The 56,561-nt window shown below is 69.6% G+C and carries 58 protein-coding genes, 1 tRNA gene and 2 pseudogenes (2 of these 61 cut by a window edge); 23 read left to right on the top strand and 38 right to left on the bottom strand.

The genetic code is table 11. From position 1 onward, the window contains the following. The 3 genes from D1369_RS12785 to D1369_RS12795 form a co-directional block, all read left to right on the top strand. Positions 1-633: the 3' portion of a histidine kinase gene (locus D1369_RS12785; protein WP_037901441.1), read on the top strand. The gene continues 531 nt to the left of window position 1, outside the view; 633 of the gene's 1,164 nt are visible here — the last part of the coding sequence; its start codon lies off the left edge, out of view; its stop codon occupies positions 631-633. Beyond that, positions 630-1,271 carry a response regulator transcription factor gene (locus tag D1369_RS12790; protein ID WP_007384730.1) on the top strand — a complete coding sequence of 214 codons (642 nt, stop codon included), beginning with the start codon at positions 630-632 and terminating at the stop codon, positions 1,269-1,271. Before D1369_RS12785 ends, D1369_RS12790 begins: the two co-directional genes overlap by 4 nt. Before the next feature lie 118 nt (positions 1,272-1,389). Next, positions 1,390-3,213, top strand: a complete 1,824-nt coding sequence (locus tag D1369_RS12795; RefSeq protein WP_007384729.1) for a glycoside hydrolase family 18 chitinase — start codon at positions 1,390-1,392, stop codon at positions 3,211-3,213. A 182-nt stretch (positions 3,214-3,395) separates the two neighbouring features. On the opposite strand, the gene D1369_RS12800 is transcribed toward D1369_RS12795, so the two are convergent. The 26 genes from D1369_RS12800 to D1369_RS12925 all read right to left on the bottom strand — a co-directional run bounded on the left by D1369_RS12800 (position 3,396) and on the right by D1369_RS12925 (position 31,403). Beyond that, positions 3,396-3,842, bottom strand: coding sequence for a DUF2550 domain-containing protein (locus D1369_RS12800; RefSeq protein ID WP_037901439.1), 447 nt, complete (start codon positions 3,840-3,842; stop codon positions 3,396-3,398). 142 nt (positions 3,843-3,984) lie between these two features. Then, positions 3,985-4,359, bottom strand: a complete 375-nt coding sequence (locus D1369_RS12805; protein ID WP_007384727.1) for a F0F1 ATP synthase subunit epsilon — start codon at positions 4,357-4,359, stop codon at positions 3,985-3,987. A gap of 110 nt (positions 4,360-4,469) precedes the next feature. Then, the gene (gene atpD, locus D1369_RS12810) at positions 4,470-5,906 is read right to left on the bottom strand and encodes a F0F1 ATP synthase subunit beta (protein ID WP_007384726.1); all 1,437 of its coding nucleotides are present in this window, start codon (positions 5,904-5,906) and stop codon (positions 4,470-4,472) included. Next, positions 5,906-6,823, bottom strand: coding sequence for a F0F1 ATP synthase subunit gamma (locus D1369_RS12815; RefSeq protein ID WP_007384725.1), 918 nt, complete (start codon positions 6,821-6,823; stop codon positions 5,906-5,908). The genes atpD and D1369_RS12815 overlap by 1 nt, the downstream gene beginning before the upstream one ends. A gap of 21 nt (positions 6,824-6,844) precedes the next feature. Then, positions 6,845-8,434, bottom strand: a complete 1,590-nt coding sequence (gene atpA / locus D1369_RS12820) for a F0F1 ATP synthase subunit alpha (protein ID WP_007384724.1) — start codon at positions 8,432-8,434, stop codon at positions 6,845-6,847. Between the two features lie 125 nt (positions 8,435-8,559). Further along, positions 8,560-9,375 (bottom strand): F0F1 ATP synthase subunit delta, encoded by an 816-nt coding sequence (locus D1369_RS12825; RefSeq protein ID WP_007384723.1) that lies wholly within the window; start codon positions 9,373-9,375, stop codon positions 8,560-8,562. Further along, entirely contained in the window at positions 9,372-9,917 is a 546-nt protein-coding gene (locus tag D1369_RS12830; RefSeq protein ID WP_007384722.1) for a F0F1 ATP synthase subunit B, read from the bottom strand. The genes D1369_RS12825 and D1369_RS12830 overlap by 4 nt, the downstream gene beginning before the upstream one ends. Positions 9,918-9,958: 41 nt before the next feature. Then, positions 9,959-10,189 (bottom strand): ATP synthase F0 subunit C, encoded by a 231-nt coding sequence (gene atpE, locus D1369_RS12835; RefSeq protein ID WP_007384721.1) that lies wholly within the window; start codon positions 10,187-10,189, stop codon positions 9,959-9,961. Positions 10,190-10,266: 77 nt separating this feature from the next. Further along, positions 10,267-11,088 (bottom strand): F0F1 ATP synthase subunit A, encoded by an 822-nt coding sequence (atpB, locus tag D1369_RS12840; protein WP_037901436.1) that lies wholly within the window; start codon positions 11,086-11,088, stop codon positions 10,267-10,269. A gap of 225 nt (positions 11,089-11,313) precedes the next feature. Next, positions 11,314-11,727 carry a hypothetical protein gene (locus D1369_RS12845; protein ID WP_007384719.1) on the bottom strand — a complete coding sequence of 138 codons (414 nt, stop codon included), beginning with the start codon at positions 11,725-11,727 and terminating at the stop codon, positions 11,314-11,316. A gap of 307 nt (positions 11,728-12,034) precedes the next feature. Further along, positions 12,035-13,342: an MraY family glycosyltransferase gene (locus tag D1369_RS12850; protein WP_037901434.1), complete on the bottom strand. Its 1,308-nt coding sequence runs from the start codon at positions 13,340-13,342 to the stop codon at positions 12,035-12,037. Between the two features lie 129 nt (positions 13,343-13,471). Next, positions 13,472-14,713 carry a serine hydroxymethyltransferase gene (gene glyA / locus D1369_RS12855; RefSeq protein WP_007384717.1) on the bottom strand — a complete coding sequence of 414 codons (1,242 nt, stop codon included), beginning with the start codon at positions 14,711-14,713 and terminating at the stop codon, positions 13,472-13,474. Between the two features lie 163 nt (positions 14,714-14,876). Beyond that, positions 14,877-15,548 carry a low molecular weight phosphatase family protein gene (locus D1369_RS12860; RefSeq protein WP_007384716.1) on the bottom strand — a complete coding sequence of 224 codons (672 nt, stop codon included), beginning with the start codon at positions 15,546-15,548 and terminating at the stop codon, positions 14,877-14,879. Continuing rightward, positions 15,545-16,192: an L-threonylcarbamoyladenylate synthase gene (locus D1369_RS12865; RefSeq protein WP_007384715.1), complete on the bottom strand. Its 648-nt coding sequence runs from the start codon at positions 16,190-16,192 to the stop codon at positions 15,545-15,547. Before D1369_RS12865 ends, D1369_RS12860 begins: the two co-directional genes overlap by 4 nt. Before the next feature lie 52 nt (positions 16,193-16,244). Further along, positions 16,245-17,090, bottom strand: a complete 846-nt coding sequence (prmC, locus tag D1369_RS12870) for a peptide chain release factor N(5)-glutamine methyltransferase (protein ID WP_007384714.1) — start codon at positions 17,088-17,090, stop codon at positions 16,245-16,247. Positions 17,091-17,154: 64 nt separating this feature from the next. Further along, the gene (prfA, locus tag D1369_RS12875; RefSeq protein ID WP_007384713.1) at positions 17,155-18,231 is read right to left on the bottom strand and encodes a peptide chain release factor 1; all 1,077 of its coding nucleotides are present in this window, start codon (positions 18,229-18,231) and stop codon (positions 17,155-17,157) included. Positions 18,232-18,335: 104 nt separating this feature from the next. Further along, positions 18,336-18,554 (bottom strand): 50S ribosomal protein L31, encoded by a 219-nt coding sequence (gene rpmE, locus D1369_RS12880; protein WP_007384712.1) that lies wholly within the window; start codon positions 18,552-18,554, stop codon positions 18,336-18,338. 151 nt (positions 18,555-18,705) lie between these two features. Then, a complete protein-coding gene (locus D1369_RS12885) occupies positions 18,706-19,812 on the bottom strand; it encodes an LCP family protein (protein ID WP_007384711.1) in 1,107 nt (368 codons plus the stop codon). Positions 19,813-20,018: 206 nt separating this feature from the next. Continuing rightward, on the bottom strand, positions 20,019-21,821 hold the full coding sequence (locus D1369_RS12890; RefSeq protein ID WP_037901430.1) for a trypsin-like serine protease: 1,803 nt from the start codon (positions 21,819-21,821) through the stop codon (positions 20,019-20,021). 133 nt (positions 21,822-21,954) lie between these two features. Beyond that, complete coding sequence (rho, locus tag D1369_RS12895) at positions 21,955-23,997, bottom strand: transcription termination factor Rho (protein WP_007384709.1); 2,043 nt, start codon at positions 23,995-23,997, stop codon at positions 21,955-21,957. Positions 23,998-24,405: 408 nt separating this feature from the next. After that, the gene (gene thrB, locus D1369_RS12900) at positions 24,406-25,335 is read right to left on the bottom strand and encodes a homoserine kinase (protein ID WP_007384708.1); all 930 of its coding nucleotides are present in this window, start codon (positions 25,333-25,335) and stop codon (positions 24,406-24,408) included. A 229-nt stretch (positions 25,336-25,564) separates the two neighbouring features. Next, a complete protein-coding gene (gene thrC / locus D1369_RS12905) occupies positions 25,565-26,623 on the bottom strand; it encodes a threonine synthase (RefSeq protein ID WP_007384707.1) in 1,059 nt (352 codons plus the stop codon). A gap of 6 nt (positions 26,624-26,629) precedes the next feature. Next, positions 26,630-27,922, bottom strand: coding sequence for a homoserine dehydrogenase (locus D1369_RS12910; protein WP_037901428.1), 1,293 nt, complete (start codon positions 27,920-27,922; stop codon positions 26,630-26,632). 181 nt (positions 27,923-28,103) lie between these two features. After that, entirely contained in the window at positions 28,104-29,495 is a 1,392-nt protein-coding gene (lysA, locus tag D1369_RS12915) for a diaminopimelate decarboxylase (protein ID WP_007384705.1), read from the bottom strand. Between the two features lie 28 nt (positions 29,496-29,523). Further along, on the bottom strand, positions 29,524-30,717 hold the full coding sequence (gene nrtL, locus D1369_RS12920; protein ID WP_007384704.1) for an ArgS-related anticodon-binding protein NrtL: 1,194 nt from the start codon (positions 30,715-30,717) through the stop codon (positions 29,524-29,526). Between the two features lie 245 nt (positions 30,718-30,962). Then, positions 30,963-31,403: a response regulator gene (locus tag D1369_RS12925; protein WP_037901427.1), complete on the bottom strand. Its 441-nt coding sequence runs from the start codon at positions 31,401-31,403 to the stop codon at positions 30,963-30,965. A 197-nt stretch (positions 31,404-31,600) separates the two neighbouring features. On the opposite strand from D1369_RS12925, the gene D1369_RS12930 reads away from it, so the two are divergent. Continuing rightward, positions 31,601-31,672 (top strand) — tRNA-Arg (locus tag D1369_RS12930). A 256-nt stretch (positions 31,673-31,928) separates the two neighbouring features. Further along, positions 31,929-32,675: a hypothetical protein gene (locus tag D1369_RS12935; protein WP_007384702.1), complete on the top strand. Its 747-nt coding sequence runs from the start codon at positions 31,929-31,931 to the stop codon at positions 32,673-32,675. Between the two features lie 219 nt (positions 32,676-32,894). Here D1369_RS12935 and D1369_RS12940 read toward each other — a convergent pair whose 3' ends face one another. From D1369_RS12940 to D1369_RS43420, 3 genes and pseudogenes are all read right to left on the bottom strand, one after another. Further along, a complete protein-coding gene (locus tag D1369_RS12940; protein WP_007384701.1) occupies positions 32,895-33,569 on the bottom strand; it encodes a hypothetical protein in 675 nt (224 codons plus the stop codon). A 249-nt stretch (positions 33,570-33,818) separates the two neighbouring features. Then, positions 33,819-34,031: pseudogene (locus D1369_RS12945) on the bottom strand (transposase); the annotation flags it as partial. 337 nt (positions 34,032-34,368) lie between these two features. Further along, positions 34,369-35,000: pseudogene (locus D1369_RS43420) on the bottom strand (site-specific integrase); the annotation flags it as partial. Between the two features lie 85 nt (positions 35,001-35,085). On the opposite strand from D1369_RS43420, the gene D1369_RS12955 reads away from it, so the two are divergent. The 3 genes from D1369_RS12955 (at position 35,086) to D1369_RS12965 (ending at position 36,939) form a co-directional block, all read left to right on the top strand. Continuing rightward, complete coding sequence (locus D1369_RS12955) at positions 35,086-35,346, top strand: CopG family transcriptional regulator (RefSeq protein ID WP_037901426.1); 261 nt, start codon at positions 35,086-35,088, stop codon at positions 35,344-35,346. Beyond that, entirely contained in the window at positions 35,343-35,756 is a 414-nt protein-coding gene (locus tag D1369_RS12960; protein ID WP_007384696.1) for a PIN domain-containing protein, read from the top strand. Before D1369_RS12955 ends, D1369_RS12960 begins: the two co-directional genes overlap by 4 nt. Positions 35,757-35,865: 109 nt before the next feature. Further along, complete coding sequence (locus D1369_RS12965) at positions 35,866-36,939, top strand: acyltransferase family protein (RefSeq protein WP_037901425.1); 1,074 nt, start codon at positions 35,866-35,868, stop codon at positions 36,937-36,939. A gap of 321 nt (positions 36,940-37,260) precedes the next feature. Here the strand turns inward: D1369_RS12965 and D1369_RS42880 are convergent, their stop codons facing one another. Then, positions 37,261-37,692, bottom strand: coding sequence for a hypothetical protein (locus D1369_RS42880; protein WP_162951012.1), 432 nt, complete (start codon positions 37,690-37,692; stop codon positions 37,261-37,263). 172 nt (positions 37,693-37,864) lie between these two features. Here D1369_RS42880 and D1369_RS12970 point away from each other — a divergent pair, with 172 nt between their 5' ends. From D1369_RS12970 to D1369_RS12980, 3 genes are all read left to right on the top strand, one after another. Next, the gene (locus D1369_RS12970; RefSeq protein ID WP_037903645.1) at positions 37,865-38,377 is read left to right on the top strand and encodes a SigE family RNA polymerase sigma factor; all 513 of its coding nucleotides are present in this window, start codon (positions 37,865-37,867) and stop codon (positions 38,375-38,377) included. A 20-nt stretch (positions 38,378-38,397) separates the two neighbouring features. Further along, entirely contained in the window at positions 38,398-38,820 is a 423-nt protein-coding gene (locus D1369_RS12975; RefSeq protein WP_007384693.1) for a hypothetical protein, read from the top strand. Between the two features lie 91 nt (positions 38,821-38,911). Next, positions 38,912-39,418: a peptidylprolyl isomerase gene (locus tag D1369_RS12980; protein WP_346268176.1), complete on the top strand. Its 507-nt coding sequence runs from the start codon at positions 38,912-38,914 to the stop codon at positions 39,416-39,418. Positions 39,419-39,469: 51 nt separating this feature from the next. On the opposite strand, the gene D1369_RS12985 is transcribed toward D1369_RS12980, so the two are convergent. Further along, the gene (locus tag D1369_RS12985; protein WP_037901424.1) at positions 39,470-40,495 is read right to left on the bottom strand and encodes a Ku protein; all 1,026 of its coding nucleotides are present in this window, start codon (positions 40,493-40,495) and stop codon (positions 39,470-39,472) included. A gap of 71 nt (positions 40,496-40,566) precedes the next feature. Between D1369_RS12985 and ligD the strand changes: the two genes are divergently transcribed. Then, positions 40,567-41,448, top strand: a complete 882-nt coding sequence (gene ligD / locus D1369_RS12990; protein WP_007384690.1) for a non-homologous end-joining DNA ligase — start codon at positions 40,567-40,569, stop codon at positions 41,446-41,448. 396 nt (positions 41,449-41,844) lie between these two features. Here ligD and D1369_RS12995 read toward each other — a convergent pair whose 3' ends face one another. After that, positions 41,845-42,648, bottom strand: a complete 804-nt coding sequence (locus tag D1369_RS12995) for a nuclease-related domain-containing protein (protein WP_007384689.1) — start codon at positions 42,646-42,648, stop codon at positions 41,845-41,847. 130 nt (positions 42,649-42,778) lie between these two features. Between D1369_RS12995 and D1369_RS13000 the strand changes: the two genes are divergently transcribed. The 7 genes from D1369_RS13000 (at position 42,779) to D1369_RS13030 (ending at position 49,382) form a co-directional block, all read left to right on the top strand. Then, positions 42,779-43,285, top strand: a complete 507-nt coding sequence (locus D1369_RS13000; protein WP_007384688.1) for a dual specificity protein phosphatase family protein — start codon at positions 42,779-42,781, stop codon at positions 43,283-43,285. Positions 43,286-43,391: 106 nt separating this feature from the next. After that, complete coding sequence (locus tag D1369_RS13005; protein WP_050789914.1) at positions 43,392-44,168, top strand: hypothetical protein; 777 nt, start codon at positions 43,392-43,394, stop codon at positions 44,166-44,168. After that, positions 44,165-45,400 carry a HAMP domain-containing sensor histidine kinase gene (locus D1369_RS13010; protein ID WP_007384686.1) on the top strand — a complete coding sequence of 412 codons (1,236 nt, stop codon included), beginning with the start codon at positions 44,165-44,167 and terminating at the stop codon, positions 45,398-45,400. Before D1369_RS13005 ends, D1369_RS13010 begins: the two co-directional genes overlap by 4 nt. Before the next feature lie 97 nt (positions 45,401-45,497). Continuing rightward, complete coding sequence (locus D1369_RS13015) at positions 45,498-45,932, top strand: SH3 domain-containing protein (RefSeq protein ID WP_007384685.1); 435 nt, start codon at positions 45,498-45,500, stop codon at positions 45,930-45,932. 52 nt (positions 45,933-45,984) lie between these two features. Then, positions 45,985-47,346 carry an FtsW/RodA/SpoVE family cell cycle protein gene (locus D1369_RS13020; RefSeq protein WP_007384684.1) on the top strand — a complete coding sequence of 454 codons (1,362 nt, stop codon included), beginning with the start codon at positions 45,985-45,987 and terminating at the stop codon, positions 47,344-47,346. Between the two features lie 17 nt (positions 47,347-47,363). Continuing rightward, positions 47,364-48,827, top strand: a complete 1,464-nt coding sequence (locus D1369_RS13025; RefSeq protein ID WP_007384683.1) for a penicillin-binding transpeptidase domain-containing protein — start codon at positions 47,364-47,366, stop codon at positions 48,825-48,827. Between the two features lie 45 nt (positions 48,828-48,872). Beyond that, positions 48,873-49,382: a DUF3291 domain-containing protein gene (locus D1369_RS13030; protein WP_007384682.1), complete on the top strand. Its 510-nt coding sequence runs from the start codon at positions 48,873-48,875 to the stop codon at positions 49,380-49,382. Here the strand turns inward: D1369_RS13030 and D1369_RS13035 are convergent. After that, positions 49,379-50,191, bottom strand: a complete 813-nt coding sequence (locus D1369_RS13035; RefSeq protein ID WP_037901423.1) for a hypothetical protein — start codon at positions 50,189-50,191, stop codon at positions 49,379-49,381. The genes D1369_RS13030 and D1369_RS13035 overlap by 4 nt on opposite strands. Positions 50,192-50,506: 315 nt before the next feature. Here D1369_RS13035 and D1369_RS13045 point away from each other — a divergent pair, with 315 nt between their 5' ends. From D1369_RS13045 to D1369_RS13060, 4 genes are all read left to right on the top strand, one after another. Then, entirely contained in the window at positions 50,507-51,445 is a 939-nt protein-coding gene (locus D1369_RS13045) for a diiron oxygenase (protein ID WP_007384680.1), read from the top strand. 141 nt (positions 51,446-51,586) lie between these two features. Further along, positions 51,587-52,234 (top strand): TetR/AcrR family transcriptional regulator, encoded by a 648-nt coding sequence (locus D1369_RS13050; protein ID WP_007384679.1) that lies wholly within the window; start codon positions 51,587-51,589, stop codon positions 52,232-52,234. Between the two features lie 10 nt (positions 52,235-52,244). Continuing rightward, positions 52,245-52,538, top strand: a complete 294-nt coding sequence (locus tag D1369_RS13055; RefSeq protein WP_037901421.1) for a hypothetical protein — start codon at positions 52,245-52,247, stop codon at positions 52,536-52,538. A gap of 103 nt (positions 52,539-52,641) precedes the next feature. Further along, positions 52,642-53,736, top strand: a complete 1,095-nt coding sequence (locus D1369_RS13060; protein WP_086023222.1) for a C40 family peptidase — start codon at positions 52,642-52,644, stop codon at positions 53,734-53,736. Here the strand turns inward: D1369_RS13060 and D1369_RS13065 are convergent. The 5 genes in view from D1369_RS13065 to D1369_RS13085 are tightly spaced (at most 25 nt apart) and all read right to left on the bottom strand, a layout consistent with a single transcriptional unit that may run on beyond the window. Continuing rightward, entirely contained in the window at positions 53,685-54,938 is a 1,254-nt protein-coding gene (locus D1369_RS13065; protein WP_007384676.1) for a styrene monooxygenase/indole monooxygenase family protein, read from the bottom strand. The genes D1369_RS13060 and D1369_RS13065 overlap by 52 nt on opposite strands. Before the next feature lie 25 nt (positions 54,939-54,963). Then, on the bottom strand, positions 54,964-55,590 hold the full coding sequence (locus D1369_RS13070; RefSeq protein ID WP_007384675.1) for an ATP/GTP-binding protein: 627 nt from the start codon (positions 55,588-55,590) through the stop codon (positions 54,964-54,966). Further along, positions 55,571-55,975: a DUF742 domain-containing protein gene (locus D1369_RS13075; protein ID WP_007384674.1), complete on the bottom strand. Its 405-nt coding sequence runs from the start codon at positions 55,973-55,975 to the stop codon at positions 55,571-55,573. Before D1369_RS13075 ends, D1369_RS13070 begins: the two co-directional genes overlap by 20 nt. Further along, entirely contained in the window at positions 55,972-56,475 is a 504-nt protein-coding gene (locus D1369_RS13080; protein WP_007384673.1) for a roadblock/LC7 domain-containing protein, read from the bottom strand. Before D1369_RS13080 ends, D1369_RS13075 begins: the two co-directional genes overlap by 4 nt. After that, positions 56,472-56,561, bottom strand: the end of a protein-coding gene (locus D1369_RS13085; protein WP_037901419.1) for a sensor histidine kinase. 2,622 nt of this gene lie beyond the right edge of the window; only the last 90 of its 2,712 coding nucleotides appear in the window; its start codon lies off the right edge, out of view — the gene reads right to left on this strand; its stop codon occupies positions 56,472-56,474. The genes D1369_RS13080 and D1369_RS13085 overlap by 4 nt, the downstream gene beginning before the upstream one ends.

A 56,561-nucleotide genomic window follows, 5' to 3' on the forward strand; every position in this document is an offset into this window, starting at 1 on the left:
GAAATGGACCGCAGCCAGGCCGTCACCGCCGAACGCGCCCGGATGGCACGGGAGTTGCACGACATGGTGGCCAACCACCTCTCGGCGATCGCCATCCATTCCACGGCCGCACTGTCCATCGACGATCCCGCGACCTCCCGCGAGGCCCTCACGGTCATCCGGGAGAACAGCGTCGACGGGCTCGCCGAGATGCGCCGGCTGATCGGCATCCTGCGCGACGGCGACCACGATCCCTCCGCCGTCCCCACCCTCGACGGCCTCACCGCCCTCGTCGACGGAGCCCGCGCCAACGGCCTGGACGTCACCCTGGACGCCTGCCACCACGGCTCCGTGCCCGCGCCGGTCGAACTCGCCGCCTACCGCATCGTCCAGGAGTCGCTGACCAACGCCCTCAAGCACGCCTGTCCCGGCCGGGTCACGGTGTCCCTCGCCGAGCGGGACGGCGATCTGACGATCGAGGTGAGCAGTCCGTACGGCGACCGGGACGGGCCGCGCGCCCCGGGCTCGGGGGCCGGTCTGGTCGGGATGCGGGAGCGGGCCGCGCTGCTGGGAGGGACGTTCCGGGCCGGACCGCGGGGCGCGCTGTGGACCGTGCACGCCACGCTTCCCGTACCGGAAGGAGAATCCGAATGATCCGTGTCCTGGTCGCCGAGGACCAGTCCGCCGTCCGCGCCGGGCTCGTCCTCATCCTGCGCAGCGCTCCCGGCATCGAGGTGGTCGGCGAGGCGGCGGACGGTGCGCAGGCGGTGGCGCTGGCCCGGGAGCTGCGACCGGATCTGGTGCTGATGGACGTCCAGATGCCGCGTCTTGACGGGGTGTCGGCGACGCGGGAGGTCGTGGCGGAAGGGCTCGCGGACGTCCTCGTGCTGACCACCTTCGACCTCGACGAGTACGTGTTCGGGGCCCTGCGGGCCGGTGCCGTCGGTTTCCTGCTGAAGAACACGGAGGCGAAGGACCTCATCGAGGCCGTGCGCACGGTGGCGCGGGGGGAGGGGATCGTCGCTCCGGCCGTCACCCGGCGGCTGATCGCCGAGTTCGCCGCCAGGCCGGTCCGCGGGACGAGCGTCGATCCGGCCGTCCTCGACACCCTCACCCGCCGGGAACGCGAGGTGCTCTCCTGTCTCGGGGAGGGCCTGTCCAATGCCGACATCGCCGAGCGCCTCGACATGGCCGAGGCCACCGTGAAGACGCACGTCAGCCGTCTGCTGGGGAAGCTGGAACTGCGCAGTCGGGTGCAAGCGGCCGTACTGGCACAGGAGTTGGGCGTCTAGTTGCGGCTTGCACCAGAGTGGTCCAGACCTATTGACCTGTGGTCCAGACCTTTCTATTCTCGCGGCACCGTGGGTGTGAAGGCTCAGTCACGCCCCCAACTCCCCTAGGAGGCGCACGATGCGCTTCAGACACAGAGCCGCGGCAGGGTTCGCGACGCTGTTGCTCCCCTTCGCCGGCCTGGTCGGCCTCGCGAGCCCCGCCCAGGCCGCGAGCACCGCCACCGCAACCTACGCCAAGACCCAGGACTGGGGCACCGGCTTCGAAGGCAAGTGGACGGTGAAGAACACCGGCACCACCAGCCTCAGTTCCTGGACCGTCGAGTGGGACTTCCCCTCCGGCACCTCCGTCACCTCCGCCTGGGACGCCGACGTCACCTCCGCCGGCACCCACTGGACCGCCAAGAACAAGTCCTGGAACGGCACCCTCGCCCCCGGCGCCTCCGTCTCCTTCGGCTTCAACGGCGCCGGCAGCGGCTCCCCCGCCAACTGCAAGCTGAACGGCGGCAGTTGCGACGGCGGATCCACTCCGGGCGACGCGGCGCCCTCCGCCCCCGGCACCCCCACCGCCTCCGGCGTCACCGACACCTCGGTGAAGCTGGCCTGGAGCGCCGCCACCGACGACAAGGGCGTCAAGAACTACGACGTGCTGCGCGACGGTGCCAAGGTGGCGACCGTGACGACGACCTCGTACACGGACACCGGCCTGACCGCCGGCACCGACTACTCGTACACCGTGCGGGCCCGCGACACCGCCGACCAGACGGGTCCGGCCAGCGGGGCGGTCGCGGTGCGCACCACCGGCGGCACCACCGAACCGCCGCCCACCGGCTCCAAGGTCAAGCTGGGCTACTTCACCGAGTGGGGTGTCTACGGCCGCAACTACCACGTCAAGAACCTGGTGACCTCGGGCTCCGCCTCGAAGATCACGCACATCAACTACGCCTTCGGCAACGTCAAGGACGGCAAGTGCGTCGTCGACGACACCTACGCCGCCTACGACAAGGCGTACACCGCGGATCAGTCGGTCTCCGGCGCCGCCGACACCTGGGACCAGCCGCTGCGCGGCAACTTCAACCAGCTGCGTGAGCTCAAGGCCAAGTACCCGAACATCAAGGTGCTGTACTCCTTCGGCGGCTGGACCTACTCCGGCGGCTTCGCGCAGGCCGCGGCCAACCCCGCCGCCTTCGCCGCCTCCTGCAAGGCGGTCATCGAGGACCCGCGCTGGGCAGATGTCTTCGACGGCATCGACATCGACTGGGAGTACCCGAACGCCTGCGGTCTGACCTGCGACACCAGCGGGGCCGCGGCCTTCAAGAACCTGATGGGGGCGCTGCGCTCGGAGTTCGGTCCGAACTACCTGGTCACCGCGGCCATCACGGCCGACGGTTCCTCCGGCGGAAAGATCGACGCAGCCGACTACGGTGGCGCCTCCCAGTACGTCGACTGGTACAACGTGATGACGTACGACTACTTCGGTGCCTTCAACGCGCAGGGCCCGACCGCCCCGCACTCGCCGCTGACGTCGTACGCCGGCATCCCGCAGGCGGGCTTCGACTCCGCCGACGCGATCGCCAAGCTGAAGTCGAAGGGCGTGGCCTCGAAGAAGCTGCTGCTCGGCATCGGCTTCTACGGCCGCGGCTGGACCGGCGTCACCCAGGCCGCCCCAGGCGGTTCGGCGACCGGAGCGGCACCCGGCACCTACGAGGCGGGCATCGAGGACTACAAGGTCCTCAAGACGTCCTGCCCGGCCACCGGCACCATCGCGGGCACGGCGTACGCCTACTGCGGCAACAACTGGTGGTCCTACGACACCCCCGCGACGATCGCCGGGAAGATGACCTGGGCCAAGAACCAGGGCCTCGGCGGCGCGTTCTTCTGGGAGTTCAGCGGCGACACCGCGGGCGGTGAGCTGGTGAGCGCCATCAACAGCGGACTGAGCTGAACCACGATCCACTGAGGGCGCGCGGCCTGTGCCGCGCGCCTTCGGCGTACTCCCCCCAGAACCGTTCGGCCCTCACCGAGGGACCATCAGCGGCCGAAACGCAGGTCCAGCAACACGCGAACCTCGGGCAGCCCGTCGGTCAGGCCCAGGTCTGGCCCGTCGGCGTCACCGTGACCCTCGACTCAGGCCACGTTGACACGCTGACCAGGGGGAGCTGCCTCCAGCCACGCGAGGAAACCGGTCAGCGCGTCTTCGCTCATCGCGAGTTCGAGACGCGTGCCCCGGTGCAGACAGGTCAGGATCACGGCGTCGGAGAGCAGGGCCATCTCCTCCTCCCCGTCGGGGAGCCGACGGCCGGCGACCTCGATCGCGGCCCGCTCCAGGACGCGGCGCGGGCGATAGGCGTAGGAGAAGACGCGGTACCACTCGACGCGGTCGCCGTTGTAGCGGGCGACGCCGTAGCTCCAGCCCTTGCCGCTGGGGTCGGATTTCTCGGGGACGTCCCAGCGCAGGGAACAGTCGAAGGTGCCGCCGGAGCGCTGGATGAGTCTGCGGCGCAGGCCGAAGACGAACAGCCCCAGCACCACCAGGGCCACGACGATTCCGCACACAGTCAGAGCGAGGACCATCGACACCGACCTCCTCGTCTCCTAGGTACCTTCAATAGGTAACGGAACGGAAAAAACATCCAGATCTGCCTCAGCCGCGACCGGCTCCGGATCGCTCCGGTGCCGGCCGCGGCTGAGTGACGTCATACGGCTCCGCGCTGGTTCAGCGCGCAGTCGCCGCGCGCAGTCGTACGTCCGCGCGACGCTCGGCGGCGGCGTCGCCCTCCGCCTTCGCGCGCTCCAGCTCCCGCTCCGCGCGCTGGACGTCGATCTCGTCCGACAGCTCGGCGATCTCGGCCAGCAGCGACAGCTTGTTGTCGGCGAACGAGATGAAACCGCCGTGCACCGCGGCGACAACCGTCCCGCCATCGCTCGTACGGATGGTCACCGGGCCCGACTCCAGCACACCGAGCAGCGGCTGGTGACCGGGCATGACGCCGATGTCGCCGGACGTGGTGCGCGCGACGACCAGGGTGGCCTCGCCGGACCAGACCTCTCGGTCGGCCGCGACCAGCGCGACGTGCAGCTCAGCAGCCAAGGTGGCTCCTCGGGTCACCACCCGGCGGTTCTGCCGGGTGTTGGTTACAAGTCTAGTGGGCGTGAATGAGGGGGCGGGACGTGCCCCGCCCCCTCAGACGAGCGCGATGCTCAGGAGACGCCGAGCTCCTTGGCGTTGGCCTTGAGGTCCTCCAGGCCACCGCACATGAAGAACGCCTGCTCCGGGAAGTGGTCGAACTCGCCGTCGCAGATCGCGTTGAACGCGGTGATCGACTCGTCCAGCGGCACGTCCGAGCCGTCCACACCGGTGAACTGCTTGGCGACGTGCGTGTTCTGCGACAGGAAGCGCTCGACGCGGCGGGCACGCTGGACGACCAGCTTGTCCTCCTCGCTGAGCTCGTCGATGCCGAGGATCGCGATGATGTCCTGGAGGTCCTTGTACTTCTGGAGGATCCCCTTGACGCGCATCGCGGTCTCGTAGTGGTCCTGCGCGATGTAGCGCGGGTCCAGGATCCGGGACGTGGAGTCCAGCGGGTCCACGGCCGGGTAGATGCCCTTCTCGGAGATCGGACGGGAGAGAACCGTCGTCGCGTCGAGGTGGGCGAAGGTGGTGGCCGGGGCCGGGTCGGTCAGGTCGTCCGCGGGGACGTAGATCGCCTGCATCGAGGTGATCGAGTGACCACGGGTCGAGGTGATGCGCTCCTGGAGGAGACCCATCTCGTCGGCCAGGTTCGGCTGGTAACCCACCGCGGAGGGCATACGGCCGAGCAGCGTGGAGACCTCGGAACCGGCCTGGGTGAAGCGGAAGATGTTGTCGATGAAGAACAGCACGTCCTGCTTCTGCACATCGCGGAAGTACTCCGCCATGGTCAGACCGGCCAGGGCCACGCGCAGACGGGTGCCCGGGGGCTCGTCCATCTGGCCGAAGACCAGCGCGGTCTTGTCGATGACGCCCGAGTCGGACATCTCCTCGATGAGGTCGTTGCCCTCACGGGTGCGCTCACCGACACCGGCGAACACGGAGACACCGTCGTGGTTGTTGGCGACGCGGTAGATCATCTCCTGGATGAGCACCGTCTTGCCGACGCCGGCACCACCGAACAGACCGATCTTTCCACCCTTGACGTACGGGGTGAGAAGGTCGATGACCTTGACGCCGGTCTCGAACATCTCGGTCTTCGACTCGAGCTCGTCGAAGCGCGGGGCCTTGCGGTGGATGGACCAGCGCTCGCCGTCGTAGGTCTCGTCGACGTTCAGCACCTCACCGAGGGTGTTGAACACCTTGCCCTTGGTGAAGTCGCCGACCGGGACGGTGATGCCCGTGCCGGTGTCGGTGACGGTGGCCTGGCGGACCAGGCCGTCGGTGGGCTGCATCGAGATGGTGCGGACCAGGCCGTCACCCAGGTGCTGGGCGACCTCCAGGGTCAGCGTCTTCTTCGCGCCGTCCTGGGCCGGGTCGGCCACCTCGACGTGCAGAGCGTTGTAGATCTCCGGCATCGCGTCGACGGGGAACTCCACGTCGACGACCGGGCCGATGACCCGGGCGACGCGGCCCGTGGCAGCGGCCGTCTCAACTGTCGTCGTCATTACCTGTCACTCCCCGCGGACGCGTCGGCGAGGGCTGCGGAGCCACCGACGATCTCGCTGATTTCCTGGGTGATTTCGGCCTGGCGGGCCGCGTTGGCAAGTCGGGAGAGCGTGGTGATGAGCTCTCCCGCGTTGTCGGTGGCCGACTTCATCGCGCGCCGCGTGGCGGCGTGCTTGGAGGCGGCCGACTGGAGCAGCGCGTTGTAGATACGGCTCTCCACGTAGCGCGGCAGCAGGGCGTCGAGGACGTCCTCCGCCGAGGGCTCGAAGTCGTAGAGCGGGAGGATCTCGCCCTGCGGCTTGGCCTCCTGCGCCACCTCTTCGAGGCTGAGCGGCAGCAGACGGTCGTCGAGCGCCGTCTGCGTCATCATCGAGACGAACTCGGTGAAGACGATGTGGAGTTCGTCCACGCCGCCCTCGGCCGTGTCCTTCTCGATGGCCTCGATCAGCGGAGCCGCGACCTTCTTGGCGTCCGCGTACGTGGGCTCGTCGGTGAAGCCGCTCCACGACTCCGCGATCTTGCGCTCACGGAAGTTGAAGTGCGCGACACCGCGGCGGCCGACGATGTAGATGTCGACCTCCTGGCCCTCGCGCTCCAGCCGCTCGGTGAGCCGCTCCGCCTGCTTGATGGCGTTGGAGTTGAAGGCGCCCGCGAGACCGCGGTCACTCGTCAGGAGCAGCACCGCGGACCGCGTGACCGTCTCGGCCTTCGTGGTCAGCGGGTGCCTGGTGTTCGAGCCGGTACCGACCGCCGTGACCGCGCGGGTGAGCTCGGTCGCGTAGGGCGCGGAGGCCGCCACCTTGCGCTGCGCCTTGATGACGCGCGAGGCGGCGATCATCTCCATCGCCTTGGTGATCTTCTTGGTCGCGGTGACGGATCGGATGCGACGCTTGTAGACCCGGAGCTGGGCTCCCATGAGTCAGGTCCCTTCCTTACGTCACTTGGCCGCGGCCGGGGCGTCCTCGCCGAGAAGCTTGCCGTCCGAGGTCTCGAACTGCTTCTTGAAGTCGGCGATCGCGTCGGCAACAGCGGTGAGGGTGTCGTCCGACATCTTGCCGCCCTCCTTGATGGAGGTCATGAGGCCCTGCTCCTTGCGGTGCAGGTACTCCAGCAGCTCCTTCTCGAAGCGGCGGATGTCGTTGACCGGGACGTCGTCCATCTTGCCGGTGGTGCCGGCCCAGACGGAGACGACCTGGTCCTCGGTCGCCATCGGCTGGTACTGGGCCTGCTTCAGCAGCTCGACCATGCGCTGGCCGCGCTCCAGCTGCGCCTTCGACGCGGCGTCCAGGTCGGAACCGAAGGCGGCGAACGCCTCCAGCTCACGGAACTGGGCGAGGTCCACGCGGAGGCGACCGGAGACCTGCTTCATCGCCTTGTGCTGCGCGGAACCACCGACTCGGGAGACGGAGATACCGACGTTCAGCGCGGGGCGCTGACCGGCGTTGAACAGGTCCGACTCCAGGAAGCACTGGCCGTCGGTGATGGAGATGACGTTGGTCGGGATGAACGCCGAGACGTCGTTGGCCTTGGTCTCGACGATTGGCAGACCGGTCATCGAACCGGCACCCATCTCGTCGGAGAGCTTGGCGCAGCGCTCCAGCAGACGGGAGTGCAGGTAGAAGACGTCACCCGGGTAGGCCTCACGGCCCGGCGGGCGGCGCAGCAGCAGGGACACGGCGCGGTAGGCGTCGGCCTGCTTCGAGAGGTCGTCGAAGATGATGAGGACGTGCTTGCCCTCGTACATCCACTGCTGGCCGATGGCCGAACCGGTGTACGGCGCCAGGTACTTGAAGCCGGCCGGGTCGGACGCCGGGGCGGCGACGATGGTCGTGTACTCCAGCGCGCCGGCCTCTTCGAGGGCGCCACGCACGGAGGCGATGGTCGAGCCCTTCTGGCCGATGGCGACGTAGACGCAGCGGACCTGCTTCTTCGGGTCGCCGGAGCGCCAGTTGTCACGCTGGTTGATGATCGTGTCGACGGCCAGGGCGGTCTTGCCGGTCTGACGGTCACCGATGATCAGCTGACGCTGGCCACGGCCGATCGGGGTCATCGCGTCGACGGCCTTGTAGCCGGTCTCCATCGGCTCGTGCACCGACTTACGGGCCATGACGCCCGGAGCCTGCAGCTCAAGGGCGCGACGACCGCTGGTCTCGATCTCGCCGAGGCCGTCGATCGGGGCACCGAGCGGGTCGACGACGCGGCCGAGGTAGCCCTCGCCGACGGCCACGGAGAGGACCTCGCCGGTACGGGTGACCGGCTGACCCTCCTCGATGCCGCTGAACTCACCGAGGATGACGCAACCGATCTCGCGCTCTTCCAGGTTGAGCGCGAGGCCGAGGGTGCCGTCCTCGAACTTCAGCAGTTCGTTGGCCATGGCCGAGGGCAGACCCTCGACCTTCGCGATGCCGTCGCCGGCAAGGGTGACCGTACCGACCTCCTCGCGCGAGGCCGCGTCCGGCTTGTACGACTGGACGAAGTTCTCCAGCGCGTCCCGGATCTCCTCCGGCCGGATCGTGAGCTCCGCCATCTGGGTTCCCTGCTCTCCTTGTTGGGCCCGAAGTTTCACTTTGGGGGTCTGGGGTCGGCCCCCAGGATTCTTCATGTACGGCCCAACCAGGGCCGTCGTAAGTACGTACTGCTATGAAGTTGCTGCTAGCCCGCCAGGCGGCGGCCGGCGTCCTCGATGCGGTCCGCGAGGGAGCCGTTGATGACCTCGTCGCCGACCTGCACCCGGATCCCGCCGAGGACCTCGGGGTCCACGTCGAGGTTGAGGTGCATCTGGCGGCCGTAGAGCTTCGCCAGGGCACCGCCCAGGCGCTGCTTCTGCTGGTCGCTCAGCGGAACCGCCGAGGTGACGACGGCCACCATGCGGTCCCGGCGCTCGGCGGCGAGCTTGGACAGGGACTCCAGTCCCGCCTCCAGGCTACGTCCCCGGGGCGCGGCCACAAGGCGCGTCACCAAACGCTCGGTCGTCGCATCGGCGCGGCCACCGAGCAGGCTGCGAAGCAGCTCACGCTTGGCCGGGGCCGTGGCGGCGCGGTCGGTCAGCGCGGCGCGCAGCTCGGTGTTCGAGGCGACGATCCGGCCGAACCGGAACAGCTCGTCCTCGACGTTGTCGAGCTTGCCCCGCCGCTGCGCGGCGGTGAGGTCGGCGGTGTCGGCCAGCTCCTCCAGTGCGTCCACCAGGTCGCGCGAGCGCGACCAGCGGGAGCGCACCATGCCGGACACCAGGTCGGTGGCGGGGCCGCCGACCTGCGTGCCGATCAGGCGCTGGGCCAGTTCGGCCTTGGCCTCGCCGGCCTGCGCCGGGTCGGTCAGGACCCGACGCAGCGACACCTCGCGGTCGAGCAGCGCGGTGACGGCGGCCAGCTCGTCGGCGAGCGAGCCGGCGTCCACGGACGTGTTGTCCGTCAGCGCGTCGAGACGCTCGCGTGCGGCTGCCAGGGCGTCGCGGCTCGCTCCGTTCATCGCGCGGCCTCGGCCTTCTCCTCGAGGTCGTCGAGGAAGCGGTCGATCACGCGGCTCTGCCGGGCGTGGTCCTCGAGGGACTCACCGACGAGCTTGCCGGCCAGGTCGGTGGCGAGCTTGCCGACGTCCTGGCGCAGCGCGGACGCGGCGGCCTTGCGGTCTGCCTCGATCTGCGCGTGACCGGCGGCGACGATCTCCTCGCGCTGCCGCTGGCCTTCCGCGCGCATCTCGGCGATGAGCGTGGCGCCCTGCTCCTGAGCCTCCTGGCGCAGGCGCGCGGCCTCGTGGCGGGCCTCGGCGAGCTGTGCCTTGTACTGCTCGAGGACGCTCTGGGCCTCGGTCTGCGCGGCCTCGGCCTTCTCGATACCGCCCTCGATGGCCTCGCGACGCTCGTCCAGAACCTTGTTGATGTTCGGAAGGAGCTTCTTCGCCAGGAAGCCGAAGACGATGACGAAGGCGATCAGGCCGATGACGAGCTCGGGGATCGGCGGGACGAGGGGATTCTCCATCTCCTCGGCCGCGATCGTGAGCAGCTGGCTCATGTGTATGCCTTTCGTCTAGTCGGCTGGTCTGTGATCAGCGATCAGTAGCCGTAGACGAACGGCATGACCAGACCGATCAGGGCCAGCGCCTCACAGAAGGCGAAGCCGAGGATCTGGTTGGCGCGGATCAGGCCGGCCGCCTCGGGCTGACGGGCCAGGGCCTGGGTGCCGTTACCGAAGATGATGCCGACGCCGACGCCCGGGCCGATCGCGGCGAGGCCGTAACCGATGGAGCCGAGGGAGCCTTCGACAGCAGCAAGGGTCGTGGACATGCCAGTTCTTCCTTCTCTTTACGGACCGGTGGGGGTTGGCCACCGGACGAGGTGTGGAGGTCGGGGGTGCGGGTGGCTCAGTGGTGCTCGGCCAGCGCGCCCTGGATGTAGGTGCAGGTCAGCAGGACGAACACATAGGCCTGCAGAGCCTGGATGAACAGCTCGAAGGCGGTCATCACCACGGTCATGATGAACGAGACACCCGCGTAGGCGATGCCGATGCCGTTCAGCAGGTACCAGCTGGCGATCGTGAAGAGCAGCAGCAGGGTGTGACCGGCGAACATGTTGGCGAAGAGTCGCACGGCGTGGGTGAACGGGCGGATCAGGATGTTCGAGAAGAACTCGATCAGCATCGCCAGCGGAAGCACCGGGCCGAGCGACTTGTCGTAGCCCGTCACGTTCTTGAAGAAGCCGACGAAACCGTGCCGCTTGAAGGTCAGCGACACCCACAGGACGTAGACGATCAAGGCCAGTACCAGCGGGTACGAGATGATCGACGTGACCGGGAACTGAGCGATCGGAACGATGGACCAGAGGTTCATCATCCAGACGAAGAAGAAGAGCGAGACGACGAGGGGTACGTACTTCTCGCCCTCCTTCTTGCCGATGGTCTCGTAGACGACTCCACGGCGGATGAAGTCGTAGCCCGCCTCGGCCACCATCTGGAGCTTGCCGGGGACGACCTGCGGCTTGCGGAAGGCGGCCCAGAAGAACCCGACGATGATGATCGACCCGAGGAGCGCCAGGAGCATCGTCTTGTTGAAGTACACGTTGCTGTCCCCGTCGCCCCAGATGGGCTCGAACAGGAACGAGTGCAGGCCGGGAGAGGGGAAGCCACAGCCGTCAAAGATGTGGCAATCGGTCTCGAAGGCGAGCACCTGCGTCGGGTCAGCACTCACCGCGGGCTCCTTCAGCGTGACGCATGGGTACGGCAACCTCGTTGTGTCGGCGCGGCATACTGTCGCGGTTCGGCACGGGACTGGTGTTACGGATGTGGGGGCGGCTGGTGGGCATCTCGCCTCGCGATTGAGCAGGCGTCAGCTCGGATGCCCGCGCCCGCGATGCCGCAGTTGGCACCGGACGATAGCAGGAGATCTCAGACGTCTTTATCCCGGCCCTACCCCTCACGACGAGTGCCCCGATTTATCGGGCTCGACGTAGAGGATCTTGGACTTCATGTGCGCACGGGTCTGCGCGGCGATCCACGCGAGGGTGCAGGCGACCAGCGTGAACGCGAAGGCCTTGGGATGGAAGAGCGTGGTGTTCTTGAACGCGGCCATGAAGACGAAAAGCAGCAGGATCTGCGTCGCGTACAGCATGAGGCCCATCGCCTGGAACAGGTGCGGAAGCGATTTGGCAGTGCGCTGCAGGATGTACAGACCGAGACCCATGAACAGGATCACGATCACCGTCGCGACAGCTGACCCGATCGCACCCTTGCCACCGACGACCAAGCCGCTGACGACGGCGGCGATCGCGCCGACGGCAGCCGTGGGCACGGCGGCCTGAGCCAGGATCCGGACGTCGTTGGACGGCATGGCGGCAACTCCGCTTTCAAAGGGGGGGTGTGTCGTCATGGACGAGCGTAGTCCCGGGCTGAGGGTGACCCTCACGCCAAGGGACCGTCGCACTACGGTCCTTCGGCTCTGCCCTGGGTTCTCGTGAACCGTATCACAAACTATTTGATGCGGTCTTTACCTAGAACGTGTGCCCACTGTCACACATGAGAGTGAAGCTGCGCGTCTGTGCGCAAACGTGGTCGACTTGTCTGGTATATGGGCGATTTGTCGCCCCGCGGAACTCCCACGCGTTGGCAATGCTTTAGTCAGATTCTTACCTTGGCCGTCAGCGCGAGCTCTCGGCCTTGTGCCTCTCCGGGACGGGCGTACGGGCGCTCAGCGCGGTCGCGCCGTTGACACCCGCCACCCCCACGGCGACCGCGGTGCGCTGCTCCACCTCCACGGACTCCTCGACCACGGCACGCCGACGGCGGCGGTAACGCGGCGGCACGATGTGCTGGGCCCACATCGGGGCGCGCGGGGTGAAGCGCGGCAGGAGCAGCAGGACGAGCCCGATCGCGCTGAGGAACACGACGCCGAGCACGATCCACATGGACGCGGAGTTCACCGAGTAGGCGAGCGAGCCGAACGCGATCAGCGCCGACCAGAAGTACATGAGCCACACGGCCCGGCTGTGCGAGTGCCCGATCTCCAGGAGCCGGTGGTGCAGATGCCCGCGGTCGGCGGCGAACGGCGACTGGCCCCGCCAGGTGCGGCGCACGATGGCCGAGATCAGGTCGGCGGCCGGCACCGCGATGATGGTCAGCGGCAGCAGCAGCGGAATGTAGACGGGGACCGTCTGGTGCACGGCCGCCTTCTCGGACCCGGCGAACAGCTTCAGCGCGTCCGGGTCGATCTGCCCGGTGATGGAGATCGCGCCGGCGGCCAGCACCAGGCCGATGAGCATCGATCCCGAGTCCCCCATGAAGATCCTCGCGGGGTGCATGTTGTGCGGCAGGAAGCCCAGGCACATGCCCATCAGGATCGCCGAGAACAGCGTCGCCGGGGCGGCCGCCTCGATGCCGTACGAGTACCAGATCCGGTAGGCGTACAGGAAGAACGCGGCCGCGGCGATGCAGACCATGCCGGACGCGAGACCGTCGAGGCCGTCGACGAAGTTCACCGCGTTGATGGTGATGACGACGAGCGCGACCGTCAGCAGGGTGCCCTGCCACTGGGTCAGCGCGACCGAGCCGACGCTGGGGATCGGCAGCCACAGGATCGTCAGACCCTGCATCACCATCACGCCCGCGGCGATCATCTGGCCGCCCAGCTTGATCAGGGCGTCGATCTCGAACTTGTCGTCCAGGACACCGATCAGCCAGATCAGGGCCGCCCCGGAGAGCAGCGCGCGCGGTTCGTTCGACTTCTCGAAGACCTCGCTGAGGTTGGTCAGGTGGTCGGCGACCAGCAGGCCCGCGCACAGTCCGAAGAACATGGCGATACCGCCGAGCCGCGGAGTCGGTTCCCGGTGCACGTCACGGGCCCGGATCTCCGGCATCGCTCCGGCCACGATCGCGAACTTCCGTACCGGCCCTGTCAGCAGATACGTCACCGCGGCCGTGATGCAGAGCGTCAGCAGGTATTCACGCACAGGCTTCCCCACAGGTCTCGCTGGCCATCTCAGCCCCACACCCTAGCGACGCACGCATATGGTTGGGGACTTCCGGGTAGAGCCGATGGTTGCACGTGCGGCTGTGCCCGCAGGTGCGGATACCCCCGCTCAGGCCGGATACGGCGGAAATCCGCCGACCAGATCCCGCACTTCTTCACGTGCCCTGGCGCTCTCGACCTCACCGCGCACCACCCCTGCGAGCAGGGCGGCGATCCCCGTCATCTCCTTCTCGGCCATGCCCTGGGTGGTGACGGCGGCGGTGCCCAGGCGCAGTCCGCGCAGGTCCGCGTGAGGCAGCGCACAGCAGTCGAGCACCATCCCCGCGGCCGCGAGCCGTCCCCGCGCGGTGCGTCCGTCGACGCCGAGCGGCGCCGGATCGGCCGTCACGAGATGGGTGTCGGTCCCGCCGGTGGTGACCACGAGTCCCTCGTCGGCCAGCGCGGCCGCGAGGACCCGCGCGTTGGCGACCACCTGATGGGCGTACGCGGTGAACGCCGGTGTCGCCGCCTCGCCGAACGCGACCGCCTTCGCGGCGATGGTGTGCATCTGCGCGCCGCCCTGCGTGAACGGGAAGACGGCCCGGTCGACCCGCTCGGCCAGCTCGCTCCCGCACAGGATCATGCCGCCGCGGGGACCGCGCAGGACCTTGTGGGTGGTGGCGCAGACGATGTCGGCGTACGGCACCGGACTGGGCGCCGCTCCCCCGGCGACGAGTCCGATGGGGTGGGCGGCGTCGGCGATGAGGTACGCGCCCACCTCGTCGGCGACCTCGCGGAAGAAGGCGTAGTCGATGTGCCGGGGGTAGGCGATGGAGCCGCACACGATCGCCTTGGGCCGGTGGGTGCGGGCGAGGGTGCGGACCTGGTCGTGGTCGATGAGCCCGGTCTCGGCGTCGACGCCGTAGCCGACGAAGTCGAACCAGCGGCCGGAGAAGTTGGCGGGCGAGCCGTGGGTGAGATGGCCGCCGTAGGGCAGGCCGAGGGCGAGGACGGTGTCGCCGGGGCGCAGGAGCACGGCGTAGGCGGCCAGCACCGCCGAAGAGCCGGAGTGGGACTGCACGTTGGCGTGTTCGGCGCCGAACAGGGACTTCGCCCGGTCCACGGCGAGCCGCTCGGCGACGTCGACCAGCTCGCAGCCGCCGTGGTGACGGGCTCCCGGATAGCCCTCGGCGTACTTGTTGGCGAGCGAGGAGCCGAGCGCGGCCAGGACGGCCGGCGAGCAGAAGTTCTCGGCGGCGATGAGCTGGAGCGTCGACGACTGCCGGTCGAGCTCCCCGAGCAGGATCTCGGCCAGCTCGGGGTCCTGCCCCGCGAGGGCGTCGGCGGTGGTGGGCGCATGGGTGACCGACATGGTGGACTCCGGGGCGTCGACGGTGACGTACGTCCAATGTAGGCCGGGGGCCGGTGGGGTGCCCGGTCGTTACGTCCTTGCGGGTACACCGGTGAGCACGGTGACGACGTGATCCAGCGCCTCGTGCGGCCTCATCCCCACAGCGCCCCGCCCCCGCCCCGCGTCACGCGCGCGCCGGAACCCCCGTCAGCGCCGTCACCACCGGATCCAGCGCCTCGTTTATCTCGTCCCCGATCGAGCGGAAGAAGGGCAGCGGTGCTCCGTACGGGTCGAAGACCTCGTCGGCCTCGGCGGTGGGGGCCAGGAGCCACCCGCGTAGCGCGGCCGCCGCGCGGACCAGGGCGCGTGCGCGGCTCACCAGGCCCTCCTCCAGGGGCGGCAGGGTCGCCGGGTCTATCGCCTTCACCAGACGGGTGAACTCCTTCAGGGTGAAGGTGCGCAGACCCGCCGAGTGCCCCATCGAGATCACCTGCTGGCGGTGGTCGCGGGTGGCCGTCAGGACCAGGTCCGCCATGATCACGTGTTCGTCCAGCAGTTCGCGTCCGGTGAAGCCGGAGGGGTCCGCGCCGAACTCGGCAAGGACGGTCTCCGCGTTGGCCTCCATGGGCGCGCCCTCGTGGCCCCAGGTCCCCGCGCTCTCCACGACGAGCCCGCCCCACAGCGGGTCGCCGAGCCGGTCCGCCAGGGCATGCCGGGTCAGCCGCTCGGTGATCGGCGAGCGGCACACGTTGCCGGTGCTGACGTGGAGGATGCGGAAGCTGTCACGCGGGAGCCCTGTGAAGGTCCGCGTCTCTTCCCCGTCCCATATGCCACGCCCCGCGTCAGGGGCCGTCAATTCGCCACCTCGAGGTCGGGTACGACCTTCCTGAGCTCGTCCGCGGAGATCGCGCCCGCGCGCAGCAGCAGGGGCACCTCGCGGGTGACGTCGACGATCGAGGAGGGGACGTTGCCGGGGGTCGGGCCGCCGTCGAGGTAGACGGAGACCGAGTCGCCGAGCATCTCCTGCGCGGCGTCGCAGGTCTCCGGCGAGGGGTGACCGGTCAGGTTGGCGGAGGAGACCGCCATGGGGCCGACCTCGGTCAGCAGCTCGATGGCGACGGGGTGGAGCGGCATCCGGACGGCCACCGTGCCCCTGGTGTCACCCAGGTCCCACTGGAGGGACGGCTGGTGCTTGGCGACGAGCGTGAGCGCGCCCGGCCAGAAGGCGTCCACGAGCTCCCAGGCCAGCTCGGAGAAGTCGGTGACGAGACCGTGGAGGGTGTTCGGGGAGCCGATCAGCACGGGGGTGGGCATGTTGCGGCCCCGGCCCTTGGCCTCCAGGAGGTCATGGACGGCCTCGGAGGAGAACGCGTCGGCGCCGATGCCGTACACCGTGTCGGTCGGGAGGACCACGAGCTCGCCACGGCGGACGGCGGACGCGGCTTCGCGCAGACCGGTCGTGCGGTCGGTCGCGTCGTTGGTGTCGTATCGCCGTGCCATATCTAGCGGGCCTCCTCGTACACGTACTGCTCTGGAGTCTTGGGAGTGCGGCTCACGGCATCGCCCTGCGGGCCGTCGCGAACCTGGGGCGGTTGTTGAGGTCGGGGTGGTCGGCCGCGTCGGCCCAGCCCCGCTCCTCGGTGAAGATCCACGGCACCTGGCCGCCCTGGGTGTCGGCGTGCTCGATGACGACGACACCCCCGGGGCGCAGGAGCCGGTGTGCTGTCCGTTCCAGACCGCGGATGAGGTCGAGGCCGTCCTCGCCGGAGAACAGGGCGAGTTCGGGGTCGTAGTCCCGCGCCTCGGGAGCGACGTACTCCCACTCGGTGAGCGGGATGTAGGGCGGGTTGGAGATGACCAGGTCGACATGGCCGTCGAGGTCGCGGAAGGCGTCCAGGGCGTTGCCCTGACGCAGGTCGACCCTGGACCCCTCGACGTTCTTGCGGGTCCAGCGCAGGGCTTCCTCGGACAGCTCCACGGCGTGCACGCGGGAGCGCGGGACCTCCTGGGCGAGGGCGAGCGCGATGGCGCCGGAGCCGGTGCACAGGTCGACGATGCACGGCTCGACGACGTCCATCGCGCGGACGGCGTCTATGGCCCAGCCGACCACCGACTCGGTCTCGGGGCGCGGCACGAACACACCGGGGCCCACCTGGAGTTCGAGGTAGCGGAAGTAGGCGAGGCCGGTGATGTGCTGGAGCGGCTCGCGCTGCTCCCGGCGCGCGATGGTCTCCCAGTAGCGGGCGTCGAAGTCCGCGTCCTTCACGGAGTGCAGCTCGCCCCGCTTCACGCCGTGCACGAACGCGGCGAGCTCCTCCGCGTCGTTGCGCGGCGAGGGCACGCCGGCGTCGGCCAGCCGCTGGGTGGCCTGGGCCACCTCTGCGAGCAGCAGGTTCACGCAAGTCCTCCGTGTCGTACTCGGTCGTGCGTACGTGCCTCTTTCGGGCCCTCTTCGGCGGCCTTTACGCGGCCGCCAGCTTCGCTGCCGAGTCCGCGTCGACGCAGGCCTGGATCACCGCGTCGAGGTCGCCGTCCAGGACCTGGTCCAGGTTGTACGACTTGAAGCCGACGCGGTGGTCCGAGATGCGGTTCTCCGGGAAGTTGTACGTGCGGATCTTCTCGGAGCGGTCGACGGTGCGGACCTGGCTGCGCCGGGCGTCGGCGGCATTGCGCTCCGCCTCCTCCTGCGCCGCCGCGAGCAGCCTGGAGCGCAGGATACGCAAGGCCTGCTCCTTGTTCTGCAGCTGGCTCTTCTCGTTCTGGCAGGAGGCGACGACTCCGGTGGGAATGTGCGTGATGCGCACGGCGGAGTCGGTCGTGTTGACGGACTGGCCGCCGGGCCCGGAGGAGCGGTAGACGTCGATGCGGAGGTCGTTGGGGTTGATCTCGACGTCGACCTCCTCGGCCTCGGGCGTGACCAGCACACCGGCCGCGGAGGTGTGGATACGGCCCTGGGACTCGGTCGCCGGGACGCGCTGCACCCGGTGCACGCCGCCCTCGTACTTCATCCGGGCCCAGACGCCCTGCCCGGGTTCGGTGGCACCGTTTCCGCCCTTGGTCTTCACGGCGACCTGGACGTCCTTGTAGCCGCCCAGTTCGGACTCGGTGGCGTCGATGATCTCGGTCTTCCAGCCGACGCGCTCGGCGTACCGGAGATACATGCGCAGCAGGTCGCCCGCGAACAGCGCCGACTCGTCACCGCCGGCCCCGGCCTTGATCTCCAGGATGACGTCCTTGTCGTCGCTGGGGTCGCGCGGGACGAGGAGCAGCCGCAGCTTCTCCGTCAGCTCGTCGCGGGCCTTCTCCAGCTCCTTGACCTCGGCGGCGAACTCCGCGTCGTCGGCGCCGAGTTCGCGCGCGGTCTCGATGTCGTCGCCGGTCTGCTTCCAGGAGCGGTACGTGGCGACGATCGGGGTGAGCTCGGCGTAGCGCTTGTTCAGCTTGCGCGCGTTGGCCTGGTCGGAGTGGACCGACGGGTCGGCGAGCTTCTTCTCCAGGTCGGCGTGCTCACCGACGAGTTCCTCGACGGCCTCGAACATCTTGGGCTCCTGAACTGCGTAAAGAAAGAGGGAGGGCGGGCGACCAAAAACGCCGGTCCCGGCGCACTCCGAGGAGTGCGGCGTGGACCGGCGCTGGTGGCTCGCTACTTCTTGGCAGCAGCCTTGCCGAAGCGGGCCTCGAAGCGGGCCACACGGCCACCGGTGTCGAGGATCTTCTGCTTGCCCGTGTAGAACGGGTGGCACTCGGAGCAGACCTCGGCACGGATGGTGCCGCTGGAGATCGTGCTACGGGTGGTGAACGACGCGCCACAGGTGCAGCTGACCTGCGTCTCGACGTACTCGGGGTGGATGTCGCGCTTCAAGGTGTCTCCTAGTTTCGGGAGGGTGCCGGGTCGCCATCGCGGATTGCGGGGGCGTGAACCGGGACCGACGTACCAGTCTGCCAGGACTGGCCGCATCCCCCAAAACGAGGGGTCGCCGCGATCTATTCCCCAGCCCCCGGCAGACGGCCCGCTACGAGGTGACGACGCCCTTGGCCTGGCCCGTCGCGGTGCCCTCGGTGGCCGACTTCGGGATCGCCCGGTCGTTCTCCAGGGCCGTCCAGATCTGCTTGGCCTTGGCTTCCTGCACGATCACGCGGTTGGGGTTCGCCGGGTCGTACCGGACCGGCATGGTGACCATGGTCATGCCGGAGGGGCTGATGCCCTTGAGGCCGCCCGCGAAGGAGACCAGGGAGTTGACCGAGCCGAGGTCGGAGTCGGTGGTGACGGCCTTGGTGGCGGTGTCGGCGAGGTCGTACAGCTTCTTCGGGCTGGTCAGCACGCCGACGCTCTTGACCTGCTTGACCAGTGCCTTGATGAAGGCCTGCTGGAGCTGGATACGGCCGAGGTCGCTGCCGTCGCCCACGCCGTGCCGGGTGCGGACGAGACCGAGGGCCTGGGCGCCGGTGAGCTCGTGCGTGCCGGCCTTGAGGTCCAGGTGGCTGTCGGTGTCCTTGATGGCCTTGGTCGTGGTGACCGTGACCCCGCCGAGTTCGTCGACCAGCTTCTCGAAGCCGCTGAAGTCGACCTCCAGGTAGTGGTCCATGCGGATGTCGGTCATGGACTCGACCGTCTTCACCGCGCAGGCCGCACCGCCGGTCGTGTACGCGGAGTTGAACATCACGTCCGAGGCGGCGTCGTGCTCCTTGCCGTCGGTGTCGGTGCACTCCGGGCGGTCGATCAGGGTGTCGCGCGGGATGGAGACCACGGCGGCCTTCTTGTGGCCCTCGTACACGTGGATGATCATCGCGGTGTCGGAGCGTGCGCTGCCGTCGTCGGTGCCGCCGCCGAGCTCCTTGTTGGAGCCGGAGCGGGTGTCCGAACCCAGGACGAGGATGTTCTCGGAGCCGTTGTCGACCTTCGAGGGCCGGGCGCTGCCGAGCACCTGGTCGATGTCGACGCTCTTGATGTTGCCGTTGAGCTTGAAGTACACGTAGCCGGCCCCGGTGCCGCCCACCACGACGATCCCCGCGGCGACCCACGCCATGACCAGCAGGCCCTTGCGGCCCCTGCTGCGGGGTTTGCGGCGGCTTCCCTTGCCCCCCGGTATTCGGGGATTCGGCGTGCTCTCGGCTGACATGTGCTCCTCGAATCTCGTCCGGTCGGTTACCCCCTGCTTTCAGGGTCAGACGTGGTCGTGGAAGACCCGTACCGCACCATCGTCGCTCCGCCTGGTCAGACGGCGAAACTCGAGAAAGGGTTGCACAACGTGCTGTGACCACCACGTGAAGCAGTGGTCACAGCACGTGACAGGAGAAGCAGAGCGAGCCCTGCTCACCAGCGGTTTCAGCCAAAGATGTCGTACTGCTGGAAACCGGTCCCCGCAGTGGTCCTTGTGGCAAAGATCTCGCTGGTCCCCTTGCCGGTGCCCTTGTACAGGTAGAGCGTGCCGCCCGGGGTGCGGGCCAGCAGGTCGGCCTTGCCGTCGCCGGTGATGTCACCGACGGCGTCGAAGGCGTTGTAGCCGCTCCAGTTCGTGCGCACCTTGACCCGGGCCGCGAAGACGCCCGTGCCGGAGGTGCCGGTGCCCTTGTACAGGTAGAGGTCGCCGGTGCTCTTGTTGCGGGCGAGCACGTCCGCCTTGCCGTCGCCGGTGAAGTCGCCGTGGCCGAGCAGCTGGTTGTACTGGCTCCAGCCGCCGCCGACCCTGACCCGGGCCGCGAAGCTGCCGTCGCCCTTGCCCGGGTAGATCCACAGGACGCCCGCGGAGTCCACGGAGAGCAGGTCGGGCTTGTAGTCGCCGGTCACGTCGCCGGGGGTGACGATCCGGGTGCGGGTCCGCCAGTCGGTGAAGACCTTCTTCGGGGCGGCCCAGGCACCGCCGGTGGACGACGGGACGAACCGCAGCCAGTACACGTCACCGGTGGCGGAGACGCGGTAGAGCAGGTCCTGGAAGCCGTCCCGGTTGAGGTCGGTCTGCCGGACGAGGTTCACGCCGTTCCAGTCGCCCCAGGACTGCCGAGCGGCGAAGGTGGTGCCCTTGGAGTCCTGCTCGTAGCCGACCTTGCTGGAGGAGTTGCGCACCCACAGGTCGGCCTTGTGGTCGAAGCTCAGGTTGGTGTCGTCGACGCGCGGGTAGGCGGCACCGACGTACTTGCTGACCTTGGTGAAGACGCTGTAGGCGCCCTTGGCCACGCAGTCCGTGACGTTCCAGGAGACGACGCCGACGATCCGCCCGTTCACGACGAGGGGGCCACCGGAGTCACCGCTGCAGATGGCGGTCGTACCGGAGTCGCTGCCGCTGGCGGCCGGGCCCGCGCAGGTCATGTGCCCCTTGATGAACCAGGAGCCGTAGGCCGCGGCGCAGGTCGTGTCCGACTTGATGGGCAGCGTGGCCGTCTTCAGCGTCTCGGAGATGTCGTCGCTGGTGGAGCTGGTACGGCCCCAGCCGTAGACCTTGGCGGTCTTGGCACCGGTCGTGGCGGGGTCGTACGAGGCGGTGTCGGTGGCCGTCGTCATGCGGATCGGGGTGGCCTTGACGGGGGCCGCCAGGGTCAGGACCGCGATGTCGTTGTCGATGGTGTCCGCGTTGTACGACGGGTGGTACCACTGCCGCAGTACGGCCGTGGCGGTACCGCCGTGCAGGTCACCGTCGTCGGAGGGCAGCTGCGTGGCACCGGTCACCACGGCGCCGCCCTTGGCCCAGTTCGCGCCCTTGACGCAGTGCGCGGCGGTGAGGATCTTCGTCGGCGCGACGACCGCGCCGCCGCAGAAGAACCCGGTGTCGTCGCTGGTGTCCGTGGTGCCCTGGTCGTCGGTGTACCAGAGCTGGGCCATCCACGGGGCCGAGGTGATGGTGGTCGTCGTACCGCCGATGATCATCGGCGAGACGGTGGAGTCGACCTTGCCCCCGCTCATCGGCGACCGGGTCATCGTGCGGGAGGTGTCCTCCGCCGCGACGGCACCGGCGATCCGCCGCTCCAGTTCGGCCTGCGACGGCGTGGAGGCGGTGGCGGCGGCCGGGGCCGGTGCCTGCGGCTCGGGCACGACGGTGGCCGCGTTCGCCGATGTGGCCAGCAGCGCGGCAGCCACGGCGACGGGCAGAGCGATCCACGCACGCCGTCTGTGCCGGCCGGCGCCTCCGGACATGGGTATACCCATGCAAGTCCCCCCAAGGGATCAGAAGTTCAGAGATCGAAAATTCGACCGAAGAGAGCGATCTTAAACCAAAGAGGACCGCCCCCCGTGGTCGGGGGGCGGTCCTCTTTCCGAACGCTTGACGTCAGTCGCCGTTGCCGGGCGTCGGCGTCGTCTTCTGGATCTGCATCAGGAACTCGGCGTTCGACTTCGTCTGCTTCATCTTGTCGAGAAGCAGCTCGACCGCCTGCTGCTGGTCGAGGGCGTGCAGCACCCGGCGCAGCTTCCAGACGATCCCGAGCTCGTCGGGAGCGAGCAGGATCTCTTCCTTGCGGGTACCGGACGCGTCCACGTCCACCGCCGGGAAGATCCGCTTGTCGGCGAGCTTCCGGTCGAGCTTGAGCTCGGCGTTGCCGGTGCCCTTGAACTCCTCGAAGATGACCTCGTCCATGCGGGACCCGGTGTCCACCAGGGCGGTGGCGAGGATGGTCAGCGAGCCGCCGTCCTCGATGTTGCGGGCCGCACCGAAGAAGCGCTTCGGCGGGTACAGGGCGGTCGAGTCGACACCACCGGACAGGATGCGGCCGGAGGCGGGCGCGGCCAGGTTGTAGGCACGGCCCAGACGCGTGATCGAGTCGAGCAGCACGACCACGTCGTGGCCCAGCTCCACCAGACGCTTCGCACGCTCGATGGCGAGCTCGGCGACCGTGGTGTGGTCCTCGGCCGGGCGGTCGAAGGTCGAGGAGATGACCTCGCCCTTCACCGACCGCTGCATGTCGGTGACCTCTTCCGGACGCTCGTCGACCAGGACGACCATCAGGTGGCACTCGGGGTTGTTGTGCGTGATCGCGTTGGCGATCGCCTGCATGATCATGGTCTTGCCGGTCTTCGGCGGGGCCACGATCAGACCGCGCTGGCCCTTACCGATCGGCGCGACGAGGTCGATGATGCGGGTAGTCAGGACGCCGGGGTCCGTCTCCAGGCGGAGGCGGTCCTGCGGGTACAGCGGGGTGAGCTTGTTGAACTCCGGGCGGCCGCGGCCGTGTTCGGGCGCCATGCCGTTGACGGAGTCCAGGCGCACCAGCGCGTTGAACTTCTCGCGCCGCTCGCCTTCCTTGGGCTGACGGACCGCGCCGGTGATGTGGTCGCCCTTGCGCAGGCCGTTCTTGCGGACCTGGGCGAGGGAGACGTACACGTCGTTGGGGCCCGGCAGGTAGCCCGACGTACGGATGAAGGCGTAGTTGTCGAGGATGTCCAGGATGCCCGCGACCGGGATCAGGACGTCGTCCTCGTTGATCTGCGGCTCGGGGGCGCCCATCTCGTCACGGCCACGACGGCCACGGCGGTCCCGGTAGCGACCGCGCCGGCCGCGGCGACCGCCCTCGAAGTCGTCGTCGTCCTGGGGGCCGTTGTCCCGCTGACGGTCCTGGCGGTCCTGGCGGCCGCCGCCCTGCTGCTGGTTCTGCTGCTGGCGCTGACCGCCCTGGCCCTGCTGGTCGTCGCTCTTGCGACGCTCACCGCGGTCCGCGCGGTCCCCGCGGTCGCCACGCTCACCGCGGTCACGGCCGCGGTCACGGCGGTCGCGGCGGCCACGGCCGTCGCCGTCACCGGCGTCGCCCTGCGGCTGCTGTGCGGGAGTCTCGGCCTTGGGCTCGCTCTTCGCCTCGGCCACGACGGTCTCGGGGCTGCCCGAGGGGGCGCCGGCCTCGGCGGTGGCACGGCGGCGACGGCGCTCGGCGGGAGCGTCGTCCCCCGCGCGCTCGGCGGCCGGCTGGCCCGGGATCTCGATCTGCTGCTGGGCCACGGCCTTCTCGGCGGGGGCCTCGGTCTTCGCCTCCGCCTTCTTCTCGGCGGCGTCGCCCGTACGAGCCTTGGAGGTGGCGCGGCGCTTCGGCTTGGTCTCGGCGGCGTCGCCGGCGGGCGAGGATGCAGCCTTGGGAGCCGCGGCACCTCCCCCGGCCTGCGCTTCCTTGATGACCTCGATCAGCTGGCTCTTGCGCATACGCGCGGTGCCCTTGATACCGAGGCCGGATGCGACCTGCTGCAGCTCGGCCAGCACCATGCCGTCGAGGCCGGTACCGCGGCGCCGCCGGGAGCCGGCACCGGTGGCAGGCGCGGAGGCGTCCGTGGAGGGCGCGGCAGCGGTCTCCTCGACACGTGCGCCCATCAGATCGGTGGTGTCGCTCACGAAGGGTCCTTCCCTGGAGCGGACGTCGGCCTGTCTGGCTCGGCGACCGTTTGTGCTGTCCGACGGCGGTCCCATCCTTGTGGACCGTGCCGGGGCGGTGGTCCGCCTAAGCGGCGGAGGAATGTGGTGACGGCGCTTCCGAGAGCCGTGGCACTGAGTGTCCGTGTCACGTGGCTTGGTCACACCGGTTCCGGAGCGTGCCCGGCAAGTCGCTCAGTGCCCGCGTACGAGGTACTGCCCTGGTACGTCGTACGGAACGCAGTGCGGCTTGGGAGGCTCCCGGAAGAATGTCTGTCCCGGACGGGGACGTGAAGCACCTCGCCATGGTGGGGTCGGGTGCAGACTTGAGATTAACACTACCGGATCCAACAAACATTCCCCCTCTCGAAATCCGGCACACGCCGGATCTCAGATGTCACTGGCGGCCGCGAGCGGGAGCACGCAGGCCCCCTGGGCGTCGAGTTCCAGCCGGTTGGCGGCCCAGCCCTCGCCCGCCAGATGGGCCACCTTGTCGGCGCTGTCCGCGTCGACGAGCGCGAGCACCGTGGGCCCCGCCCCCGAGATGACTGCCGGGACTCCGTCGGCCCGCAGCCGCTCCACCAGTGCGGCGCTCTCCGGCATGGCGGGAGCGCGGTACTCCTGGTGGAGACGGTCCTCGGTGGCCGGCAGCAGCAGCTCGGGGCGCCTGGTGAGGGCCTCGACGAGCAGCGCGGCACGGCCCGCGTTGGCGGCGGCGTCGACGTGCGGCACGGTGCGCGGGAGCAGTCCGCGCGCGGTCTCGGTCAGGACGGGCTTTCCGGGCACGAAAACCACCGGAACGATGGAATCGGCGGGCTCCAGCCTGATCGCCCGGGCGGCACCGGCCTCCATCCAGGCGATGGTGAAGCCGCCGAGCAGACACGGGGCCACGTTGTCGGGGTGACCCTCGATCTCGGTGGCGAGCTCCAGGAGCGCGGTGTCGTCGAGCCGGGCCTCGCCGCCTATGGTCACGGCGCGCGCGGCGACGATTCCGGCGCAGATGGCGGCCGAGGAGGAACCGAGGCCCCGGCCGTGCGGGATGCGGTTGGCGCAGACGATCTCCAGGCCGCGCGGCTGGCCGCCCAGCAGGTCGAAGGCGGTGCGCAGGGAGCGTACGAGCAGGTGGTTCTCGTCCCGCGGGAGCGTCTCGCTGCCCTCTCCCGCGATGTCGATGTGCAGCCCTGAGTCGGCCACCCGGACGACGACGTCGTCGTAGAGCCCCAGCGAGAGGCCCAGGGCGTCGAAGCCCGGGCCGAGGTTGGCGCTGGTGGCGGGGACGCGCACCCGGACGGCGGCGGCGCGGAATGCGGGACCGGCCATCTCTCGATGACTCTCCTTGAGCTGCGTGATTGTCGAATGACATTCGATGACGTACGAAGACCCTGCTGGCCGCGGAGACGACGTGGCACCCCGCTGTACGCGAGGGCATATGCAGCGGGCGGGTTCGGTACAGCCTATCGAAGGAAGGTTCTGTGGCGACATAGGGCGCACAGGAGGCGCACGATGCGTGTCGTAAGCCCCCTGTGCACCCCTCGCGGGGATTCCCTGCTCAGGCGAGCCCGAGGCGCTCGGCCGCCGTGGCCGCGTCGACCGGGACGGTGACCGGCTGCGGGGCGCCCGCGACGGCCCAGTCGGGGTCCTTGAGGCCGTTGCCGGTGACGGTGCACACGATCCGCTGGCCCGGGTCGACCTTGCCCTGCTCGGCGGCCTTCAGCAGACCGGCCACGGAGGCGGCGGAGGCGGGCTCCACGAAGACACCCTCCTGGGCGGCCAACAGGCGGTAGGCGCGCAGGATCTCACGGTCCGTCACCTCGTCGATGAACCCGCCGGACTCCTCCTTCGCCGCGAGGGCGTACTGCCAGGAGGCGGGGTTGCCGATACGGATGGCGGTGGCGATGGTCGACGGGTCCTTGACGACCTCGCCGCGCACGATCGGGGCACTGCCGGAGGCCTGGAAGCCCCACATACGGGGCGTCTTGGCGGCCACCGCGTCGGCGGCGTACTCCTTGTAGCCCTTCCAGTACGCCGTGATGTTGCCGGCGTTGCCGACCGGGAGGACGTGGATGTCGGGCGCGTCGCCGAGCATGTCGACGATCTCGAAGGCGGCGGTCTTCTGACCCTCGATGCGTACCGGGTTGACCGAATTGACCAGCGCCACCGGGTAGTTGTCGCTCAGCGCGCGCGCCAGGGTGAGGCAGTCGTCGAAGTTCCCGTCGACCTGGAGGATCTTCGCGCCATGGATGAGGGCCTGCCCCATCTTGCCGAGCGCGATCTTGCCGCGCGGCACCAGCACGGCGGAGACCATGCCCGCGCGTACGGCGTAGGCGGCGGCGCTCGCCGACGTGTTGCCGGTGGAGGCGCAGATGACCGCCTTCGCGCCCTCCTCCTTGGCCCGTGTGATGGCCATGGTCATACCGCGGTCCTTGAAGGACCCGGTGGGATTGGCGCCCTCCACCTTGAGGTGGACCTCGCACCCGGTGCGCTCGGAGAGCACCTGCGCGGGCACGAGGGGCGTGCCGCCCTCGCGGAGCGTCACGACCGGCGTGGTGTCGGAGACGGGCAGCCGGTCCCGGTACTCCTCGATGATTCCGCGCCACTGGTGGGTCATTGCTCGTTACTCTCCTTCAACCCGCATGATGCTGGCGACACCCCGCACGGTGTCGAGCTTGCGCAACGCCTCGACGGTCCCGCCCAGGGCGGCGTCCGACGCGCGGTGCGTGACGACGACGAGAGACGCCTCGCCGTCCTTCCCCTGCTGCCGAACGGTATCGATGGACACCCCGTGCTCGGCGAACACGGTGGCAACCTGGGCGAGAACACCCGGTTTGTCGGCCACGTCCAGGCTGATGTGGTAGCGCGTGACGACCTCGCCCATGCCCGAGACGGTCAGGGCGGCGTACGCGGACTCACCGGGCCCGGTCGTGCCGCTGAGCCGGTTGCGGCAGACGGCGACGAGGTCGCCGAGGACGGCGGAGGCGGTGGGGGCACCGCCCGCGCCCGGGCCGTAGAACATCAGCTGGCCGGAGGCGTCGGACTCGACGAACACGGCGTTGTAGGCGCCGCGGACGGAGGCGAGCGGGTGCGTCAGCGGGATCATCGCGGGGTGCACGCGCGCGGTGACGGACCGCCCGTCCTCGGCCCGCTCGCAGATGGCGAGCAGCTTGATGGTGCAGCCCATGTTCTTCGCGGAGGCGAAGTCGGAGGCGGTGACCTCGGTCATGCCCTCGCGGTAGACGTCGTCGAGCCGCACGCGCGTGTGGAAGGCGATCCCGGCGAGGATCGCGGCCTTGGCGGCGGCGTCGAAGCCTTCGACGTCGGCGGTCGGGTCGGCCTCGGCGTACCCGAGGGCGGTGGCCTCGTCGAGGGCCTCCTGATATCCCGCCCCCGTGCTGTCCATCTTGTCGAGGATGAAGTTGGTCGTGCCGTTGACGATCCCCAGCACCCGGTTGACCTTGTCACCGGCCAGGGACTCGCGCAGCGGGCGGATCAGCGGGATGGCACCGGCGACGGCGGCCTCGTAGTAGAGGTCCTTGCCGTGCTGTCCGGCCGCCGCGTGCAGGGCGGCACCGTCCTGGGCGAGCAGCGCCTTGTTCGCGGACACGACCGACGCCCCGTGCTCGAAGGCGGTGGTGATGAGGGAACGGGCGGGCTCGATCCCCCCGATGACCTCCACGACCACGTCGATGTCCCCGCGTTTGACGAGGGCGGTGGCGTCGGTGGTGACGAGTTCCTGCGGAATGCCCTCACGGACCTTTGAGGGACGCCGTACCGCGACCCCCGCGAGCTCCACGGGGGCCCCGATGCGGGCGGCGAGGTCGGCGGCGTGCGTCGTCATGATGCGCGCCACCTCTGAGCCGACCACTCCACAGCCCAGCAGCGCCACCTTCAGCGGACGCGTACGCATCATCCGACCTCGTTTCCTCATACCGTCTACGGTGGGTCCAGTCTCACTCACCGGACGGGAGTTTCTGCCCCTCGTCCGGATTATGAGACATCTATTTCATTTGTCCGGGGGTGAAAGACCGTAGATCTTCCGTTCCTGGTCTCGTTCCTGGTCTCGTTCCTGGTCTGCGGGGTCTGGCGGGGGTTTATCCGACGTCGAGCCGCAGAAGGTCCTCCTCCGTCTCCCGGCGGACGATGACCCGGGACTCCCCGTCATGGACGGCGACGACCGGCGGGCGCAGCACGTGGTTGTAGTTGCTCGCCATGGAACGGCAGTAGGCGCCCGTGGCCGGTACGGCGATGAGGTCACCCGGTGCCAGGTCGGCCGGCAGGAACGCGTCCTTGACCACGATGTCCCCGCTCTCGCAGTGCTTGCCGACGACCCGCGCGAGCATGGGTTCGGCGTCGCTGGTCCTGGACACGAGGGCGACGGTGTACTCGGCGTCGTAGAGCGCGGTGCGGATGTTGTCCGACATCCCGCCGTCGACGGAGACGTAGGTGCGCAGCCCGTCGAGGGGCTTGATGGTGCCGACCTCGTAGAGCGTGAAGGCGGTCGGACCGACGATGGCGCGCCCCGGCTCGACGGAGATCCTCGGGGTCCGCAGCCTGGCCGCCTCGCACTCCCTCGTCACGATCTCGGTGAGCGCCTTGGCGATCTCGTGCGGCTCGCGGGGGTCGTCGTCGCTGGTGTACGCGATTCCCAGCCCGCCCCCGAGGTCGATCTCGGGAAGCTCGACACCGTGCTCGTCACGGACGTCCTTGAGCAGCCCGACCACGCGGTGTGCCGCGACCTCGAAGCCGGACATGTCGAAGATCTGCGACCCGATGTGGGAGTGGATGCCGATCAGCTCGATGCCGTCGAGCTTCAGCGCCCGCCGCACCGCCTCGGCGGCCTGTCCGCCGGCCAGCGGAATGCCGAACTTCTGGTCCTCGTGGGCGGTGGCGATGAACTCGTGGGTGTGCGCCTCGACGCCGACGGTGATCCGGATCTGGACCCTTTGCCGCTTCCCCAGGCTCTGCGCGATGTGCGCGACCCGGACGATCTCCTGGAACGAGTCGAGGACGATGCGTCCCACCCCGCTCTCGACGGCCCGGGTGATCTCCTGCGTCGACTTGTTGTTGCCGTGGAAGGCGATGCGGTCGGCGGGCATGCCGGCGGACAGGGCGGTGGCGAGCTCGCCCCCGGAGCACACGTCCAGGTTGAGCCCTTCCTCGTGCAGCCAGCGCACGACGGCTCGCGACAGGAACGCCTTGCCGGCGTAGAAGACGTCGGCGTCGTGGCCGAAGGCGGTGCGCCAGGCCCGCGCCCGGGCCCGGAAGTCGGCCTCGTCGACGACGTAGGCGGGGGTGCCGTGCTCCTCGGCGAGGGTCTTGACGTCGATGCCGCCGACGGTGACGACCCCGTTCTCGTCACGGCCGACCGTCTGGGCCCACACCTTGGGGTCGAGGGTGTTGAGGTCGGCGGGCGGCCCGGAGTAGTGACCCTCGGGAAGGACGTCGGCGTGCCGGGGCCCGGCGGGATGTGCGGAACGGCTCATTTTCTTGACTGGCTCTCTGTTCGCTGTCTCAGAGGTGATCGGGTGCGCCGATGCCGAGCAGGGTCAGGCCACCGGCGAGCACCGCCCCGGCGGCTTCGGCGAGCGCGAGCCGGGCACGGTGGGCGGCCGAGGGTTTCTCCGCACCACGCGGAAGGACGACTGCGAGAAAGGGGAGAACGGCATCGGCGACGGTGACGAGATGCCGGGCCAGGCGATCGGGGGCATGGTGCACGGCGGCGGCCTGGAGGACACGGGGGTGATCGGCGAGGACGTTCCGCAGGGTTGTCGTGTCGGGTACGACGGTTTCCGCTACGGCGGTTTCCGCTACGACCGTCTCCTGTACGTCGGTCTCCCGTACGCCGGTCTCCGGTACGGCCGCCTCTGTGTCCCCCCGTGGGTGCACGTCACCGGGCTCGGCGTGGAAGCCCAGGTCGGCGGCGTTGCGGCTGAGAGCCCGGGTGCGGGCGTGGGCGTAACGGACCCGGAAGAGAGGGTTGCTCTCCCGCTGGACCAGGTGGTCGGCGGTGATGCGGGGCCGGTCGTGAGGGGCGGGGTGAAGAAGCGCCCAGCGGGCGGCGTCCCGGCCGAGGGGGATGGGGTCGGCGGGGTCGGCGGGGTCTGCGGGGTCTGCGGGGTCAAGGGTTCCGAGGCCGGCCGGTACGGGTCGTACGTTGGTGTCGAGGGGGGCGGGGGCCTCGGGGGTGCCGTATGCATCGACCTCGACGCCGAGGACGTCCGTCCAGGCCGGCTCCGGGCGAGCGATACAACTGGTGCGGACGAGGGCTCCCTGGGAGCGGAGGATGCGGGCGACGGCATCCATCACGACGACGGCGCGGACCTCGTGGGGTGCGTGCAGTTGTACGAGCTGCCCGGTGGGCCGCTCCGCATGGCCGTACCGCAGTCCGAGTCGCAGGATCTCCCGCACGAGGGCGTCGCCGCTCCCCCGCAGGCTGATGTTGAGGAAGCCGGGCCCGGTGACGACGACGTCACCGATGCCGTCGCTCTGCACGAGCCGCTGCCGGAGAATCTCGGCCACCCGCAACGGGGGCTGCCCGGCCGGCCGGGCCAGCTGGAGGGCGACGTTGGTGGCGTAGTCACCACACCCACCGGGCCCCGGGGGCACGACCTTGACCTGACCCGGCACGACCACGTCCAGCTCCCCGCCATCGACAGCACGACGCACCGCGCGCAGCACGGTACGGGAGAGCTCGACGGGGGTCACGGGACAAGCGTAGGGGAGGAGGGGGGTGGGAGGGCGAGCGGGTTTGGGCGGGGTCCGGGATGTGGGACGGGGGATGGACGGTCGGTGGTCGGACCGGGTGGGGCATAGGGGGCTGGGCTGCAGGATGCGGGCCGTGACCGTGGCCGTCGCCATGGGGCGCGGACGGGGGCGGGCAGGCGCGGCTCGCGAGGACCCGGATGTCACTGCCACTGCCACTGCCACTGCGAGACCGCGTCTCGTGAGGTTCAGCCGCCGGCGCGACCGGCCCGCTCGGCTTCTCCACCCCCGAGTACACCGCCGACCAGCGGGGCGTCCCCCTCGTCCGCCCGCCGCCGCTCCCGGCTCTGCTCCACCAACTGCCGTACGAGCCGTACTAGTTCGGCGGGCTCGAAGGGCTTGGCGAGGAAGGCGTCGACACCGGCGTCGAGACCGCTGTCGACCTCGTGCTGCGTACAGGCGCTGACGATGGCGAGAGGAAGGTGAGCGGTCCGGGGGTCGGAACGCAGCTGTGCGGCGGTCCGCAGCCCGTCCAGCCGGGGCATGACCACATCGAGGGTCACGACATCGGGGCGCACCTGATGAACGACATCCAGACACTCGGCACCATCGGCCGCGGTCACGACCTCGAGACCCTCCAGCTCGAGATTGACCCTGATCAGCTGCCGGATGACCTTGTTGTCGTCCACAACAAGCACCCGACCCGACGCGCCTGGCACAACTCGAGAGTAGGTGCGGACCGGCCACCGCGTCCGGGTTTTCCCCACTTCCACCCCGCGCGGGGGACCCACGCCGCCGAGGCACGGCCCGAAACCCGTTCCGGATCACCCCGACGGAGCTGGTAGTGTTCTACCCGTCGCCGCGAGCCACCAACTCCGACCGACACGCCCCCGTAGCTCAGGGGATAGAGCAACGGCCTCCGGAGCCGTGTGCGCAGGTTCGAATCCTGCCGGGGGCACTCGCCAGTCAGCCAGCAAGAATCATGCTCTGACCAGTGCGGATGCCGGCAGAAGAGGGCGGGAGTCAGTCTCACTGACTCCCGCCCTCTCTCACTGTTCGCGCACCATCTGCGATACACGCGAGACGCTTCCGCGACACTCGTCAGCCGCATGGCGTGGCATGAGTCAAGGCCAACCTTCTAGTTCGGAGTCGGAACAGCCGGCCCCTGATCGCCGTCAGTGTGCCCGCAGACGCTGGTCCGATAAAGTGCCGCCATGCGGCGTGAGTTGAGGCGCGGAGACCACTTCGGCGTCAAGCCAACCCCCGACAAGATCAAAGAACTAATTGACGAGGTCGCGTCACGTTTTGGGGAGACGGTAGAGGTCGAGTACTCGACGCTCGGCCGAACCTCCTTCACGCAGGCCCCAAGCATGGATGATCTGGTCAGCGAACTCGACCCCGCTATACGCGATATCTATAACCTGCAGGTCACCATCAAATCTTCCACTACCGAACGAACCCATGCCCAGCTAACTTTCGGCGAAAGCCCCAGCCGCCTGAAGATGCGCTTAGGCATTTTCCCGTACGGGACCAAGGGCGTGGCCCTCTGGTCTGTCAGCCACCCTGACAGCGCAATCGCCGATAGGATTGCGCGGGAGATTCGACGTCATCTGACTGAGATGGCGAAATCGGGATGGCGCTACAAGAGCGGCATCTCAAAGTGGAAAACCTTGTGGTATATCGCACTCCTTATCCTTACTTTTTCCATACTGCTCGAATCCGAGTCAAAGGCATACACTCCATGGCTCTACGGCGTACTTGCCGGGGTTTTAGTAGAGGCTTGGACCGAACTTCTTTTGACCTACGACGAGATCAGAATTCAAATCAGACGCACAACGATCCTCACCCGATGGCGGTCATGGACTCCCAGTAGCGCGGCGGTGGCTAGAAGCACCATACTTGCATCGGTGCTCGCTGTCCCCACACTGATCTTGGCTATTGTGCAGCTCTTCCAGAGGTGAGCCAGTCAGTAAACCTCAGCCCCCTCAGGTCCCACCAACCGCGATGGGGACTACGCGATGAACGAGGGGGGTGTGCGGCTTTAGCCGCTGGAGGATTCAGACTGATCGACGCTCTGAGTTCCGTAATGAGTGACATGCGGGGTGCTCGAACAGAGCGACACTTTAACGTGCCATGGGGTCTTCCAACGAAATGTCGCAACTGCGGGCCAGTCAGGGGTCTTAGTCCGTTTCCCTCACATAGCAGCCCGAATACCTATTGGACGCGAACTTAGGAAGATCGTTACGAAAAAAGTAGATCGATCGATCAGCAGCTCCCCCCTGGATTTCCTTGACAGCTCTCTCTGACATGATCAGGCAGAAATTCTTGGTCAGCGGACTGTGTTCCGCCGTCCGGCTCAATCGAAGCGATCCCTCATACCGTCCAGGCCGAAAGCCCCACCTGTCAGCTTGGAACAAGAATGTCGGCTGCTGAGGCTTGTCCTGGCTCACGATGAACGGCGCCGGATCGGCAGACCATCGATACGAGATAAATTCTTTGACCGGGTCAAAATCCCAAACACCGACTTCTTTCCAATAGAATTTCGGCCTCTTCGATGAAGAAATCGAACCGCTGGGAGTCAATTGGAGATGTGCGTCTCGGATGACGTCGACATCCTGAGTCTTGATCCTGGAAGACACTGTCGGCTGAACATAAAAATGAGCGTCCATGCCATCCAGCCCGATGCGCAAGAGATGAGGAAGTGTCACATCTACTTGAGGCTGCTCCTGGAGGTCCGCGAAGTTATAGGCGGAAAGAGCTAGGGCGACGACAGCGGCGGCAGTGGCAGCCCACTTGTGGACAGCGTCGAGAACATTTCTCCTGGACGTAGTCGCTCCCTCATCGCTGTCAGTCATGTTCTTAATCTGCCCAGGATCGGAGCTCTCCGCTCGCCGCGTTGGTCCGTATGGTCAACGGCATGAGCACACGGCTAGCCTCGAGCTTGCATGAGGGTCCGTCAGCTTGCTGACGGACCCTTTGTGGCGAGTGTTGGTAACGAATTCCGGAGTCTGGGCAGGTTGAGTGCCCGGCTGTCGCGTCGGGTGTGCGCCGGGTTCCACGGCTTCGGTGGGCTGGTGCTGCTCGCAGGGGCGGCAAGGTACTGGTCAGCCGAGGTTCGGTAGGGGCTGGAGCCGGTCCAGGGCCTGGTTGATCACGTCAGTCCAGGGCCAGTGCCTGGCCAGGCGGAGGTAGCGGCGGCGGCCGGGGGTGACGAGCTGGGCGGCGGTGGAGAACAGCCGAAGCCGCAGGCGGCGGGGCTCCCGGCGCCGGGCTTGGCCGGTCAGGGCGAGTATGGGCATCCAGGCCAGCAGGTCGAGCACCGCACCGGCCTGCGAACCCACGCCGCGACCGCCCTCCGCACGGACACGCGGACACGCGGACAGAGCCCGATGCGCTTCTCCACCTGGAAAGTGCCTCCGGCGGTGGCGGGAACAAGACCTCAGCAATCCTCATTCTCACTGGTCACCCGTCTGATCCCACGGCCGTCGCGCCGGACGCGACCTGCAGATACAGGTCAGCACTCTTCATCCGAGACGTGCGCTCCGCAGCAACGTCCAGGACCCTCCACAGGTCCCATCTGTGCAGGTCAGGAGCGCTCCTCGCACCTCTGATAAAGCGGTAGACGGCACTACTCGTGAAAGCCCGAGGCCAACCCCAGCCCATAGCCTCTTCGGTCTTCTTGTTGTTCAGCTCCTCATGGCCGTCGATGCAGCCCTCGTAGCGGCCGTGGATGACCTCCGGGGAGTTGCCCGCACGACGGGCGACCTCGGCCACTGGGACTCCAGCGTTCAACCAGTTCGTGATGCAGGTGTGCCGAAGGTCGTAGGGCCTGTGCGCGAGCAGGGATCCGTCTCGTCCGGTGGGAGCGCGATCGGTCTTGCTTCCTGCCACACCCGCCAGTAGCTGGACGCGCCCAGCACGCCACCGCGCTCGTTGGCGAAGAGACTGCCGTCCTTGGCCGTACCGAACTCCTCGACGTGCTCACGGAGCATCGCGACCAGGAGCGGCGGTATGGGCACAGGCCGGTGGGCGTTGATCTCACGCGACTTGAGCCCCCGCTTGTCGTGGCGCTGCCCCGAATCGGTCCCCTTCTTGCCGAACACCGGGCGGGTTTCCCGAAGTGTGACGGTCCCCCAGCCCGTCTCAGGCACGTAGCAGTCCTTCACTCGCAACCCGGCCGCTTCCGCTGACCTCCTTGCGGCGTGGAGCTGGCAGCCGAAGAAGGCGACCAGGCGACGACCGCGATTGCGGTGCACGGACCGCACGTACGAAACCGCCGTGAGGAGTGAAGGCCGACTGGTCCCGACCGGGCCGGTCAGCCGGCTCACTCCAGTAAGGCATAAAGGGAGGATCGGCGGTAGGATGAGTAGCATGGGTGAGCCTACCGGTAAGTACTCGATCACCATGCCTCGGGACATCGCTGAGGCCGCCAAGGCCCGCAGTGGCCCTTCCGGCCTGTCTGCTTACGTGGCTGCCGCCGTAGCCCGCCAGATCGAGCGGGACAACCTCAACGAAATCATCCAGGTCGCCGAGGCCGAGCACGGGCCCGTGACGGACGAGGAGATCCAGGCGCTGCGCGACCAGCTCCACCAGGCCCGTCGGCAACAGACAGGCGGCTCGAGCGCCGCGTGACCCGATCCCCCGCCGCGCCCGGCGGCACGCTGGTCCTGGACAGCGAGGGACTGGCCAAGGCCGTCCTTCGCGACCGCACGGTCACCGGCTGGCTCGCCCTGGCCCGCGCCGACGACCTGCGCGTCATCACCTCCGCAGCCACCCTCGTCGAGGTGGTCCACGCTCGGATCAACCGCCCGGCCCTGGAGTGGACCCTGTCCCGCCTGGTCATCGAGCCGGTCACCGAGCCCATCGCCCGCCACGCCGCCGCACTCCTTGCCGACGCCGGCCTGCACGGCCACAAGCACGCCATCGACGCCATGCTCGGGGCCACCGCCCTCAACGCCCCCGGCCCCGTGACCATCCTGACCTCCGATCCGGAGGACCTCACGGCGCTGTGCGGTGGGCACGCCACCGTCATCAAAATCTGATCCTTCCGCCCGAAATCTGGGCTGAGCCAGGTGGTCCGATGGCGGCTGGGGTACAGCCAGCACACAGGTTCGGAGTTTGGGGTGCTTCCGGAGTGGTGAGGCGCCCCGGATGCACGAGCAACCTGTCACCGTGGCCCCTCGGGAAAGGCCCGCAGCGCAGCGTCCCCCGGGGCGTGACGCGTTCTTCGACAACGCCAAGTACCTCGCGATCGTGCTGGTCGCCGTGGGGCATGCGTGGGAGCCGTTGCGGGACGGGAGTCGGGCGGTGTCCGCGCTGTACCTGGTCGTATACGCCTTTCACATGCCGGCGTTCATCGTCGTCTCCGGCTACTTCTCGCGGAACTTCGACGCGAGTCCGGGGCGGTTGCGGCGGCTGGTGACCGGACTCGTCGTGCCGTACGTCGTGTTCGAGACGGCGTACACCTTCTTCACGCGGTGGACGGACCAGGTGCCGGACCGGCCGGTGAGTCTGCTGGATCCGCTGTACCTGACGTGGTTCCTGGTGGCGTTGTTCGTGTGGCGGCTGAGCACCCCCCTCTGGATGCGGATGCGTCATCCGGTGCCGGTCGCCCTCGCCGTGGCGATGCTCGCGACGGTCACGCCCTCCATCGGTGACGACCTCGATCTGCAGCGGGTGCTGCAGTTCCTGCCGTACTTCGTGCTGGGGCTGTCGCTCAGGCCCGAGCACTTCCTGCTGGTCCGTCGGCGGGCGGTTCGGCTGCTCGCCGGGCCGGTGTTCGCGGGCGCGCTCGTGGCGGCCTACTGGGTGGTGCCGCGGATGAGCGCGGCGTGGCTCTACCACCGGGACAGCGCCCAGGAGTTGGGCGCGCCCGCCTGGTCGGGGCCGGTGATGACGCTGGTCGCCTTCGGATGCTCGCTCGCCTTGGTCGGGTGCTTCCTCGCACTCGTCCCCGGACGACGGACCTGGTTCACCGCGCTGGGCGCAGGGACGCTCTACGGCTACCTGCTGCACGGTTTCCTCGTCCAGGGCGCCCGGTTCTGGGGCTGGTTCGGGCCCGCCTGGGTCCACGGGCCGCTCGGCGTGGGCGCGGTCGCCCTCGTCGCCGCCGGGGTCGTGACCGCACTGTGCACGCCACCGGTCCGGCGCGCCCTGCGGTGCGTGGTGGAACCGGAGATGCGGTGGGCATTCCGGCGGGATGCGGCCCAACCGGCACGCGTCTGAGGGACGTTGACCGCGCGACGACGGGACGGTGGCTCGCGCGCCGTCCCGTGCGGGGCGCATCCGGCCGACTTGCTTCGACGGCCTCGCGGTGACGGCGGGGAGCGACCACCCCGGCCGACTCGCCACAGAGGTCGGTTCCCCCGGGACAGCCAACGGCCCCTGTCAACGGCACCTGTCCCTGCACGGCCGACCTCCCTCGGCAAAGCGACCGCCCCACGCCGGGGTACGCAAGCCCCCTCCCCGGGACCACCCACGGCACGCCCCACAACGCAACGGCCGATCAGGCGCGCACCCGTCCCAGGCGGCGCGTCTCTGTCCGGCCTACTTCGACGGCCGCGCGGCGACCGACGGGACCGGGCTCGGCGCGGTGGTGGGCTTCGCCGGGGCGGGGCTCGGGGCGGGGCTCGGGGCGGTCGAGGGCCGCTCGCTCGGCACCGCCGTCGGTGCCGGACTCGGCGCGGTCCCCGGGGCAGATGGCACCGGACTCGGCACCGTCGCCGGCGCGGACGGGACCGGGCTCGGCGCGGACGGGCTCCCCGACACCACGGGGGACGGGACCGCGGAAGGCACCGTCGAGGGTGCCGTGGACGGGACGGGCGAGGGGGCGGTGGAAGGCGCCGAACTGGCCGTCGGCGTGGCGGAGCCGGTCGCGGCGCCCGCGACCGCGGCCCAGCCCGCCACGGCGACGGCGCTTCCCGCGAGGACGCCGATCAGCAGACGGCGGGTGGGTCGGATGCCATGGCGATTCGTCAAGGGTGCTCCTCGGTGGTCGGGTCGGTTGCGTGAGAGGAGTACGGGGCGACGGCCGGGGCGGGTTGCACGGACCGGGGCGGAAACTTTTCTCGCGGGGGCGTGCAACCTCGCGGCGCGTCTCGCCGTACCTCTGAAGGACAGGTGTGACGGGTTCGGCGGAGGGTCGGGGCGGGTGCGGGAAGCAGTCCGGGAGCGGGAGTTCCGGGAGTTCGCCGAGGCCCGGCAGGGGCAGCTCAGACGCAGCGCGTATCTGCTGTGCGGGGACTGGCACCAGGCCCAGGACCTCACCCAGACGACGTTGATGAAGCTGTACGCCTCCTGGGGCCGGATCCGCCGCGACGGCAATGTCGAGGCCTACGCCCGTACGATCCTCACCCGCGCCTTCATCGACCAGTACCGCAAACGGAGTTGGCGGGAGGAGCCGACGGAGGAGGTTCCGGAGCCGGCGTCCGCCGAGCCGCCGGACACACCCGAACTGCGGCTGGTGATGCAGGCCGCGCTGATGGAACTGCCGCCCCGCTACCGGGCGGTCCTGGTACTGCGGTTCTGGGAGGACTGGAGTGTGGAGCAGACCGCCGAGGCGCTGCGCGTGACCCCGGGCACGGTCAAGAGCCAGAGCGCCCGCGGGCTGGTCCGGCTGCGCGGGCTCGTCGAGGGCCTGGCGGGCGAGACGAGCGGGAGGTGAGGCGGGAGGTGAGGCGGGAGATGTACGACTCGGACGCGTACGGGGAGGAGACGTACGGGGAGGGCGAGTACGGGGAGGGTGCCCGCGTGCGGAGCGCCTTCGAGGCCGTCCTCGACGGCTCTCGGGAGCCGGCCCTGCCCAGCGTCACCGACGCGGCCGTCGTCGGCGGTCGGCGGATCCGGCGTCGTCGTACGGCGGTCTCGGGCGCCGTGGGAGCACTCGTGGCTGCCGCCCTCACGGCCGGGATCGTGGCCGCGCTGCCCGGTACGGACCCCGGCCGCTCCTCGGTGCCGCTGGCCCCGGCGGGCAGTCCCCCGCCCGCCGACAGCGGCCCGCTGTCGCCGTCGGCCGTCCCGTCCGAACCGTCGACCGTGCCCACGCCGAGGCCCGGCACCTCCGGGATCTCCACGGGTGACGCACCCCTGTCCTCGCCCGCCCCGTGACGGTCGGCGGGCCCGGGAGACGAGGAACGCCCCCGGTACCCGCACAGCCGTGTGACAAGATGCTTCGGTCATGCCCCACCAGAAAGGGACGATTCCCATGTCCAGGGTCGAGCTGACCACTAATTTCGGCCGTATCGTCCTCGAGCTCGCCGACGCCGAGGCCCCCAAGACCGTCGAGAACTTCCTGAAGTACGTCGGCAACGGGCACTACGACGGCACGATCTTCCACCGGGTGATCGACGGCTTCATGGTCCAGGGCGGTGGCTTCACTCCGGACATGGTGCAGAAGCCCACCCTCGCGCCGGTCCCGAACGAGGCCGACAACGGTCTGAAGAACACCGCGTACACCGTGGCGATGGCGCGCACCAGCGACCCGCACTCGGCGACCGCGCAGTTCTTCGTCAACGTCTCGGACAACGAGTTCCTCAACTTCACGGCCAAGACCCCGAACGGCTGGGGTTACACCGTGTTCGGCAAGGTCGCCGAGGGCCAGGACGTCGTCGACCAGATCAAGGGTGTGCGGACCGGCAGCAGCCGCGGTCACGGTGACGTGCCGACGCAGCCGGTGATCATCGAGTCCGCGAAGGTCGTCGACTGACCTCGCCCCCACGCTGACGCGGCCTGCGCGGTGCCCTCGGCAGCGCGCAGGTCACGCGGTCCGTTTGCGGGCGGTCGTCTTCTTGGCCGCCGTCTTCTTCGCGCTCGTCGTCTTCGCGCTCGTCGTCTTCTTCGCGGACGCCGACGCCGTCTTCTTCGTCCCCTGTGACGACTTCGCCGTCGTCTTCTTGGCGGCCGCGGTCTTCTTCGTGGCCGCCGTGGACTTCTTGCCACCCGTCTGCTTCGGCGCCGCCCGTGCCGACTTGCGCTGCGGCAGGCGCCTGACCTCCCCCGGCTCCTCGCCCCGCGACTCCTTCGCCTCCCGCACGCTCTTCTCCAGGGCGGCCATGAGGTCGAGGACCTTGCCGCTGCGGGCCGGTTCGGGGGCCTCCGGCGGGGCCTCGCCGGCGGCCTTCGCGGCGACGACCTCCTCCAGGGCCTCGCGGTACTCGTCGTGGAGTTCGTCGAGGTCGATCTCGCCGAGGGTGTCCATGAGGGCGTCGGCGAGGTCGAGTTCCTTGTCGCTGACGGTGACCTTGGTGTCGGGGGCGAGTCCCTCGGGTGCGCGGACCTCGTCCGGCCACAGCAGCCCGTGCAGGGCGATGGCGTCCTCGACCACCCGCAGCATGCCGAGGCGTTCGCGGCCGCGCAGCGCGTACTTGGCGATGGCCACCTTGTTGCTGCGCTTCAAGGCCTCCCTGAGCAGGGTGTACGGCTTGGCGGCAGGGGCGCCCCCTGCCTGGAGGTAGTACGCGGCATCCATCTGGAGCGGGTCGATCCGGTCGCCCGGCACGAAGGCCACGATCTCGATCGTCTTCGCCGTCGGGAGCGGCAGATGGGACAGGTCCTCGTCCGTGATCGGGATGATCGTGCCGTCCGCGTCCTCGTAGCCCTTGCCGATCTCCGACTGGGTGACTTCGCGGTCCTCCAGTTCGCAGACCTTGCGGTAGCGGATGCGGCCACCGTCCTCGGTGTGGATCTGGCGGAAGGAGATCGAGTGGCTCTCGGTGGCGTTCACCAGCTTGATCGGAATGCTGACCAGGCCGAACGAGATGGCGCCGTTCCATATGGATCTCACCAGCGGAACCCTTTCTGCGGTATTACACCGTTTCATGCCGTTTCATCAGGTATGCGTGAGATTCTCATCGTATGACGCCGATCACAGAGGTGGAGGGGCGACGGCTCGCGCTCAGCAATCTGGAGAAGGTGCTGTATCCGGCCACCGGCTTCACCAAGGGCGAGGTACTGCACTACTACGCCACCGCCGCCGATGTCCTCCTCCCCCATCTGCGTGACCGTGCCGTCTCCTTCCTGCGCTACCCGGACGGCCCCGACGGCCAGGTCTTCTTCACCAAGAACGTCCCCCCGGGTACGCCCGACTGGGTCACCACGGCCGAGGTCCCCCGCTCGGAGGGGCCGGCCCGGATGGTCCTGGTCCAGGACCTGGCGAGCCTGATGTGGGCGGCCAACCTGGTGACGGAGTTCCACACCCACCAGTGGCTGGTCGACGCCCCCGAGGAGGCCGACCGCCTGGTCCTCGACCTGGACCCGGGCTCCCCCGCGACGATCGTCGAGTGCTGCGAGGTCGCCCTGTGGCTCAGGGAGCGGCTGGCGGCGGACGGGATCGAGGCGTACCCGAAGACCGCCGGGTCGAAGGGACTGCATCTGCTGGCGGCGGTGCGGGGGGCGTCGTCCGACCAGGTGTCGGAGTACGCCAAGCAGCTCGCCGTGGAGGCGGAGCGGGCGATGCCGCGGCTGGCCCTGCACCGGATGACCCGCAGTCTGCGCCCCGGGAAGGTGTTCGTGGACTGGAGCCAGAACGCCGCCCGCAAGACGACGGCCACGCCGTACACGCTGCGGGCCCGGGCCCTCCCCCTGGTGTCGGCGCCGGTGACCTGGACGGAGGTCGAGGAGTGCACGGCGCCCGGCCGACTGGCCTTCCAGGCCGGGGACATGGGGCCTCGGCTGCAGGACTACGGCGATCTGCTGGCCCCGTTGCTGGACGGTGAGCGGGCGTCACGGTTGCCGTAGGGCGCGCGGCGGGGGTGCCGGGGCGGGCTGTCGGGCGGCTGCGGGCGGTGGGGGCTTGTCGCGCAGTTCCCCGCGCCCCCGGGTGGGCTGCGGTGGACGGTGTTCAGGCCTTGCCGTCCCGGTGCCTCGGGGTGGGCTCAGCCGACGTATTCATGTCCTGCTCTCCCCGCACTCCCAGACAGGCGACCCAGCCCACGGCGCTCGCGCCCCGCCCGCCCCGCGCCCCCGGGTGGGCTGCGGTGGACGGTGTTCAGGCCTTGCCGTCCCGGTGCCTCGGGGTGGGCTCAGCCGACGTATTCATGCCCTGCTCTCCCCGCACTCCCAGACAGGCGGCCCAGCCCACGGCGCTCACGCCCCGCCCGCCCCGCGCCCCCGGGTGGGCTGCGGTGGACGTGTTCAGACCTTGTCCCACGTATGCCGGTCCCTCGCCATCGCGTGCAGGGCCTCCACGTCCGCCGGTTTGAGGACGCCGCCGAGGCGGGTGAGGCCTTCCAGGTCCGTGTCGCTGAGGACGCGGACCTCGCGGGGCGGGAGGGTGACGGCGATGGCGGAGGCGCCGACGAGGGCGAGCACCGGGTGGACCTCGGCCGTCAGGGCGTAGGAGGCGCGGTCGGCGTCGGCGCGGACGCGGCGCAGCAGCGGCTGGGGGTCACGGCGGCCGAGGGCGACCATCGGGTCGGCGATCGTGACCCGTTGCTTGCGGACGTACAGCGTGTGCACGGCGAACAGTCCGGCGGGTCCGATCGCCAGATGGTGGACCCGGTCGCCGCCGGGGAGCGGGACGGAGTGCAGGGTGTGCCAGCCCGCGCCGTCGAGGCGGTCCAGCGCCTCGCCCACGATCTGCTCGGCCTCCAGCGCGCGCCGACGCGGATCGCGGCGGATCCGGCGCGCGGGCCCGGGGTCCCGGTCCAGGGCGACATGGAGGGCCTCGCCGGGCCGGTTGGGCGCGAGGTCGTCGTCCGGGTGGAGGGAGAGCCGGGCCAGTTCGGCGGGCGTCGGCACCGGGGGCGGGCCCACGGCCACCCGGCCGGTCAGGAAGGGCCCGAGGACATCGAGCACGTCCTCTCGGCGGTCCTCGCTCAGCAGATTGATCCGGGCCGCCTCACGGTCGTACCAGGCGATGTTCCTGCCGTCCGTGAGGCAGACGTACAGCCGTTCCTGACCATGGCGCCAGGTCGGCACCACGCGCAGTCCGCTCATGCGCCATCACCCCATGGACCATGGGAACAGGCGGGGTGCTGCGCAGGCAAGAAGCCGGTTACCTTTGGGGTGAGTCGCAGCGAGTTGCAATGAGTTGCAGGGCTTGGCGCAGGGGCTTGGGGAGGCGCTGTTGCGGACCCGCAGGAAGCAACCCGAGGTACCGGCTCCGGAGCGGGCGTGGGACGAGATCGTGCCCGGCCTGTGGATGGGCGGACACGAGTTCCGGGGCCTTTCCGGGCAACGGGAGTTCGCCGTAGTACGGGACGAGTTCGAGGTCGTGCAGACGCTGCTCAGGCTGCCGGGCCACGGTCCCGATCCCGGCGTCGAGCACCATGTGTGGCCGATCCCGGACGGCCCGCTGGACGGGACCCAGCTCGCGGGCGTGATGCGCCTGGCACAGGCCGCGAGCGACGCACTGGACGAGGGCCGCAAGGTCCTCGTCCGCTGTTACCACGGCTACAACCGCTCGGGCCTGGTCGTCGCGCACGCCCTGGTCCGCAGGGGGTACACGGCCGACGCGGCGATCCGGCTGATCCGGGGCCGGCGCTCGCCGTGGGCGCTGCACAACGAGCTGTTCGTCGAGTACCTGCGGGCCGGCCTGTCCACGGCCCGGCTGCTGGAGGAGCTGACCGAGTAGGGCCGCCCGGACCCACCGGACGGCAAAAAGGACTTCCGTACGAATAATGTGTACGGGGCCGACACCCCGCATCGACACCCCGGACGGCCCCGACCCCAGGAGCACCGTGCCACCCGCCCGCCGCGCCCCCCGTACGGCCCGCGCCGTAGTCGCCGTCGCCCTGCTGCTCTCGGCGGCGGCGGGCTGTGGCGACGCGGGCGGCCTGGTGGGCGCGGGCTCCACGCCGACCGCGATCAGCCCGGACCGGCTGTGGCCGCGGCTGACGCCCGCCTCCAGCCCGGCCTTCGAGATCGGCGAGGTGGACTCGGAGGTCGTGGCGGGTGTCTCCGTGCCCGGCGACGACATCCACGCGGTGGACCCGGTCGCGCTCGTACGCGCCGAGATCAAGGAGGATCCGGGCACCTACGCCAATGGGGACTACGTCGAGACGGCCCGCCGGATGGCCGACTGCGGGAAGTCGGGGGCGGCCGGCGAGAGGTGCCCGGTCCTGCGGCCGTACTACCGCGACCTGACCGGTGACGGGCACGAGGACCTGACGCTGGGTTTCCGGCAGCTGCCCGGCCATGTCACCGCGGTACGCGTCTACACCGTGGAGAAGCACCGGCTGGTGCGGGTCATGCGCTGGGAGGACGCGGTCAGCGGGGTCGAGCTGGCCGGGCGGTCGGTGATCATCCGTTCGCCGTCCGAGGTGGCCGGATACGAGTACCGGCTCCAGTGGACCTGGGACCCGCAGCAGAAGTCGATGCTCCTCACGCACGACGAGATGCTGCGCACCGGCAGCCGCGCCCTCGGGGCCGCGCCGGGCCCGGCGCCCAGCCCGTCCAACCCGTCCAGCCCGTCCAGCCCGCCGAGCCCGTCGAGCCCGTCCGCGAGCGCGCGATGAGACTCGCGCTGCCCCGCTGGTCCGGCACGCTCGCCGTGAAGGCCGCCGTGTTCATCACCGTGATGTGCTGCGCGCTGGCCGCGCTGCTCGGTGTCCTCGTGCATGTCTCGGTGACGAACCAGACCGTCGGCGAGGCCCGTGACCTGGCGCTGAGCCGGCTGCGGGAGGCGACCGAGGCGTACGAGGCCGGGGAAATGCTGGAGTGGGACGCGGGCGTGGATCCGCCGGACCTGCCGGCGTCGCTGCGGACCCTGGCGCTGGCCGGTGACCGCGGCACGATGGTCGGCGAGCACCGCGGCCGCCCCGCCATGTGGGCGGCGGGGCCGGTGGACGGGAACCGGGCGCTGGCCGTGGAGGTCGACTACTCCCAGGGCGCGCGGACGATCGCGGGCCTTGACCGGGCGATCCTGTGGTCCTCGGCGCTGGCGATCACGACGACGCTGCTGGTGGGGGCGTTCGCGGTCACCCGGGTGACGAAACGGCTGCACACCACCGCCCGGGTGGCCCGGCGGATCAGCGCGGGCGACCTCGACGCGCGGGTCGACGATCCCCGTACGAAGGATGCGACGCGGCCGCAGGACGAGGTGGCCGCGGTGGCCGCCGCGCTGGACACCATGGCGGGGTCCTTGCAGGGGAAGCTGCTGAGCGAGCAGCGGTTCACCGCGGATGTGGCGCACGAGTTGCGCACGCCGTTGACGGGGCTGCACGCGGCGGCCGAGTTGTTGCCGCCGGGGCGGCCGACCGAGCTGGTGCGCGACCGGGTGGCCGCGTTGCGGACGCTGACGGAGGACCTACTGGAGATCTCCCGGCTGGACACGGGTCGGGAGACGGTGGAGCCGGCCACGGAACGCCTGGCCGCGGTCGCCGAGCGGGTGGTGCGGGCGTCCGGAACCGACACCGAGGTCGTCGTCGTACGGGATCTGGCCGTGGAGACGGATCGGCGGCGGCTGGAGCGGGTGCTGGGCAATCTGGTGGCCAACGCGCACCGGCACGGCCACGGGCCGGTGTCGGTGACGGTCGACGGGGCGGTGGTGACCGTGCGGGACCACGGGGAGGGGTTCCCGGAGTACCTCGTCTCGCACGGGCCGCAGCGGTTCCGTACGGAGGGCGGGGCCCGGGGCCACGGGCTGGGGCTGACCATCGCGGTGGGGCAGGCGGAGGTGCTGGGGGCGCGGCTGTCCTTCTCCAACGCGGAGGACGGCGGGGCGGTCGCGACGCTGACGTTGCGGTAGGCGCTTCTCCTATGGCCCATCTGAGAAGGCGACCCGTCCGCACGCCTCCTAACGTGGCGAACAGTCAGGTTCGCACTCCCCTCACGGAGGTCCCCCCATGTCCCTGCGCTCCCGTTTCCCCATAGCCGTCGCCGCCTGCGCCCTCGCCGTCACCGCCCTCGCCACGCCCGCCGTCGCCGGCGACGAGTGGGGCGACGACCCCCAGAGCGCCTCGGGGAACCACCAGAACCAGAGCCAGAACTCGAACTCGAACTCGGACTGGAACCAGAACTCGAACCAGAATCAGAACCAGAACCAACGCCTGTCCCGGGGCGTGGTGACGGCCAGTTCGCTGGCTCTGCGCAGTGCGCCGAACCGGGGCGGCCAGATCATCCGGTGGGCCGAACGGGGTGAGGTCGTCTCCATCTTCTGCAGGACCAACGGCCAGAGCGTCCAGGGCAACCGCCAGTGGTACCTCCTCACCGACGGCACCTGGGCCTGGGGAGCGGCCCGGTACATCAGGACCATCGGGTCGGCGCCACGCTGGTGCTGACATCCCGGTCACGCTAGGCAGACATCACGCCCTATTTGGGTAAGTTCCGGACATGACCAAGGCCGGAACCACCGTGGCCCCCGCGGACACCTCCGCTCGCGCGGTACGCCTGCCCCACCGCCGTGGCATCGAACTGGCCCTCATCGTCCTCGCCGTCCTGCTGTCGGTGTACGGCTACTGCGCGGTCGGCCTCGCCAGGCACGGCACCGTCCCGCCCGGCGCCGCCGGTTACGGCGCCGGGCTCGGCGTGCTCGCGTTCCTCGCCCATCTGGCGGTGCGCCTGAGGGCGCCGTACGCCGATCCGCTGCTGCTGCCCATCGGCGTGCTGCTCAACGGCCTGGGCCTGGTACTGATCTACCGGCTCGACCTGGAGACGCCCGGCGACCGCGCGGCCCCCACCCAGCTCGTGTGGTCCACGGTCGGGGTGACCCTGTTCATCGTGGTCGTCCTGATGCTGCCCGACCACCGCGTGCTCCAGCGCTACGCCTACGTCTGTGTCGCCGCCGCGCTCGCCCTGCTGATCGTCCCGATCCTGTTCCCCGCCGTGAACGGCGCCCGGATCTGGATCAGGATCGCCGGGTTCTCCATCCAGCCGGGCGAGTTCGCGAAGGTTCTGCTCGCGGTGTTCTTCGCCGCGTATCTCGCGACCAACCGGAACGCGCTGGCGTCCTCCGGGCGGCGGTTCTGGGGGCTTCAGCTGCCCACCGGCCGGGTCCTTGGCCCCCTCCTCGCCATCTGGCTGATCAGCGTCGGGGTCCTCGTCCTGGAGCGGGACCTCGGCACCTCGCTGCTGTTTTTCGGACTGTTCGTCGTCCTGCTGTACGTCGCCACCGGGCTCACCGGCTGGATCGCGCTGGGCCTGCTGCTGGCCGCCGTCGGCGCCTTCGCCGTGGGCTGGCTGGAACCGCATGTGCACACCAGGGTGGAGGACTGGCTGCATCCGTTCGCGTCGATCGAGGCGGGCCAGGGACCGAACCAGCTCGCGCAGTCCCTGTTCGCCTTCGCGGCGGGCGGGGTCCTCGGCACCGGGCTCGGGCTCGGCCACTCCGTCCTGATCGGCTTCGCCGCGAAGTCCGACTTCATCCTGGCGACGGCCGGAGAGGAACTGGGCCTGGCCGGCCTGTCCGCGATCTTCCTGCTGTACGCCCTGCTCGTGGAGCGCGGCTACCGGGCGGGCCTCGCCCTGCGCGACCCCTTCGGACGGCTCCTGGCGACCGGCCTCGCCTCGATCGTCGCGCTCCAGGTGTTCGTGATCGCGGGCGGGGTCGGCGGACTGATCCCGCTCACCGGCATGGCCATGCCGTTCCTCGCGCAGGGCGGCTCGTCGGTCGTCACCAACTGGGCGATCGTCGCCCTGCTGATCAGGGTGAGCGACTCGGCCCACGGCCAGTACGACGACAAGGAGACCCCGTGACGACACGAGGCCCCGGCATGACCCGCTACATCCGGCACGCCGCCTGCTTCTGCGCCCTGCTGCTCGTGGCGCTGCTCGTCAACGCCATCCGCGTCCAGGTCTTCCAGGCCCGCGCCCATGACACGAACCCGGCCAACCGCCGCGAGAACATCGCCCGTTACGGCCGTGAGCGCGGTGACATCCTGGTCGACGGGCGGCCGGTCACCGGGTCCCGGGACACCGGGGAGCAGCTGCGCTACGAACGGACGTACCGGGACGGACCGTTGTACGCGCCGGTCACCGGCTTCGCCTCGCAGGAGTACGGCACGACCCTCCTGGAGCACACCGAGGACCCGGTCCTGTCCGGCTCGGACCCGATGCTGACGCCGTTCCCGCTGTGGAACGACTTCACGAGGAGACGCAACCCGGGCGGAGACGTCGTCACTACGCTCAACGGGGCCGCGCAGCAGGCGGCCTTCCGCGGGCTCGCCGGGCGCAAGGGCGCGGTGGCGGCCCTGGAACCGGCGACGGGACGCGTCCTCGCGCTGGTGTCCTCGCCGTCGTACGACCCCGGGGTGCTGTCGGGCAACAGCCCCGGGGTGGGCCGCTCCTGGGCGTGGCTCAACGCCAACCCGGACAAGCCGATGCTCAACCGGGCGGTACGGCAGACCTATCCGCCCGGTTCGACGTTCAAGGTGGTCACCGCGGCGGCCGCGCTGGACGCGGGGGTGATCAGGGACGTGGACGCGCCGACCGACTCGCCGGCGCCGTACACCCTGCCCGGCACCACCACCTCGCTCAGCAACGAGTCCGACGGCTGCGAGGACCTGTCCCTGCGGGAGGCCTTCCGGTGGTCGTGCAACACGGTGTTCGCGAAACTCGGGGTGGACGTGGGGGTGCGGGACATGACGGCCACCGCGCGCGCCTTCGGCTTCAACGACGACGCCCTGCGGATCCCCTTCTCGGTGGCCCGCAGCACCTTCGACCCGAGCGTCGACCGGGCGCAGCTGGCCCTGTCGTCGATCGGCCAGTACAACACCCGCGCGACCCCGCTCCAGATGGCCATGGTCTCGGCGGCCGTCGCCGACGGCGGGCAGATCCGCACGCCCTATCTGGTGGAGCGGACCACCACGGCCGGCGGCAGCATCGTGGACACGGCGGGCCCGCGTCCGGTGCGGCAGGCGATGACCCCGGAGACGGCCGCCGTGCTGAAGGAGCTCATGACCCAGGTGGTGACCGAGGGCACCGGCACCAACGCGGCCATCCCGGGCGCGATCGTCGGCGGCAAGACCGGCACGGCCCAGCACGGCATCGGCAACGCCGGGATGCCGTACGCCTGGTTCGTGGCGTGGGCGCAGGGTGAGCGGGACATGCAGCCCAAGGTCGCGGTGGCCGTGGTGGTGGAGGACGCGTCGGCGGTCCGGGGGGACATCACGGGGGGCGGGGTGGCGGCGCCGATCGCGCGGGCGGTGATGAAGGCGGTGCTCAACGCCAAGGAGTGAGACAGGGGTTGAGGACCGCCGGGCAGCCGACCTACCGTTCGGTCCATGACTGGAGCCACCGCGTACCAACTCGCCCAGGTGAACATCGGCCGTCTCAAAGCCCCTCTGGACTCGGCGCAGTTGAAGGACTTCGTCGACAACCTCGATCCCGTGAACGCCGACGCGGACGCCGCCGACGGTTTCGTCTGGCGGCTGGAGGGCGATGCCGGCGACGCGACGGACATCGCCGTCTTCGGCGACGAGTGGCTGATCATCAACATGTCGGTGTGGCGCGACGCCGACGCCCTGACGGCGTACATGTACCAGGGCCGGCACCGCGAGATGCTCGCTCGCCGCAGGGAGTTCTTCGAGCGGGTCCAGGAGGCGATGGTGGCCCTGTGGTGGGTCCCGGCCGGACACCGCCCCACGGTCGCCGAGGCGGAGTCCCGCCTGCTGCACCTGCGCACCAACGGGCCTACGCCGTACGCGTTCACGTTGCGGACGCCGTTCCCGGCGCAGGGCGCGGAGCCGGTCACGGCCCTCGAACTCCCCGACGACCTGGGCTGCTCGGTCTAGATCGGCTTCCGCATCTCCGAGCGGATCCGGAGGGTGGTCGCGGCCAGCTTGTCGAGGTCCACGTCCGAGGGGTCGTCCGTGGTCGCGGTGTTCGTCACCTCGAACACCGATCCCGACGTGTTGGCGTCGACCCAGCCACAGAGCGGGAGCGTCACCTTCACACCGCTGTCCGTCCGGGTGCTGACCTCGCAGGTGATCGTGATGCCGCCGGAGCCGGCCGGGTGGAAGTCCTTCGGGGCCACGACGACTTCCGCGCCTTCTCCGTCCCCGCCACCCTTCATCATGTCGTTCCGGCTCCACTCGGGGTCCTTGAACCGGCCGTACAGACCCATCACCACCAGGTCGCCCTTCGCCTCGTCACCGCCGGGGCTGTAATGCCCGTACGCGACACCCGCAAGTTTCACGTCCCAGCCACCGGCGGCCTGTTCCTTGAGCTTTCGACCCTCGGAATCAGAGACGTCCCGAGTGAGTTCGTAGCGGTTGTCCACCAGGGTCTTGGGGAGGGAGAGCCGGTACTTGGCCTCCGGGAAGCCGACGTCGGCCAGCTTCGAGCCGTACACGGCGAACCCCACCACGCTCACGGCGACGAATCCACCGAGAATGCCGAACACGAGTCCGAGCCGCCGCTTCGGTGGGGGCGGCGGGGCCATCGGGGGCACGCCCCAGCCGTAGCCGACGGGCTGCGGCTGCGGCTGTCCGTACGGGCCGGCGGCGTAGGGGCCCTGAGGGGGCTGCTGGCCGTAAGGGTTCTGGGGGGCGTAGGGAGGTGGCGCCCCGTAGGGAGACTGGGGCGGCATAGGCGTGGACACGTCAGCACATTACTGCACGCAGGTGATCCGTCACGCCTCGGCGGCGCCCGCCCGAACGGCCTCCTCCACCTCCGCGACCCGCGCCATCTCTGACCTCGACTCCGGCCTCGAGGACCTGCATGCCGAGGTAGGGCACGGACTCCACGATCCGCGCGGCGCACACCATCGCCTCTCGGTGAACTTCCTCCAGCACTTGGCGCCGTGGACGGAGATGGACTCGTCGGGGGTGCGCAGGCAGCCCCTTTGTAGACGCCGCATCAACAGGTCGCGCGCAGGGGATTGACGGTCTTGCTGACAAGCAGTCTCATAAGAGCCATGACGAGTCTGACAGATGTCGACGCGCTCGAAGGGCTGCGTGACGCCCTCGGCCTGCTCAAGGACCGGGAGCAGGTCGCCGAGCGGCTGCTCGACTCCTCCGCGAAGCACTCCTTGGATCCGGACGAGGAACTGGACTGGGACGCGCCCTTCGAGGAGGGCCTGTGGTTCTGGCCGCCGGAACTGGTCTCGCTGTACGACACCCCGATGTGGCGGCGGATGAGCGAGGAGCAGCGGATCCTGCTCTCCCGGCACGAGGCCGCGGCGCTGGCCTCGCTGGGGATCTGGTTCGAGATCATCCTCATGCAGCTGCTGTGCCGTCACATCTACGACAAGGCGGCCACGAGCGCGCACGTGCGGTACGCGCTCACCGAGATCGAGGACGAGTGCCGGCACTCGAAGATGTTCGCGCGGCTGATCACCCGGGGCGACACGCCCTGGTATCCGGTGAGCCGGGCCCACCAGCAGCTCGGACGGCTGTTCAAGACGATCTCCACGACCCCGGGGTCCTTCACGGCGACGCTGCTCGGTGAGGAGATCCTCGACTGGATGCAGCGGCTGACCTTCCCGGACGAGCGGGTGCAGCCGTTGATCCGGGGGGTCACGCGGATCCACGTGGTGGAGGAGGCACGGCATGTCCGCTACGCCCGCGAGGAGCTGCGGCGGCAAATGGTCTCCGCTCCGCGGTGGTCGCAGGAGTTCACCCGGGTCACGTCCGGGGAGTTCGCGCGGGTCTTCTCCGTGGCGTTCGTGAACCCGGAGGTGTACACGAATGTCGGCCTGGACCAGCGGGCCGCTCTCGCGCAGGTGCAGGCCAGTGGGCACCGGAGGGAGGTCATGCAGACCGGCGCGAAGAGGTTGACCGATTTCTTGGACGACATCGGGGTGCTGCGGGGTGTCGGGCGGAGGCTGTGGAAATCCTCGGGGCTGCTGGCTTGATAGTCGGCTGCGGGCCGGTGGGGGGCTGGTCGCGCAGTTCCCCGCGCCCCTGAACGAACTCAGCTGGACCTGCTCAAGGGGCGCGGGGAACTGCGCGACCAGCCACAACGGACTCGCGGACGGCCGACTACCCTTCGAGGCATGACCCCATCCGCGCCCGCCTACCGCAGACTCGGCGTCGAGGAGCGACGCAGTCAGCTTCTCGAGGCCGCTCTCGGCCTCTTCGCGCACCGCGCCCCCGAGGACGTGTCCCTCGACGACGTGGCGGAAGCGGCCGGAGTCTCCCGTCCCCTCGTCTACCGGTACTTCCCCGGCGGCAAGCAGCAGCTCTACGAGGCCGCGCTCCGGTCCGCCGCCGACGAACTGGAGCAGTGCTTCGACGAACCCCGGGACGGCCCCCTCCTCATCCGCCTCTCCCGCGCCCTCGACCGCTACCTCGCCTTCGTCGACGAGCACGACGCCGGCTTCAGCGCCCTGCTCCAGGGCGGCAGTGTCGTCGAGACGTCCCGGACCACCGCCATCGTCGACGGCGTACGCCGGGCCGCCGCCGAGCACATCCTGCGCCACCTCGGCGTCACCGAGCCCGGCCTGCGGCTGCGCATGACCGTACGGATGTGGATCACCGCGGTGGAGGCGGCCTCCCTGATCTGGCTCGACGAGAGCAAGCAGCCCCCGGTCGGGGAACTGCGCGACTGGCTGGTCGAGCAGTTCGTCGCCGTGCTCTCCGTGACCGCGAACCGCGATCCGCAGACCGCCGCGCTGGTCACGGCGCTTGCGGCGGATGGCTGAGACTGGTGCCGTGAAGAGCGAAGACACCCCCTTCGAGGGCGGTCCCATGGACGGCCGGGTGCTGCCCGTGCTGCTGGGACCGACCGGTCATCCGCCGAAGACGTACCGCATCCCCGTCCCCGACACGGCCGGCGGCCCGGCCACCGTGCTGGTCTACCGCCGGGAGCCCAGGGGGCACACCAGGCTGGGGATCCAGAAGGGGTGGAAGTACACGTACGACCCCGAGGGCAAGGCGAGCGACCGGCTGAAGTGGCCGTGGTCCAAGCCCGACAAGCCCGACAAGCCGGCTGACACCGACGGGTGACGAGGTTGCTCCGAACCGCCCACACCCGGCGCGCGAAGTCGCCGACGCCGCCTGATGCTCACCGTGCGGAACAGAGGGGCTGCTCCGCACCGGAGGTGATGACGTGTCAGGAAGGCTTCTGCGTCTGGTGTGTACGGCGGCGGTGGCGGCCGGTGCCGTCCTCGCACCGCTGCCCGCGGCGGCCGCACCCGAGCCGGAGCCGCGGGAGCGTTCCGTCGCCGATCTGCTGACGGACCTTCAGCGGCTGTACCGGCAGGCCGAGCAGGCCACCGAGACCTACAACGCCACCGCGGAGAAGCTGAAGCAGAAGCGCGCCGAGGTGAGCCGCCTGGACGCCGCGCTCTCCAAGGCCCGGCTCTCGCTGCACGACAGCCGGGGTGCCGCGGGGCGGCTGGCCCGCCAGCAGTACCAGAGCAGCACCGACATCTCGCCGTACGTCCGCCTCCTGCTCGCCCGCGACCCCCAGCACGCTCTGGAACAGGGCCATGTCATCGGCCAGTTGGCGCAGGACCGGGCCGAGACCGTGGGCCGCCTGACCGGCACCGAGCACCGCGCCGACGACCTGGCCCGCCGGGCGCGCAAGGCGCTCGACGACCAGCTCACGCTCGCCGCCCGGCAGAAGAGGGACCGGGACGCCGTACGGAAGAAGCTGGCAGGCGTGGAGGAACTTCTCACCTCCCTCACCGCCGAACAGCTCACCAAGCTGGCCGAGTTCGAGGAGAAGGGGGTCGAGAAGGCCCAGCGGGAGCTGACGACGTCGGGCGCCCTGGGCGAGGGTGAGCGCAAGCCGTCGAAGGAGGGCGAGGCGGCCCTGCGGTACGCGCGACGGCAGCTGGGGAAGCCGTACGAGTGGGGCGCGGAGGGCCCGAGGACGTACGACTGCTCAGGCCTGACGTCCGAGGCCTGGAGCCATGCCGGCACCCCGATCCCGAGGACCAGCCAGGAACAGTGGGCGCGGCTGCCGAGGGTCCCGCTGACGGGCCTGCGCCCGGGTGACCTGGTGATCTACTTCCCGGAGGCCACTCACGTGGCGATGTACGTCGGGAACGGCGAGGTCATCGAGGCCCCGAGAACGGGCGAGAAGGTCAAGGTGTCCCCGATCGCGTCCCACCCGCTCCTCGGAGCCGTACGTCCGGACGACGACGGTCAGGCCCCGGCCACCGAAGCCACGTACGCGTCCGCCTTCTCCGGGTCGTAGAAGTAGTTCTCGAAGTCGGCCGGGTCGTCGAAGCCGTTGGCGAAGCGATCCGCCACCGGCTGCAGCTGTCCGGCCGCCCCGATCAGGTTCAGGATGTGCTCCGGCGGCGGGGCGAGCATCGCGTTCGTCCACTTGGTGACGTGCTGGGCGGTGGCCCAGTACCGCTCGAACGTGGCCCGCATCCACTCCTCGTCGAACTCCTTCTCGCCCTGGTCGAGGATCGACGCGAGATAGGAGGCCGCGCACTTGGACGCGGAGTTGGAGCCCTGCCCGGTGATCGGGTCGTTGGCGACGACGACGTCGGCCACGCCCAGGACCAGTCCCCCACCGGGCAGGCGGCCTATGGGGTTGCGCACGGTGGGCGCGTAGCGGCCGGCCAGAGTGGCGCCGGCGTCCGTGAGTTCGACGTTGGTCGCGCGCGCGTACTCCCAGGGCAGGAACTTCTCCATGAGTTCCAGGGTCAGGGAGAGGTGTTCCGCCGGGTCCTTCACGCCGTTGAAGACGTCGAGGGGGCCGCCGGGTATGCCCTCCCAGAACAGGATGTCGGCGCGCCCGGAGGTGGTGAGCGTCGGCATGACGAACAGTTCGCCGACGCCTGGGACGAGGTTGCAGCGGACGGCCTCGGTGTCCGGGTGCTCGGGGCGCGGGCCCAGGCCGTGGACGTAGGAGACGGCGAGGGCGCGCTGCGGCTCGCGGTACGGGGAGCGCTCCGGGTCGCGGGCGAACATCGACACCAGCTCGCCCTTGCCCGCCGAGACCAGGACGAGGTCGTACGTGCGGGAGAAGTAGTCGAGGTCGCCGACCGCCGCGCCGTGGATGACGAGCTGGCCCCCGCGCTGCGCGAACGTCTCCATCCAGCCGGCCATCTTCACGCGCTGGTCGACCGACTGCGCGTACCCGTCGAGTGTGCCCAGCCAGTCGATCGCGCGCTGCGAGGGCCCCGGGTCGAACGAGCCGGGGGCCGCCACCGAGACGCCGAGCCCTTCGATCTTCGGGGCCTGGGACTCCCAGAAGTTCAGCTGGAGATCGCGCTCGTGCTGGAGTGCCGTGTGGAACATGCACTGCGTCGACATGACCCGGCCGGAGCGGATCTCGTCCGCCGTCCGGTTGGACATCAGGGTGACCTCGTACCCGTGCGACTGGAGGCCGAGGGCGAGCTGGAGGCCGGACTGGCCGGCTCCGACGACGAGTATCTTCCGCATGCGGGTGCTGGCTCCTAAAGGTGGACTACTCGGGGGTCTCGTCCAGCGCGTGGCCGACGAGGGACAGCAGGGTCTCGATGACCGAGATCTTCCGCCGCGCGTCCATGATCATGACAGGTATGCGCCGGGGGACGCTGAGTGCCTCCCGCACGTCCTCCGGTTCGAACAGCTCGCTGCCGTCGAAGTGGTTGACCGCGACGACGTACGGCAGTCCGCAGCTCTCGAAGTAGTCGAGGGCGGGAAAGGAGTCCTTGAGGCGGCGGGTGTCGGCCAGGACGACGGCGCCGATCGCGCCCCGCACCAGGTCGTCCCACATGAACCAGAACCGCTCCTGGCCCGGCGTGCCGAACAGGTACAGGACCAGGTCGTCGTCGAGCGTGATGCGGCCGTAGTCCATGGCCACGGTGGTGGTGACCTTCTCCGGGGTGCCGGTGAGGTCGTCGACCTGCTCGCTGGCCTCGGTCATCAGCGCCTCCGTCTGGAGGGGCTCGATCTCCGAGACGGTGCCGACGAGGGTGGTCTTGCCGACGCCGAAGCCGCCGGCCACCACTATCTTCGTGGCGATGGGGGCCCGGGTACGGTCCGTCTGCCAGGACTTGAGGTTGTCGTCGGTGTCCTCGAACGCGAGGTCCCTAAAGGCGACGGAGTCCACTCAGCACCCTTTCCAGCAGAGCGCGGTCGGGACGGCCCGTACCGTGACCGGTCCCGGTGCCGTACACACGGATCTTTCCCTGGTCCGCCAGGTCGCTGAGGAGCACCCGGACCACGCCGAGCGGCATCTTCAGCAGCGCGGCGATCTCGGCCACCGTGCGCATCCGGCGGCACAGTTCGACGATGGCCCGCAGCTCCGGCATGACCGACCTCAGCGAGCCGTTGGTGAGCTGCTTGCGCTCCTCGGGTGCCTCCAGGGCCGCCACGAAGGTCTCCACCAGGAGGACGTGGCCGAAGCGGGTGCGGCCGCCGGTGAGCGAGTACGGCCGTACCCGGGCGGCCTTGCGGTCGCCGCCGCGGACCGGGAGCTCGGGCCTGTTCGTCATCGGGCGCTCCCTGTCGCGTCGTTCTCCAGCGACTGGCGCAGCTCGCTGCGGAGTTCGGGGGTCAGGACGTGTCCGGCGCGGCCCACGAACAGTGCCATGTGGTACGCGACGACGCTCATGTCGCAGTCCGCGGAGCCGTGCACACCGAGCAGCGAACCGTCGCTGATCGACATCACGAACAGGCTGCCCTCGTCCATCGCGATCATGGTGTGCTTGGTCGTGCCGAAGTCCATGAGCTTCGCGGCGCCGAGGGTGAGGCTGCCGATGCCGGAGACGATGGTCGCGAGGTCGGCGGAGGAGCCGCGCGGGCCAGAGGGCTTCCCCTCACGGGCCTCGCGTGCCTCCGCGTTCCGGTCGGCGTCGGAGGAGAGCAGGAGCAGGCCGTCGGAGGAGACCACGGCGACGGACTGGACGCCGGGGACCTCCTCGACGAGGTTGGTCAGCAGGAAGTGGAGATTGCGGGCTTCACGACTCAGTCCGAAGGTACTGGGCGCGGTCAACTGCTTGCCTCCTCGGCTGTGCCCCCCGTGGCTTCTTCGGATGCGGTGCGTTGTGTGCGGTGTTCTGCGGTGGGCAGCTTGGTCTC

The sequence above is a fragment of the Streptomyces sp. CC0208 genome (genome assembly GCF_003443735.1).
Classification (GTDB): Bacteria; Actinomycetota; Actinomycetes; order Streptomycetales; family Streptomycetaceae; genus Streptomyces; species Streptomyces sviceus.

Coding starts and splice junctions, on each gene's coding strand:
- D1369_RS12790 (WP_007384730.1), top strand. CDS start 630: ATGATCCGTGTCCTGGTCGCCGAGGACCAGTCCGCCGTCCGCGCCGGG.
- D1369_RS12795 (WP_007384729.1), top strand. CDS start 1,390: ATGCGCTTCAGACACAGAGCCGCGGCAGGGTTCGCGACGCTGTTGCTC.
- D1369_RS12800 (WP_037901439.1), bottom strand. CDS start 3,842: ATGGTCCTCGCTCTGACTGTGTGCGGAATCGTCGTGGCCCTGGTGGTG.
- atpD (WP_007384726.1), bottom strand. CDS start 5,906: ATGACGACGACAGTTGAGACGGCCGCTGCCACGGGCCGCGTCGCCCGG.
- D1369_RS12815 (WP_007384725.1), bottom strand. CDS start 6,823: ATGGGAGCCCAGCTCCGGGTCTACAAGCGTCGCATCCGATCCGTCACC.
- atpA (WP_007384724.1), bottom strand. CDS start 8,434: ATGGCGGAGCTCACGATCCGGCCGGAGGAGATCCGGGACGCGCTGGAG.
- D1369_RS12825 (WP_007384723.1), bottom strand. CDS start 9,375: ATGAACGGAGCGAGCCGCGACGCCCTGGCAGCCGCACGCGAGCGTCTC.
- D1369_RS12830 (WP_007384722.1), bottom strand. CDS start 9,917: ATGAGCCAGCTGCTCACGATCGCGGCCGAGGAGATGGAGAATCCCCTC.
- atpE (WP_007384721.1), bottom strand. CDS start 10,189: ATGTCCACGACCCTTGCTGCTGTCGAAGGCTCCCTCGGCTCCATCGGT.
- D1369_RS12845 (WP_007384719.1), bottom strand. CDS start 11,727: ATGCCGTCCAACGACGTCCGGATCCTGGCTCAGGCCGCCGTGCCCACG.
- glyA (WP_007384717.1), bottom strand. CDS start 14,713: ATGTCGGTCACCCATGCGCCCACCACCGCCGACGCCCTCGCGGGGCAG.
- D1369_RS12865 (WP_007384715.1), bottom strand. CDS start 16,192: ATGGCACGGCGATACGACACCAACGACGCGACCGACCGCACGACCGGT.
- prfA (WP_007384713.1), bottom strand. CDS start 18,231: ATGTTCGAGGCCGTCGAGGAACTCGTCGGTGAGCACGCCGACCTGGAG.
- D1369_RS12885 (WP_007384711.1), bottom strand. CDS start 19,812: ATGTCAGCCGAGAGCACGCCGAATCCCCGAATACCGGGGGGCAAGGGA.
- D1369_RS12890 (WP_037901430.1), bottom strand. CDS start 21,821: ATGTCCGGAGGCGCCGGCCGGCACAGACGGCGTGCGTGGATCGCTCTG.
- thrB (WP_007384708.1), bottom strand. CDS start 25,335: ATGGCCGGTCCCGCATTCCGCGCCGCCGCCGTCCGGGTGCGCGTCCCC.
- thrC (WP_007384707.1), bottom strand. CDS start 26,623: ATGACCCACCAGTGGCGCGGAATCATCGAGGAGTACCGGGACCGGCTG.
- D1369_RS12910 (WP_037901428.1), bottom strand. CDS start 27,922: ATGATGCGTACGCGTCCGCTGAAGGTGGCGCTGCTGGGCTGTGGAGTG.
- lysA (WP_007384705.1), bottom strand. CDS start 29,495: ATGAGCCGTTCCGCACATCCCGCCGGGCCCCGGCACGCCGACGTCCTT.
- D1369_RS12935 (WP_007384702.1), top strand. CDS start 31,929: ATGCGGCGTGAGTTGAGGCGCGGAGACCACTTCGGCGTCAAGCCAACC.
- D1369_RS12940 (WP_007384701.1), bottom strand. CDS start 33,569: ATGACTGACAGCGATGAGGGAGCGACTACGTCCAGGAGAAATGTTCTC.
- D1369_RS12955 (WP_037901426.1), top strand. CDS start 35,086: ATGGGTGAGCCTACCGGTAAGTACTCGATCACCATGCCTCGGGACATC.
- D1369_RS12965 (WP_037901425.1), top strand. CDS start 35,866: ATGCACGAGCAACCTGTCACCGTGGCCCCTCGGGAAAGGCCCGCAGCG.
- D1369_RS12975 (WP_007384693.1), top strand. CDS start 38,398: ATGTACGACTCGGACGCGTACGGGGAGGAGACGTACGGGGAGGGCGAG.
- ligD (WP_007384690.1), top strand. CDS start 40,567: ATGACGCCGATCACAGAGGTGGAGGGGCGACGGCTCGCGCTCAGCAAT.
- D1369_RS12995 (WP_007384689.1), bottom strand. CDS start 42,648: ATGAGCGGACTGCGCGTGGTGCCGACCTGGCGCCATGGTCAGGAACGG.
- D1369_RS13010 (WP_007384686.1), top strand. CDS start 44,165: ATGAGACTCGCGCTGCCCCGCTGGTCCGGCACGCTCGCCGTGAAGGCC.
- D1369_RS13015 (WP_007384685.1), top strand. CDS start 45,498: ATGTCCCTGCGCTCCCGTTTCCCCATAGCCGTCGCCGCCTGCGCCCTC.
- D1369_RS13020 (WP_007384684.1), top strand. CDS start 45,985: ATGACCAAGGCCGGAACCACCGTGGCCCCCGCGGACACCTCCGCTCGC.
- D1369_RS13025 (WP_007384683.1), top strand. CDS start 47,364: ATGACCCGCTACATCCGGCACGCCGCCTGCTTCTGCGCCCTGCTGCTC.
- D1369_RS13030 (WP_007384682.1), top strand. CDS start 48,873: ATGACTGGAGCCACCGCGTACCAACTCGCCCAGGTGAACATCGGCCGT.
- D1369_RS13045 (WP_007384680.1), top strand. CDS start 50,507: ATGACGAGTCTGACAGATGTCGACGCGCTCGAAGGGCTGCGTGACGCC.
- D1369_RS13050 (WP_007384679.1), top strand. CDS start 51,587: ATGACCCCATCCGCGCCCGCCTACCGCAGACTCGGCGTCGAGGAGCGA.
- D1369_RS13065 (WP_007384676.1), bottom strand. CDS start 54,938: ATGCGGAAGATACTCGTCGTCGGAGCCGGCCAGTCCGGCCTCCAGCTC.
- D1369_RS13075 (WP_007384674.1), bottom strand. CDS start 55,975: ATGACGAACAGGCCCGAGCTCCCGGTCCGCGGCGGCGACCGCAAGGCC.